The 56403-nt window shown below is 58.4% G+C and carries 51 protein-coding genes and 2 tRNA genes (1 of these 53 only partly in view); 17 read left to right on the forward strand and 36 right to left on the reverse strand.

Annotated elements, in window-relative coordinates; genetic code table 11:
- Nucleotides 1-118: 118 nt before the first annotated feature.
- Entirely contained in the window at nt 119-1276 is a 1158-nt protein-coding gene (locus ACYVI2_RS06520) for an acyl-CoA dehydrogenase family protein (RefSeq protein WP_415820555.1), read from the reverse strand.
- An 86-nt stretch (nt 1277-1362) separates the two neighbouring features.
- On the opposite strand from ACYVI2_RS06520, the gene ACYVI2_RS06525 reads away from it, so the two are divergent.
- Nucleotides 1363-2262 carry a LysR family transcriptional regulator gene (locus tag ACYVI2_RS06525; RefSeq protein ID WP_415820554.1) on the forward strand — a complete coding sequence of 300 codons (900 nt, stop codon included), beginning with the start codon at nt 1363-1365 and terminating at the stop codon, nt 2260-2262.
- Between the two features lie 53 nt (nt 2263-2315).
- Here the strand turns inward: ACYVI2_RS06525 and ACYVI2_RS06530 are convergent, their stop codons facing one another.
- Nucleotides 2316-3302, reverse strand: a complete 987-nt coding sequence (locus tag ACYVI2_RS06530) for a Bug family tripartite tricarboxylate transporter substrate binding protein (RefSeq protein WP_415820553.1) — start codon at nt 3300-3302, stop codon at nt 2316-2318.
- 221 nt (nt 3303-3523) lie between these two features.
- On the opposite strand from ACYVI2_RS06530, the gene ACYVI2_RS06535 reads away from it, so the two are divergent.
- Both ACYVI2_RS06535 and ACYVI2_RS06540 read left to right on the forward strand, forming a co-directional pair.
- Complete coding sequence (locus ACYVI2_RS06535; RefSeq protein ID WP_415820552.1) at nt 3524-5080, forward strand: AMP-binding protein; 1557 nt, start codon at nt 3524-3526, stop codon at nt 5078-5080.
- Nucleotides 5081-5239: 159 nt separating this feature from the next.
- On the forward strand, nt 5240-5893 hold the full coding sequence (locus ACYVI2_RS06540) for a VOC family protein (protein ID WP_415820551.1): 654 nt from the start codon (nt 5240-5242) through the stop codon (nt 5891-5893).
- A gap of 10 nt (nt 5894-5903) precedes the next feature.
- Here the strand turns inward: ACYVI2_RS06540 and ACYVI2_RS06545 are convergent, their stop codons facing one another.
- The 3 genes from ACYVI2_RS06545 to ACYVI2_RS06555 are packed head-to-tail and all read right to left on the reverse strand — an operon-like array spanning nt 5904 to nt 9110.
- A complete protein-coding gene (locus ACYVI2_RS06545) occupies nt 5904-6923 on the reverse strand; it encodes a Bug family tripartite tricarboxylate transporter substrate binding protein (RefSeq protein ID WP_415820550.1) in 1020 nt (339 codons plus the stop codon).
- A 53-nt stretch (nt 6924-6976) separates the two neighbouring features.
- The gene (locus ACYVI2_RS06550) at nt 6977-7900 is read right to left on the reverse strand and encodes a hydroxymethylglutaryl-CoA lyase (protein ID WP_415820549.1); all 924 of its coding nucleotides are present in this window, start codon (nt 7898-7900) and stop codon (nt 6977-6979) included.
- 13 nt (nt 7901-7913) lie between these two features.
- Nucleotides 7914-9110, reverse strand: coding sequence for a CaiB/BaiF CoA transferase family protein (locus ACYVI2_RS06555; RefSeq protein WP_415820560.1), 1197 nt, complete (start codon nt 9108-9110; stop codon nt 7914-7916).
- A 178-nt stretch (nt 9111-9288) separates the two neighbouring features.
- Here ACYVI2_RS06555 and prpR point away from each other — a divergent pair, with 178 nt between their 5' ends.
- Nucleotides 9289-11214, forward strand: a complete 1926-nt coding sequence (prpR, locus tag ACYVI2_RS06560) for a propionate catabolism operon regulatory protein PrpR (protein ID WP_460490280.1) — start codon at nt 9289-9291, stop codon at nt 11212-11214.
- A gap of 40 nt (nt 11215-11254) precedes the next feature.
- Here the strand turns inward: prpR and ACYVI2_RS06565 are convergent, their stop codons facing one another.
- From ACYVI2_RS06565 to ACYVI2_RS06575, 3 genes are all read right to left on the reverse strand, one after another.
- Entirely contained in the window at nt 11255-12517 is a 1263-nt protein-coding gene (locus ACYVI2_RS06565) for an MFS transporter (RefSeq protein ID WP_415820548.1), read from the reverse strand.
- A gap of 147 nt (nt 12518-12664) precedes the next feature.
- The gene (locus tag ACYVI2_RS06570; RefSeq protein ID WP_415820547.1) at nt 12665-13309 is read right to left on the reverse strand and encodes a flavin reductase family protein; all 645 of its coding nucleotides are present in this window, start codon (nt 13307-13309) and stop codon (nt 12665-12667) included.
- Between the two features lie 88 nt (nt 13310-13397).
- Nucleotides 13398-14693 carry a phospholipase A gene (locus ACYVI2_RS06575; protein ID WP_415820546.1) on the reverse strand — a complete coding sequence of 432 codons (1296 nt, stop codon included), beginning with the start codon at nt 14691-14693 and terminating at the stop codon, nt 13398-13400.
- A 232-nt stretch (nt 14694-14925) separates the two neighbouring features.
- Between ACYVI2_RS06575 and ACYVI2_RS06580 the strand changes: the two genes are divergently transcribed.
- Together ACYVI2_RS06580 and ACYVI2_RS06585 are read left to right on the forward strand one after the other, a co-directional pair.
- Nucleotides 14926-15002 (forward strand) — tRNA-Arg (locus ACYVI2_RS06580).
- 193 nt (nt 15003-15195) lie between these two features.
- Complete coding sequence (locus ACYVI2_RS06585; RefSeq protein WP_415820545.1) at nt 15196-16182, forward strand: alpha/beta fold hydrolase; 987 nt, start codon at nt 15196-15198, stop codon at nt 16180-16182.
- A gap of 17 nt (nt 16183-16199) precedes the next feature.
- Here ACYVI2_RS06585 and ACYVI2_RS06590 read toward each other — a convergent pair whose 3' ends face one another.
- The 5 genes from ACYVI2_RS06590 to ACYVI2_RS06610 all read right to left on the reverse strand — a co-directional run bounded on the left by ACYVI2_RS06590 (nt 16200) and on the right by ACYVI2_RS06610 (nt 20593).
- A complete protein-coding gene (locus ACYVI2_RS06590; RefSeq protein ID WP_415820544.1) occupies nt 16200-16955 on the reverse strand; it encodes an ABC transporter ATP-binding protein in 756 nt (251 codons plus the stop codon).
- A complete protein-coding gene (locus tag ACYVI2_RS06595; RefSeq protein ID WP_415820543.1) occupies nt 16952-17791 on the reverse strand; it encodes an ABC transporter permease in 840 nt (279 codons plus the stop codon). Before ACYVI2_RS06595 ends, ACYVI2_RS06590 begins: the two co-directional genes overlap by 4 nt.
- Nucleotides 17791-18759 carry an ABC transporter substrate-binding protein gene (locus ACYVI2_RS06600; RefSeq protein WP_415820542.1) on the reverse strand — a complete coding sequence of 323 codons (969 nt, stop codon included), beginning with the start codon at nt 18757-18759 and terminating at the stop codon, nt 17791-17793. The genes ACYVI2_RS06595 and ACYVI2_RS06600 overlap by 1 nt, the downstream gene beginning before the upstream one ends.
- Nucleotides 18760-18824: 65 nt before the next feature.
- Nucleotides 18825-19778, reverse strand: a complete 954-nt coding sequence (locus ACYVI2_RS06605) for a TauD/TfdA dioxygenase family protein (RefSeq protein ID WP_415820541.1) — start codon at nt 19776-19778, stop codon at nt 18825-18827.
- 17 nt (nt 19779-19795) lie between these two features.
- A complete protein-coding gene (locus tag ACYVI2_RS06610) occupies nt 19796-20593 on the reverse strand; it encodes a sulfurtransferase (protein WP_415820540.1) in 798 nt (265 codons plus the stop codon).
- Between the two features lie 202 nt (nt 20594-20795).
- On the opposite strand from ACYVI2_RS06610, the gene ACYVI2_RS06615 reads away from it, so the two are divergent.
- Together ACYVI2_RS06615 and ACYVI2_RS06620 are read left to right on the forward strand one after the other, a co-directional pair.
- Complete coding sequence (locus ACYVI2_RS06615) at nt 20796-22223, forward strand: MFS transporter (protein ID WP_415820539.1); 1428 nt, start codon at nt 20796-20798, stop codon at nt 22221-22223.
- 66 nt (nt 22224-22289) lie between these two features.
- A complete protein-coding gene (locus ACYVI2_RS06620; protein WP_415820538.1) occupies nt 22290-22781 on the forward strand; it encodes a MarR family winged helix-turn-helix transcriptional regulator in 492 nt (163 codons plus the stop codon).
- A gap of 95 nt (nt 22782-22876) precedes the next feature.
- Here ACYVI2_RS06620 and pntB read toward each other — a convergent pair whose 3' ends face one another.
- The 4 genes from pntB to ACYVI2_RS06640 all read right to left on the reverse strand — a co-directional run bounded on the left by pntB (nt 22877) and on the right by ACYVI2_RS06640 (nt 28400).
- The gene (gene pntB / locus ACYVI2_RS06625; RefSeq protein ID WP_415820537.1) at nt 22877-24289 is read right to left on the reverse strand and encodes a Re/Si-specific NAD(P)(+) transhydrogenase subunit beta; all 1413 of its coding nucleotides are present in this window, start codon (nt 24287-24289) and stop codon (nt 22877-22879) included.
- 28 nt (nt 24290-24317) lie between these two features.
- Nucleotides 24318-25928, reverse strand: coding sequence for a Re/Si-specific NAD(P)(+) transhydrogenase subunit alpha (locus ACYVI2_RS06630; RefSeq protein WP_415820536.1), 1611 nt, complete (start codon nt 25926-25928; stop codon nt 24318-24320).
- 490 nt (nt 25929-26418) lie between these two features.
- Nucleotides 26419-27876, reverse strand: coding sequence for a phospholipase D-like domain-containing protein (locus tag ACYVI2_RS06635; protein ID WP_415820535.1), 1458 nt, complete (start codon nt 27874-27876; stop codon nt 26419-26421).
- Between the two features lie 448 nt (nt 27877-28324).
- Nucleotides 28325-28400 (reverse strand) — tRNA-His (locus ACYVI2_RS06640).
- A gap of 268 nt (nt 28401-28668) precedes the next feature.
- On the opposite strand from ACYVI2_RS06640, the gene ACYVI2_RS06645 reads away from it, so the two are divergent.
- A complete protein-coding gene (locus ACYVI2_RS06645) occupies nt 28669-28941 on the forward strand; it encodes a hypothetical protein (RefSeq protein WP_415820534.1) in 273 nt (90 codons plus the stop codon).
- 14 nt (nt 28942-28955) lie between these two features.
- Here ACYVI2_RS06645 and ACYVI2_RS06650 read toward each other — a convergent pair whose 3' ends face one another.
- From ACYVI2_RS06650 to ypfJ, 3 genes are all read right to left on the reverse strand, one after another.
- Nucleotides 28956-29720 carry a DUF1828 domain-containing protein gene (locus tag ACYVI2_RS06650; RefSeq protein WP_415820533.1) on the reverse strand — a complete coding sequence of 255 codons (765 nt, stop codon included), beginning with the start codon at nt 29718-29720 and terminating at the stop codon, nt 28956-28958.
- 2 nt (nt 29721-29722) lie between these two features.
- Nucleotides 29723-30259, reverse strand: a complete 537-nt coding sequence (locus ACYVI2_RS06655) for a hypothetical protein (protein ID WP_415820532.1) — start codon at nt 30257-30259, stop codon at nt 29723-29725.
- A gap of 219 nt (nt 30260-30478) precedes the next feature.
- Entirely contained in the window at nt 30479-31336 is an 858-nt protein-coding gene (ypfJ, locus tag ACYVI2_RS06660; RefSeq protein ID WP_415820531.1) for a KPN_02809 family neutral zinc metallopeptidase, read from the reverse strand.
- Nucleotides 31337-31379: 43 nt separating this feature from the next.
- Between ypfJ and ACYVI2_RS06665 the strand changes: the two genes are divergently transcribed.
- From ACYVI2_RS06665 to bamC, 4 genes are all read left to right on the forward strand, one after another.
- A complete protein-coding gene (locus ACYVI2_RS06665) occupies nt 31380-32006 on the forward strand; it encodes an L-threonylcarbamoyladenylate synthase (protein ID WP_415820530.1) in 627 nt (208 codons plus the stop codon).
- A gap of 25 nt (nt 32007-32031) precedes the next feature.
- The gene (locus ACYVI2_RS06670) at nt 32032-32679 is read left to right on the forward strand and encodes a site-2 protease family protein (protein WP_415820529.1); all 648 of its coding nucleotides are present in this window, start codon (nt 32032-32034) and stop codon (nt 32677-32679) included.
- 84 nt (nt 32680-32763) lie between these two features.
- Nucleotides 32764-33666 carry a 4-hydroxy-tetrahydrodipicolinate synthase gene (dapA, locus tag ACYVI2_RS06675; RefSeq protein ID WP_415820528.1) on the forward strand — a complete coding sequence of 301 codons (903 nt, stop codon included), beginning with the start codon at nt 32764-32766 and terminating at the stop codon, nt 33664-33666.
- 11 nt (nt 33667-33677) lie between these two features.
- Nucleotides 33678-34808, forward strand: a complete 1131-nt coding sequence (bamC, locus tag ACYVI2_RS06680; RefSeq protein ID WP_415820527.1) for an outer membrane protein assembly factor BamC — start codon at nt 33678-33680, stop codon at nt 34806-34808.
- Nucleotides 34809-34972: 164 nt separating this feature from the next.
- Here bamC and ACYVI2_RS06685 read toward each other — a convergent pair whose 3' ends face one another.
- Nucleotides 34973-35188 carry an endopeptidase gene (locus ACYVI2_RS06685; RefSeq protein WP_415820526.1) on the reverse strand — a complete coding sequence of 72 codons (216 nt, stop codon included), beginning with the start codon at nt 35186-35188 and terminating at the stop codon, nt 34973-34975.
- Nucleotides 35189-35532: 344 nt separating this feature from the next.
- On the opposite strand from ACYVI2_RS06685, the gene ACYVI2_RS06690 reads away from it, so the two are divergent.
- The 3 genes from ACYVI2_RS06690 (at nt 35533) to ACYVI2_RS06700 (ending at nt 39752) form a co-directional block, all read left to right on the forward strand.
- Entirely contained in the window at nt 35533-35916 is a 384-nt protein-coding gene (locus ACYVI2_RS06690) for a type III secretion system chaperone (RefSeq protein ID WP_415820525.1), read from the forward strand.
- A 64-nt stretch (nt 35917-35980) separates the two neighbouring features.
- Nucleotides 35981-39235, forward strand: coding sequence for a hypothetical protein (locus ACYVI2_RS06695; protein ID WP_415820524.1), 3255 nt, complete (start codon nt 35981-35983; stop codon nt 39233-39235).
- A gap of 34 nt (nt 39236-39269) precedes the next feature.
- Entirely contained in the window at nt 39270-39752 is a 483-nt protein-coding gene (locus tag ACYVI2_RS06700) for a CesT family type III secretion system chaperone (RefSeq protein WP_415820523.1), read from the forward strand.
- Nucleotides 39753-39781: 29 nt separating this feature from the next.
- On the opposite strand, the gene ACYVI2_RS06705 is transcribed toward ACYVI2_RS06700, so the two are convergent.
- The 11 genes from ACYVI2_RS06705 to ACYVI2_RS06755 all read right to left on the reverse strand — a co-directional run bounded on the left by ACYVI2_RS06705 (nt 39782) and on the right by ACYVI2_RS06755 (nt 51199).
- Nucleotides 39782-40921, reverse strand: a complete 1140-nt coding sequence (locus ACYVI2_RS06705; RefSeq protein WP_415820558.1) for a ribosomal protein uL16 3-hydroxylase — start codon at nt 40919-40921, stop codon at nt 39782-39784.
- A gap of 50 nt (nt 40922-40971) precedes the next feature.
- A complete protein-coding gene (gene mutS, locus ACYVI2_RS06710; RefSeq protein WP_415820522.1) occupies nt 40972-43626 on the reverse strand; it encodes a DNA mismatch repair protein MutS in 2655 nt (884 codons plus the stop codon).
- Between the two features lie 48 nt (nt 43627-43674).
- Nucleotides 43675-44049: a type II toxin-antitoxin system VapC family toxin gene (locus ACYVI2_RS06715; RefSeq protein WP_415820521.1), complete on the reverse strand. Its 375-nt coding sequence runs from the start codon at nt 44047-44049 to the stop codon at nt 43675-43677.
- Nucleotides 44036-44245 (reverse strand): type II toxin-antitoxin system VapB family antitoxin, encoded by a 210-nt coding sequence (locus tag ACYVI2_RS06720; RefSeq protein WP_415820520.1) that lies wholly within the window; start codon nt 44243-44245, stop codon nt 44036-44038. Before ACYVI2_RS06720 ends, ACYVI2_RS06715 begins: the two co-directional genes overlap by 14 nt.
- 251 nt (nt 44246-44496) lie before the next feature.
- Nucleotides 44497-45483, reverse strand: coding sequence for a hydroxyacid dehydrogenase (locus tag ACYVI2_RS06725; RefSeq protein WP_415820519.1), 987 nt, complete (start codon nt 45481-45483; stop codon nt 44497-44499).
- A gap of 93 nt (nt 45484-45576) precedes the next feature.
- Nucleotides 45577-46842 (reverse strand): Zn-dependent hydrolase, encoded by a 1266-nt coding sequence (locus tag ACYVI2_RS06730; protein WP_415820518.1) that lies wholly within the window; start codon nt 46840-46842, stop codon nt 45577-45579.
- A gap of 3 nt (nt 46843-46845) precedes the next feature.
- Entirely contained in the window at nt 46846-47643 is a 798-nt protein-coding gene (locus tag ACYVI2_RS06735; RefSeq protein WP_094837462.1) for a maleate cis-trans isomerase family protein, read from the reverse strand.
- Nucleotides 47643-48437 carry an HpcH/HpaI aldolase family protein gene (locus ACYVI2_RS06740; RefSeq protein WP_415820517.1) on the reverse strand — a complete coding sequence of 265 codons (795 nt, stop codon included), beginning with the start codon at nt 48435-48437 and terminating at the stop codon, nt 47643-47645. Before ACYVI2_RS06740 ends, ACYVI2_RS06735 begins: the two co-directional genes overlap by 1 nt.
- Complete coding sequence (locus ACYVI2_RS06745; RefSeq protein ID WP_415820516.1) at nt 48434-49228, reverse strand: creatininase family protein; 795 nt, start codon at nt 49226-49228, stop codon at nt 48434-48436. The genes ACYVI2_RS06740 and ACYVI2_RS06745 overlap by 4 nt, the downstream gene beginning before the upstream one ends.
- A 43-nt stretch (nt 49229-49271) precedes the next feature.
- Nucleotides 49272-50216: a tripartite tricarboxylate transporter substrate binding protein gene (locus ACYVI2_RS06750; RefSeq protein ID WP_415820515.1), complete on the reverse strand. Its 945-nt coding sequence runs from the start codon at nt 50214-50216 to the stop codon at nt 49272-49274.
- A gap of 20 nt (nt 50217-50236) precedes the next feature.
- On the reverse strand, nt 50237-51199 hold the full coding sequence (locus ACYVI2_RS06755) for a tripartite tricarboxylate transporter substrate binding protein (protein ID WP_415820513.1): 963 nt from the start codon (nt 51197-51199) through the stop codon (nt 50237-50239).
- 322 nt (nt 51200-51521) lie between these two features.
- Here ACYVI2_RS06755 and ACYVI2_RS06760 point away from each other — a divergent pair, with 322 nt between their 5' ends.
- On the forward strand, nt 51522-52415 hold the full coding sequence (locus ACYVI2_RS06760) for a LysR family transcriptional regulator (RefSeq protein WP_415820512.1): 894 nt from the start codon (nt 51522-51524) through the stop codon (nt 52413-52415).
- Between the two features lie 23 nt (nt 52416-52438).
- On the opposite strand, the gene ACYVI2_RS06765 is transcribed toward ACYVI2_RS06760, so the two are convergent.
- From ACYVI2_RS06765 to ACYVI2_RS06780, 4 genes are all read right to left on the reverse strand, one after another.
- Nucleotides 52439-54085: a PepSY-associated TM helix domain-containing protein gene (locus ACYVI2_RS06765; protein ID WP_415820511.1), complete on the reverse strand. Its 1647-nt coding sequence runs from the start codon at nt 54083-54085 to the stop codon at nt 52439-52441.
- 63 nt (nt 54086-54148) lie between these two features.
- On the reverse strand, nt 54149-54466 hold the full coding sequence (locus tag ACYVI2_RS06770; protein WP_415820510.1) for a hypothetical protein: 318 nt from the start codon (nt 54464-54466) through the stop codon (nt 54149-54151).
- The gene (locus ACYVI2_RS06775; protein WP_415820509.1) at nt 54459-54746 is read right to left on the reverse strand and encodes a hypothetical protein; all 288 of its coding nucleotides are present in this window, start codon (nt 54744-54746) and stop codon (nt 54459-54461) included. The genes ACYVI2_RS06770 and ACYVI2_RS06775 overlap by 8 nt, the downstream gene beginning before the upstream one ends.
- Before the next feature lie 2 nt (nt 54747-54748).
- Nucleotides 54749-56403, reverse strand: the 3' portion of a protein-coding gene (locus ACYVI2_RS06780) for a TonB-dependent receptor (RefSeq protein WP_415820508.1). 364 nt of this gene lie beyond the right edge of the window; the window shows 1655 of its 2019 coding nt (coding positions 365-2019); its start codon lies off the right edge, out of view — the gene reads right to left on this strand; its stop codon occupies nt 54749-54751.

Genomic DNA, 56403 nt, shown 5'->3' on the forward strand with positions numbered 1-56403 from the left:
TCGGCCGCGCAGGCGGCCGACCGACTCCGTGAAGCGCCAACACGGTCACTGCCCCGCCTCGACGTCCAACAGAACTCATCTCCATCGAAATCGCGACAAGCACGTATGCCGCCTGTGACTACGCCAAAATCCCTTTCGCAATCGTATTGCGCTGTATCTCACTGGTACCCGTCACTATCCGATATAACCGCAACCGTCGAAAAATGAATTCCACCGGATGATTTTTGGTCACGCCGACGTTGCCATGTATTTGCATAGCTTTATCGGCGATTTCAAAACACCGTTCGGATACGAAGAGCTTGCACATGGCCGCGAGTTCGCGTACATCGTCCCCCGCGTCGGCGCGCTGTGCAGCGCCCAATACCATTTGCTCGCAGGCGTAGAGCGAGGTCGCCATATCAGCCAGCATGTGCTGGATGGCTTGAAAGCGGCTGATCGGGCCGCCGAACTGCTGGCGTGTTTTGGCGTAATCGACGGCCATGCGAAAGGCCTGTCGCGCTAACCCTATCATCGTAGGACAGTGCAGCAGGCGATTGACGCTGACGCGGTTCATCGCGATGCGGAAACCTTCTCCCGGTTTGCCGATCAGGTTTTTTTTCGGCACGCGCACATGATCCAACACGATGTCTGCATCGACATATTGTCCCGTCATCGGCACGCAATCATGCTCTAGCCGCACTCCCGGCAGATCCAGATCGATCAGGATAGCCGAGATTCCATCCATGCCTTTTTCAGGATCGGTCACGCACATCGTGATCGCAAAGTCGGCAAACATCGATGCCGTGATGTAGTGTTTAACGCCTGTGATGATGTAGTCCTCACCATCCTCTACCGCGAGTGTGCGCAGGCTGCTGGCATCTGAGCCGGACTGCGGCTCTGTCATGGCAAAGCAGGCGCCACGCTCGGCATGGACTACCGGCATGATGTAGCGTTCCAGCTGATACGGCGTGGCGTAACGCACGAGATTGCCGATCCGTGACGGTCCGCCCCAGTCGCCCAACACATGCGGAAACAGAATGGCGCCCGATGCGGCGGCATCGTCTTTCAAGATACATAGGTCCCGGTACGGCAAGGCCTGTCCGCCGATTTCCTTGGGCAATTGCAGGCCATACAAGCCCAGGGTGCGCGAGCGTTGCCAAATCGATTTGACCAGCTCGCGGGGAAACTCGTCCTCGTATCCCAAGCCGCGCTCGCGCTCCATGGGAATCAGTTCGTTATGCAGATAACGGTGCAGGCGTTCGCGTAACTCGGCGAGTGTGGGGCTGTCTTGGGCCATGATGTCTCCTGGAATAAGTGCTAGCTTGACAGCGCCAACGCGCTTGGTGATTATCTTTTCTTTGAGTTCAATAACCAGGCGGAATCATGCGACTCGAAGATCTGGACTATTTTCTGGCCGTAGCGCGCGCCGGACACGTAGGACGCGCAGCTGATGGCATGGGGATCAGCCAACCCGCGCTGACCAAGGGGATCCGGCGCCTCGAGGACGAGCTGAAGCTGCAATTGTTCGTGCGCACGCCAAAGGGGATGGAACTGACCATGCCCGGGAAAGCGTTTTACCAGCGCAGCCTGCAAGCCCGGCGCGAGCTGGACGAGGCATTGCGCGAGGCCGGTGATTTGCATCGAGGCAGTGTAGGCCTAGTGCGTGTAGGGGTGACACCGTTGCTGGTGGAGCCGGTGTTTAATCAGGCTTGTGTCGAGTTGATGGCGCAGCGGCCCGCTGCAAAAATCAATGTGGTGGTTGCGCTCAACGATGCCTTGATTCCGGCGTTGCGTCAGGGCGACCTGGATTTTTCCATCAGTTCGCTACACGATTCGGCTGCGCCTGCGGAGTTTGACCGCATTCCCCTGTTTCGGGACAGTCTCTTTGTCGCAGCCCGCCGTGGGCATCCCATTTTTGGCCGAGCCCAGATCCGCTTTGAGCATCTGCTGGGTTATAGCTGGATGCTGCCGGGTTTGCAGGTCGCCTCGCGCCGCTGGCTGGAAACCAGGTTCGAACAGCATGGGGCTCCGCCGCCTAACATCATGGTCGAGTCCAATTCGTCGGTCTCCAGCTTGGTGAGCATTTTGCAGAGTACCGATTTGCTGACTGTGATCAGCGAGATCACGCTGCGATCCGAGGCGGGGCAGGGTTTGGCCGCGGTGCCCCTCGACGATGTCACCTGGCATCGCGAGATCGGCATCATGACGCGTCATGGCAGCTATCAATCGCCGCTGGCCGAACGCCTGATCGAAATTCTGCGCGAGCGCGCACAGGGGCGTTGACGGCCGAAATGCGCGTAGGCCTGCCGCCGGCAATGGCGGTGGCCAAGCCAAACCTATTCGTTGCGCAACCCGAGTTGTTTGATCAGGGGGCCATAGCGGTCCGACTCGGCCTGGATCAGTGCCCGAAACTCCTCTTGTGTGCCAGCGATAGGCGTGAACGACTGCGATTGCAGTGCTTTCTTGACGTCGGGTTGATTCACGACTTTGATCATGGCTTGATTCAAGCGCTTGACGATATCGGCAGGCGTGCCTTTGGGTACCGCAATGCCACCCCAACTGCCGCTTTCAAAATCTTTATAGCCGGCCTCTGCCACTGTCGGTACGTCGGGCAATGAGCCGGCGCGATCCCGGCTGGTCACAGCAATGGCGCGCACGCGGCCGCTCTCGATGAATGGCATGGCGGGTGCCACGGCGATGATGCCCACGCCGACCTGGCCGCCTGCCAGGTCGTTGATCATGTTGCTGCCGCCGCGGTAGGGCACATGCACGGCATCGATACCGAAGTGCTGTTTGACTGCCTCGAATGTCAGATGCATGGATGAGCCTACGCCAGGGCTGCCGTAGCTCAGCTTGCCGGGATTGGCCTTTGAATAGGCGGTCAACTCGGCCAGGTTATGAATGGGCAAACTGCTGTTGACCAGAATGACATGGGGCGACAGGCTGATTCCGGAAACGGGTATCAGATCGGCTATAGGGTCGAATGACAGATTCGGTGTCAGATGTTTGGCAATGGCAAAGTTGCCGCCATATTCCAGCAGCGTATAGCCGTCCGCGGGCGAGTTCACGACTTTCGCGCCGCCAATGCTGCCGCCGCCACCCCCGACATTTTCCACAATGATGTTCTGGCCCAGTTCGCGCCCCAGGGGGTCTGCCACCAGGCGGGCGATGTAATCGAACTGGCCGCCAGCGGTAAAGGGCACCACCAAACGTATGGGCCGATCGGGATATGTGCCGGCTCGGACGGTAGCCGGAATCAGGGCCGCCAAACCCAGCACCAATGCGGCCAGGGTTCGCCAGGGGCGATGAACGCGTATTTGCACGAATGTCTCCTAGGAATCGCAAGCAGGCTGTCGAATGCGCCTGTCGTGGCCAGATTTAACCTGCGTAGGCTCATCGAGCGATGCCCTATACGCGTATCTCGATAACTTTACGGCATGATATTCGCTTGATAACCCAGCGGCATTGAAAAACTCGTTCGGGTTATTTGCCGAGCATGACTCTGGTTGCACCATCCTGCCATGCAAAAACGATGGAGCAAGCCATGAATCAAGGACGATATACCAGCCGTAACGCAACCTATTGGCGTGATCGGCCAGCCATCATCTATGGTGAAAAGACAATTAGTTTTGGTCAGCTCGACACGCGCTCGAATCGCTTGGCCAATGCCTTGCTGGGGTTAGGGCTGGCCAAAGGGGACCGTGTTGCGATTCAGGCCTGGAATTGTCCTGAAATCATCGAACTCGAATGCGCGCTGTACAAAGCAGGCCTGGTCAAGGTCGCGTTGAACGCACGCCTGTCCAGCCGGGAGGTCGTCGATACGGTCAATAACGCCCAGGCGACGGTATTCATCGTTGACCCGGCGCATAGCGAAGGCGTGGCCTCGGTCTTGAGCGAGTTGAACAGCGTGCGCCATATGATCGTGACGGGCAACGACGCGATCGAAGGCTGGCGTTCATACGAGTCGTTTATCGCGGCGGGTGCGGATCGGAATCCCGATATCGAGATGGTGGAAAGCGATCTGGCGGTGCTGCATTTCACATCAGGATCGACCGGCAAACTCAAAGCCGCGATGCAAACGGTGGGCAATCGCATGGCGTCGTTGCGCAAGGTTGTCATGGGCCGTATGCGCGCCAATCCGGGTGAGGTGCTGGCGCTGGCAGGCCCCATCACGCATGCCAGCGGTATGTTCATGCAGCCGTTTCTGTTCCAGGGGGGCACTATCCTGCTGCATGATCGTTTCGACCCCGAGGCCTTTCTGGCTTCGGCGGCAAAGCATCGTGCGGCGTTCAGTTTCATGGTGCCGACGATGATCAATATGTTGATTGCCGAGCCCAGCTTGCATCGTCACGACTTGAGCGCGTTGCGCCAGATATCTTATGGTGGCGCACCGATGGCGCCGGCCCGCGTGCGCGAGGCATGGGAGGCGCTGGGCCCGAAACTGAGCCAAGGGTACGGCACTGGCGAAACTACAGGCGGGCTTGCGTTGCTGAGCACGGCAGACCATGCATATGCGTTGGCTTCGCGTCCAGAGCGTCTCTCATCCTGCGGCCGATTGTTTGGCGAAGGCGAACTCTGCTTGCTCGGTGATGATGGGTTGCCTGTGGCGCAGGGCGAGGTGGGCGAGATTACCGTGCGCGGTCCTGATGTATTCGCCGGTTATTGGGGCGAGCCGGAATTGTCGGCGCAGGCATTGCGCGACGGGCGTCTGCATACTGGTGATCTGGCGCGTATGGACGAGGAGGGTTTTGTCTATATCGTTGACCGCAAGAAGGACATGATCATCACAGGCGGATTCAATGTCTATCCCACCGAGGTCGAGCAGGCGTTGTATCAACACCCCGATGTGTACGAGGCATGCGTATTCGGTATTCCCGACGATAAATGGGGCGAATCGATCAAGGCAGTACTCGTGCTGAAACCCGGCGCTCAGACGGGACAGGCCGAGCTCATGGAACATTGCCGCACGCATCTGGCCGATTTCAAGAAGCCGCGCAGTATCGACATCGTGTCCGAACTGCCAAAAAATGCGAATGGGAAACTGGCACGTAAACCGTTGCGCGATGCGTATTGGGAAGGCCTCGAACGCAAGGTAGGCTAGGAGCTTGGTTGGCTGGCGCATCACGCGCGGCCTGCTGTCGTGTTGTGGGCGTTGATGCGCGCAACAGGGTGGTATGGGGCAGGTCGAGGTAGACTATCTGTCCTTTGATGGCCGATGCGAAGCCAGCTTCGCTTGCGCTGTGGACCCCCAGGAGCCCCGATGCAGACCTTCCTAGATCACATTGCCGTTGTGGCGCCAGACCTGGCCAGTGGCACACGTTTTGTCGAACAGGCTTTGGGTGTGTCCCTGCAAGCAGGGGGGCAGCATCCTCGCATGGGCACGCATAATAAACTGCTGCGGCTGGGCGACGATGTTTATCTGGAAGTCATCGCGGCCGATCCTACCGCCTCGGCGCCGGAACGGTCTCGATGGTTCGAACTGGACCAGATGGCGCCTGGGTCGATGCCCAGGCTGGGAACCTGGGTGATACGTACCGACGATATCGTTGCGGCTCAGGCTGCTTGCTCGTGGGATACGGGCCCGATCGAGAGCATGACCCGGGGTGCGTTGGCCTGGCGTATCACGATTCCCGCAGATGGCAGTCTGCCCGAGAGCGGCGTGGCTCCCACTTTGATCCAATGGGACGTTCCATCGCATCCCGCCAACATGCTGGATGACAAGGGCTGCACACTGCAAGCCTTAGAGCTCTTTCATCCCGAACCTGATCGCATATGTGATGCGTTGGATGCGTTGAACCTGCACAACAGCAAAGTACAGGTGCGGGCGCTGCCTGCCGGCACATCGCCGCACCTGATCGCCCATATCCGTACGCCTCATGGGCTGCGTATGCTGTCCGCCGATTTTTCGGCGTAGTTATTCCGGTTCATTGAGCCTGGATATTCGCGCTTTTTACGACTGCCTTGTAGGTCTTGAGATCAGTCTCGATCTGTCGGCGAAACTCCTGCGGGGTATTACCGGACGCGGTGATTCCCAGGCCTGCCAGGCGCGCTTCGGTTTCGGGCGTGTGAACTACATCATGAATCGCCTGTTGCAGCTTCGAGACGATATCCGCCGGTGTTTTTGCCGGGGCCAGGATTCCTATCCAAGAGTTCGATACAAATCCGTCCACACCGGACTCTGATACGGTAGGCACATCAGGCAACGAGGGCAGGCGTTTTTCTGTGCTGACGGCGATGGCTTTGAGCTGCTTGCGTTCAACATAGGGATAGGCGCCCGCGACTGCGGTATATAACAGCGGCAGTGTGCCGCCTACGACGTCCGCCATTGCCTGGCCACCGCCTTTATAAGGAATGTGCTCCAACTTTATCCCCGTACGTTGACGCAACAGTTCACCCGCCAAATGCGGCGTGCTGCCTACGCCGGCACTGCCATAGGAAATGCCCTTAGGTTGTGTCTTGGAGTACGCGATCAGCTCTTGCAACGTATTTGCTGGGACTTTGGGGTTCGCCACGATGATCAGCGCAGCGTCACCGATCTTGCTCACGGGGGCCAGGTCTTTTAGCGTATCGAATGGGATGTCCTTGTGCACGTATGGGTTGATGACCAGCGTGCCATCAAATCCCAGCAGCAGGGTGTAGCCGTCGGGTGCGGCTTGGGCGGCCATGTGCGTGCCGATGTTGCCCGATGCACCGGGCTTGTTGTCCACAATGATTTGCTGTCCCAAGCGTTGGCCGAGTTTGTCTGCGACCAGGCGCGCGCCGGTATCTGATACTCCGCCGGGTGCGAACGGGACAATGAGACGTATGGGGCGGGAGGGATACTGTTTTGCTGTTTCATTGGCATGCGCCAGCGGACCGCCGAATGCGGTAATCGCGACACAGATCGAGGTGAGTGCGCGGGTCAATAGTTGACGGCGCTGCTGGATGAAATGATGGATAGGCATGTGTGTCTCCTTGGTGTTGTTATGCATTGTTGATGACGCGTGTCATGTGCTGATCATGACGCGGTCTTATCGGCTGCGTATTGCCGCCTCAGCCACGCGATGCTGCGTCCGCCTAGGGCACGGCCCAGTTGTGCTTCGGCAAAGTCGATGGCTTTCAGCAAGCCCGGGAGCGCGATGTTTGTCGTAAAGCCACTGCGTTCGGCCATCAATACCAGGTCTTCGGTCGCAGCATTGCCGGCTGCACCTGGTGCAAACGGGCACCCGCCGATGCCTCCCACACTCGCGTCGAAACGCCGCACGCCGGCTTGTATTGCAGCCCAGGCATTAGCTGTAGCCATGCCGCGCGTGTCATGAAAGTGGGCCGCGAGTTTCTCGATCGGTAGCACGCTGGCCAGTCTTTCAAAATGGTTTTTAACCATACCTGGCGAGGCCGAGCCTATGGTGTCAGCGATGACAATTTCTTCTGCGCCTGCCTGATGCATACGTTCGGCCAACGCTACAACCGTGTCCAGATCCGTGGGACCTTCGAAAGGGCAGTCAAAGGCCACTGCGATATAGGCGCGTGTGCGCAAGCCCAGCGCGTGTGCGGCGTGCAGCGTGTCTTCGCAGACGTTCGTTGCCGTGACGAGATCCATATTGATATTTTTCTGATTCATCGTCTGCGTCGCGGACAGTACGACGGCGACTTCCCGCGCACCTGCTGCATGGGCGCGTTCCAATCCTTTCAGGTTGGGAATGAGCGCCGATGCTCGCAGTTGTGGCAGAAGCCGGTTGATTTCTGCCATCAATTCCGCTGCATCCGCCATTTGCGGCACAGCCTTTGGCGATACGAAACTCGTCGCCTCGATGCTTGTCACGCCTGCTTCGTGTAATAGCTGGATCAGTTGAAACTTGGCTGAAGTGGAAACAGGAACCTGCTGGTTCTGCAGCCCATCGCGCGGGGCAACGTCCGTAATGATCACGGTGTTCAGAGACATGGTCGGCTCCTGGTCAGGCAATGGCGCCGTTATCGCGCAGTACGGCCAGGCGCGCATGGTCATAGCCAGGCAGGGTACCCAGCACCGCGTCCGTGTGCTCTCCTAAATCCGGCGGGCTGCCATATTGACGTTCGTTTGCTGCCGACAGTTTGATGGGATTGCCGGGCATGGATAGCATCTGTCCAGACTTCAACGGCACCTCGACGATCATATCCCGTGCCCGCACCTGCGCGTCGTTCAATGCCTGCTGGAAATTGTTCACCGGGCCGCATGGAATGCGTGCCGCCGACAATTTTTCCAACCAGTACGTGGTCGGGTGTTTGCGCAGTTCGTCGCTGACGATAGCGTCGATCTGTGTTTTGGCAGCAAAACGCCCTGGCTGCAAATCGTATTCCGGTTTGCGCAACGCAGGCAGATCGATGCATTCCAGAAACCGTTTCCAGAAAGCATCACCGATACACGCCACAATGATGTAGCCGTCTGCAGTGGGATAGGCGTTATAGGGCACATGCACAAAATGGCTGTTACCTATGCCCTGGGGTACGATGCCAGACATCAAATGCATGGTCGCCATATAGTTCAGCAACGAGATCTGTGCGTCGAGCATGGATACATCGACATGTTGCCCACGGCCGGTGCGTTCTCGTTCGGCTAACGCGGCCAGTACACCCATGGCCCCGAACACGCCTCCGCCCAGATCACCGATCGGAATGCCGCTACGCGTGGGCCCTTGTTCAGGCGTGCCGGTGATCGACATGCCGCCGCCCATGGCCTGTACGACTTGGTCAAACGCCGGGCGCTGCGTGTCGGGGCCGGTACTGCCAAAGCCCGTCACCGAGCAGGTGATGATGCGCGGGTTGATCTCTGATAGTGCGGCGTAGTCGATGCCCAGTCGTTGCGTCACGCCGACGCTGAAATTGTCGAACACTACGTCCGCGCTGCGTACCAGGTCTTTGAATACCGCCAGGCCGGTTTCGCTTTTCAGGTCGATGCACACGCTTTGTTTGTTGCGGTTCAACGTGAGGAAATACGCGCCCATGCCGTCGCGCGAGTAATCGGGATCATGTTCGAGCAAACGGCGGGTGCCTTCACCACTGCCCGGAGGTTCGACCTTGATGGTGCGCGCACCCAGGTCGGCGAGCAGCATTGTGCCGTAGGGCCCCGAAAGCATATGAGTCAAATCCAGCACGGTAATGTGTTCGAGCGCCAAAGCGAGCCTCCAGTCCATAGGCGTTGCGTGAGAAACATGCTTTATGCAAAGGCCGTGCCAGTTTTTTGTTTTTATAACTATTTGATTTTTAAATGAATTATTTTTATCGATTTGGTTTGAATGTTCTATGAGACATAATTGAGACGTCAATATGTCTCATTGAAACGAACGGACCGCCATGAGCTACGCAGACCTGACGACACGTGCCGACCTGCCTCGCCTGTGTTTCCTGAGCTACCGGCAGATTCGGGAATTCGCCATGCCAGTCGTGGCCGAGTACACCGGCCGTGCTCACATCGAAGTCGTAGACGGCACATTTGGCGGCGCGCTGGACATTGCGCAGGACCGCTTGAGCCGCGGACTGGTCGACGCCTTTGTGAGCGCGGGCTCCAACGCCAGTATTCTGCGTGCCGGGTTGCAGGCCCCGGTTGCTACGATTCAATTAGGGGGCTTCGACATTCTGCAGGCCCTGATCAAGGCCCGGCGTATTGCCAACAGAGTTGGTGTCGTGATGTACGGGCGTACCATTCCCGAATTGGACGCGGTCAAAGACCTCCTGAATATCGAGATCGTGCAGCATGCATATCAGACGCCCGACGATGCGCGACAGCGTTTCGAGCAACTGAGGCGCGACAATTTTCAGGTCATCGTGGGATCCAGTCTCGTCGTCGAGCTGGCTGAACAGGCGGGGTTGCATGGGCTGTTGGCGTATTCCCTGGCCAGCGTGCGCAAGGGCTTCGAAGACGCCATCGAACTGGCGCGTGTCGCGCGTCTGGAAGCTGGCCGTTATGAACAGCTCAACGGCGTACTGCACAGCTTGCAGGATGCCGTGCTGGCTGTAGACCGGGATCATCGCATCATTGCCGTCAACCCGCCTATGCAACGCTTGTTGACGGCCAACGACGAGGACGTGACGGGGCAAGCTCTGGATCAGTTGCGGCCCGAGCTGACGCTGCGTACAACATTGGACACGGGCCAGCAGGAAAGCGCAGGCTTGCAACGCTTTGGCGGCCGTGACTGGATCGTCAACCGCACGGCCATCCGCGAACGGGGTGCGATTGTCGGCGCGGCGCTGACGCTTTATGACGCGGGCCGCATCCACGAGGCAGATACGAGCCTGCGGGTGCAGCAACGCCGCCGGCAGAATGCGGCGAAATACCGATTCGACGAGCTGATTGGCCAGAGTCCGGGCTTTCTGCGTGCGGTACAGGCAGCGCGCCGCTATGCTCAAACCGATCTGACCGTCTTGATTGCGGGCGAGAGCGGCGTCGGCAAAGAGCTATTCGCCCAAGCCATACACAACGACAGCCGCCGCGCCGATCGGCCTTTCGTTGCGGTGAACTGCGCTTCGTTTCCCGAGTCCTTGCTGGAAAGCGAACTCTTCGGGTACGAGGAGGGCGCATTTACGGGGTCCAGGCGTGGCGGTAAACGTGGTCTGTTCGAGGCTGCCCACACAGGGACAATATTTCTCGACGAGATCGGCGATATGCCGCTGCCCCTGCAAAGCCGCTTATTACGCGTGCTGCAAGAGCGCGAGATTACCCGTGTCGGCGCAACGGCCGCGATTCCCGTTGATGTACGGATCATCGTCGCCACGCATCAGCCGTTGCGCGACATGATTGAGCAGCGGCGTTTTCGCCAAGACCTGTATTACCGCATCAATACCCTGCGTCTCGCCGTGCCCGCACTGCGGGAGCGCCCCGATGATATTGGGCCTTTGCTGCACGTTTTGGTCGCTCGGTGCCTGTCCCGATTGGGCGCAATGCCAGCGCGAGACACCGTAGCGCTCATTGCGCCGTGGTTGCCGCAGTTAAAGCAATATTCTTGGCCTGGCAACGTCCGGGAGCTGGAAAACATGAGCGAACGTATTGCCGTATACCTCTCTCAATACGGTAGTCCTGAGGCGATTGATTACGATGCCTTGCGACATGATTGCCCAGAGCTCTTTGAGGGTACGCAAACCTTGGCCAATAACACGGGCGAGGCGTCTTTGCGAGCGCGCGCCATCCAGGCGCTCGAGGCGTGCGGCGGGCGGCGCCAACAAGCCGCACGCCACCTGGGCATCAGCCGCTCTACCTTGTGGCGCTGGATGAATGAGGATTGACATTCACGCGTTGAAATCGCGAGATGTCCTTCGATACCACTCAGTGCGCCATCTTGGGCGTCGCCATCAACGTGAATCCCTGTGCGGGCAAACGTATAGATATCAACGAGGCCAGCAGCAGAATGACACCCGCACTGCCAAAGGCCACCCAATGCGTACCAAAGGTCTCATAGCCCCAGCCGCCCAGCCACGAACTGATCATCGCACCCACCTGATGGCCCAGATAGGCGCAGCCATACAGGACCCCCACAATGCGAACGCCATAGATATCGGCCAGAATCGCCGACGACATCGCAATGCTGCCAGCCCAGACAATACCGCCGACCGCCGCTGCCAGATAGAGTTCCCAGTGCGTACCGACCACCATGAGTGCAAAGAACCCCAGGCCGCGTATCAAATAAATCGCCGCCAGAATATGGCGTCGCGGCAGGCTGTCCGAAATCCGGCCCAGCACCAGCGTACTGAATATCGCTACCAGCCCAATCAATCCGATTCCCAGCGAGCTCGTCGTTGCGTCAAAACCATGATCCATCAGCATAGGCATACCGTGGGTGCCCAGCAGGTTCATGCTGAACCCACAGGCAAAGAGTCCCAGCGTGATCTGCCAGAATGGTTGCGTGCGCGTGGCTTCGCGAAAGCTCAGGCTTTCAGGGATGCTGGTGCGGCGGCTGCTTGATTTACGGGCGATCTGCTCGGGCGTCAGATCTGTGTGTTCTGGCGCCTGATCGCGAATGACGAACAGGGCCAGTGGAACGGTGATGGCCGTGAACACCACTGCAAAGCCCAGCAGCGTAGTCTGCCAGTGCGTAGACTCAATAGCGAAAGTCAGCACGGGCGTCATGATCGCGATTCCGGCCATGGATCCCGTAGACAAAAAGAACAACGCCATCCCGCGCCGCCGGGTAAACCAACGAGTCAGCACAGGCGTCAGCGCGACGGGGCTCGTAAAGCCCAATCCGATCGACAACAGCACGCCAAAGGACAGAAAGAAACTCGTCGCGCTGTGGGCATTGACGGACCAGATACTCGAGATGACCACAATCGCCGTACCCAGCAACAGGACAAAACGCGTGCCATGCCGGGCGACCAGCAGGCCCGCCACCGGCATGGCGAGTCCATAGCAGAGCATGCCGATGGCGACGATGCCCGACAAAAGGCTGCGGCTGAAACCCAAGTCCCGGGCAATAGGCAGAAAAAATGGGCCTACGCCCATGCGCATGCCCACCGTCAGCAAGGTCAGCAGGGTGGCTGCTGCGACAATGTTCCACCCAAAATACCAGTTGCCACTCCGTGTCCCAGCCACTGCCTTCTCCGTATCCTGTTTGCGGGCTGCCTCTAGATCGGGTGCCCTGGACGGGAATTGTCGGACATTTTGGGAAAATGCGCTTGGCGCTGTACGGCTATCGAACTTTGCGCAAATGCGCCGCCGGCTATCCGGCGAGGCCAGGCTTTATTCTTCGGAAGGCGTGAGATCACGCCATTGGGTCTCGGTCATGCGAGGCAGCTCTACCAGCTTGTTCTGAATGCTGTACCAGCCGCCGCCGTGCATTCTGCCCACCAGGTCCAGGCTGGGCGTGTCGATATGGCACCGTTCCGCATCCAGCACGGCATCATCACGAATATGCATGGCCAGGATATCGGCCACGATGATGCGCCGATGGGCAGAGACATCTAGATGCTGCTGTACGCGGCATTCCATGGCGACTGGGCTGGCCGCGATACGAGGCGGCGCCACCTTGTTCGAGGCGGCGATTTCCAGGCCGGCCGCTTGCAGCTCGTCCACACCAGGCGCGAAATCGATCGCCGTGACGTTCATCTGAGCCATCAGTTCCGAAGACACCATATTGATCACGAACCCGGCGCCGATGTGCAGATTGGCGACCGTATCCTTGTGCGTGCCCTCCGGCCGCGTGCCTATGCCAATGCACACCACAGGTGGCTCGCCCGACATCGCGCCAAAAAATGAGAACGGTGCGGCGTTATTGCGGCCTTGTTCATCCTGGCTCACGATCCACGCGATCGGACGCGGCACGATCGTCGCCGTCATCAGCTTGTAGGCGTTATTCCCTTTCAGTGCAGAGATATCGAAATACATGGTCAGGCTCGTATGTGTTGGCGGGGCGTACCACGTAGGCGGCCCGCACAGTCATGCGGGCCTCGTCAGCGATACAGCATACGCACCATTATGGCACTAGCGACAGACCGATACGGAACTGCGATTCGTTGCGCTGGTTATAGCCCAGCAAAGTTTCGCCATAGCCGTTGAAGTACTGCAGATGCAGATAGCCGTTCATATCCAGCCAGGTCCGTTTCAGCGGCCAGGCAAAATCCAGCTGAGTCGTACGGTGACGGCTTGCACCCTGGCGATACATCGCGGATATCACCGCGCCGTTGTCTTGCGCCCAACGCAGATTCCAGTCCACATGTCCCGCATAGTCGGTGTAGTCGGAGTTCTCGTCCTCCACCCCAAAATAGGCCTTGATCCTGGGTGCGAAAGTCAGCGTGCTGCCGCTATCGAATCGGTAGTTGATGGCCGGTTGGACATAGAAATCGTTCAACGAGCGCGAGTCGTCTCCGTCCTTGCCGTTGGACATGTGTTCGACACCTGTATTCAGGCCCAGACGCCAATTCTGGTTGTTCGAGTTCCACATGTTGTCGTTGAGCCAGAACACGCTGGGATTGAACGTAGTGTCGATGAACGGCATGGAATCGCCTTCCAGATCCCACAGCGAGCGTTGCGTATAGCCGATGTAGAAGTTCTCTCCAAAGGTCGGCGCACGGCCACTGGGCGGATTGAATAAGCGATATTTGGCACTGATCTGAAAGCGGGCCGTCGTCCCGCCACGCGTACCGATATCGAAATAAATCGGTTCATACTCCGAGAGCGCGCCGCGGAACGCATCGAATCCCGAAGGCTTGTTCTCCACTTGCGCCAGTGCTGACTGATCGGGTGCCGGACCTGCATCGGGTTGTGCGCCAGCCGCCGAGACGGCTGCGGCAGGCACGGGCTGGCCCGTAGCTGGATCGATCACCGGACTGTTTGCCGGCGTGCTGGCCAGCGTACCGGTTTCCCGGCCCGAGACGTCCAACGCCATCATGGCGGGTTCGCCTTCGATGGATAGCGCCTGCAGGCCTTTCGCCTGTTGGGGCACCACAGTCGTCCATGCCATGCGAGCAAAATTGTTGACCGGGATGTTCATTGCCGCCTGCGGGCTGGCCAGTGTTGCCAGGCTGCGCACGATATTGCCGTCCGTTCCGCGCCACTGTACGACCAGTTGAGTGGGGGGACGCCAGTTCGTCGCCGCTGTCCCATCATTAAAGAGAACGGCTTGAATTTGCACCGTTTCGCCTGGCGCCGCCGACGGCCGCTCCAGCTGGTAAGTGATCCCGGCTGCCGCAGGCATCGCCGCGGCGAGCAGGGCGGTTAAAACCAGGGGGCGCAACGCGCCAGAAAACGAGGAAACCGTATCCGAAAGCATAATCAGGCAGAGATAAGACGACGAGGCAATGTAGCATCGTCACGTTCCGGTGCCAGGATGCTACTGCAACGGCATGTAAAATGTAATGATTGTGTCGTACGTCTCAGGGTATCAGGCGCAGATCGCGGGATATTTATCACGATTCCGATGAGTTTTTACATTCTGTGGACTCAAGCCGCCCGCCGTGAGACGGTACAATTGCCGCGCGTTATCATACGCACGGCCTCAATACCCGCCCTTAGCTCAGTTGGATAGAGCACTCGCCTTCTAAGCGAGCGGTCACACGTTCGAATCGTGTAGGGCGGGCCAGCCCCTGGGGCCCTGATACACCCTCCCGCAGCATTGCTGCGCGGCAGGCAACACCATGCGTCCTTTCGCATGGCTACCGCCTCAATAGCGCCAGACATACGATCTCCTCGCAGTATCAACGAACGTGATCGGTGCATTGGAGCAGAGCCTCCTCGTCGATCACATCCCATTGAAAACGACGAGGACCGATCTCATGTCTGACCATACCGCAAGCAAAGAAACTTCATCGCGCCGCAATGTCCTGATTGGCGGGGCCACCGCCGTAGGGACCCTATTGGCCGCCGGCATGTCTCAGCCCGCTGCGGCCAAGGCGGTCGCGCCAGCCGGGACGGCTCAGCGTGGTGCTGCCGCGTCCAGCTCAACCATCGTGACCAAGGACGGCACCCAGCTCTACTACAAGGACTGGGGCGAAGGCCAGCCCATCGTTTTCAGCCACGGATGGCCGTTGAACTCCGATAGCTGGGAATCGCAGATGTTGTTCCTGTCCTCACAAGGGTATCGTACCGTCGCGCACGATCGGCGCGGCCATGGACGTTCCAGCCAGCCGTGGAAGGGCAACGACATGAACACCTATGCCGATGATTTGGCTACCGTCATCGAAACGCTGGACCTGAAGAACGTGGTCCTGGTCGGGTTCTCCACCGGCGGGGGCGAAGTCGCGCGTTATATCGGCCGTCATGGCACCAAGCGCGTTGCAAAAGCTGTCCTGGTCTCGGCCGTGACGCCATTTATGCTGAAGACGCCCAGCAATCCCAATGGAACGCCCATCGAGGTGTTCGATGGCCTGCGCGCGGCCCAATTGGCCAATCGCTCGCAGCTGTATCGTGATTTCCCGTCGGGACCGTTCTACGGATTCAATCGCCCCGGCGCCAAGGTGTCGCAGCCGCTGATCGATCTGTGGTGGATGCAGGGCATGCTCGGCGGGCACAAGAATACCTATGATTCGATCAAGGCATTCTCCGAAACCGATATGACGGAAGACCTCAAGAAATTCGACGTGCCGACGCTGGTCATTCATGGCGACGATGACCAGGTCGTGCCAATTGATGCCGCGGGCCGGGCGTCGGCCAAGCTGATCAAGAACGCTAAGTTGATTGAATATCCCGGTGCGCCTCACGGCCTGACTGATACGCACAAGGACAAATTCAATGCGGACTTGCTCGCGTTTATTCGGAGTTGAGCGGCATTGGCACTGGCCTAGCTGCTTTGCAGTGCCTCCATTACCCGGCGATGCACCTCGAATAACGCGGGGTCGTCCGGGTGACGGGGGCGCTCGATCTCAACCTGGATCACGTCGCGGATTTCAGCCGGTGTTCCTCCCATCACGACGATTCTGTCTGCCAGAAAAGCCGCTTCCAGCATATTGTGAGTGACCAGTACCCCGGTAGGGCGTTGGCGACTTTCGTCCAGCCATAACGATTGCAACAGCAGGCGCAGGCGTCGGGCGGTCAGCTCATCCAAAGCGCTGAATGGTTCGTCCAGCAGCAGGACATCGGGGGTAGTCGCGAAAGCCCGCGCAATCGACACGCGTTGACGCTGCCCACCGGACAGAAATTGTGGATAGGCATTTGCGTGTTCCGGCAGTTCGACTTTCTCGAGCAGGCTTCGAACCGTTGCCTGTTGTTGTGACAAGGCTGCATGGCTGCGCGTCAGCACAATACCGACATTTTCCTGGACACTGAGCCAGTCGAGCAGCCGCGGTTGTTGAAAGACGACACTGAGATTGATGGCATCGACAGGCCGGTCAAAGGCCACGGCCCCGCGCGTGGGTTTATCCAAGCCTGCGATGAGATTCAGAACCGTTGACTTGCCGCAGCCGGAAGGGCCGACCAGCGCCACCAATTCGCCGGAACGAATACGAAAGTCGAATGCCCTCAGAACCAGTTTCTCGGGATCGGCGCCACGCGCCGGATATCGCTTTTCGATGGACTCAATATGGATATTGCTGCTCATACCGCAGTCCCTTTTTTCCAACGATTCGCATGCCGCTCCAATGGCTGAAATATGCCGTGTTCGACCAGTAGCATGGCGACCCAAAAGGAGAGCGTCCATGCAATCACGCCTTCGACATTTTGCGTGCTGAACTGCGCATTGAGTTGATAGCCCACGCCGTCGGACATGCCAAAGATCTCGACTAATACGATCACTTTCCAGGCAATGGAAAAACCGACTCTGCACCCTGAAACGATGAAGCTGTAAAGGACGGGCAGCCAGATGCGGCGCAATACGATCGACGTGGGCAGGCGGAATACCTGTACCATTTCGACGAGCTCGTGTGCCAGCGAACGGACGCCTTGTTGCACTGAGATGATGAGTGCGGGCAGCACACCCAAAGCCACCGCGACAACGGGTGACGCCAGACTGACGCCGAACCAGATTACGCACAGCAATGCCCAGACCAGGCCGGGCACGGTCAACCCCAGAATAATGCCCGGCTCAAAGAACCGCTCCGCAAAGCGAGACACCGCGGTCAGTATCCCTATAGGCAAGGCAATGGCCAGTGCCAGTAGAAATCCCAGCGACATACGCAGGAAGGTATTGCCGATCTCGACCGGGGCAAAACCGCTCAGGCAGATTTTGATCAACTCATGGGCGATGGCGGCGCTGTTAGGTACCAGGGGGGAGTGCGCCGCGCGCGCCATCACTTCCCAAGACGCGATCAGTACGATAAAGAAAAGTATCTGTGGCGCCAGCCGATGCCATGCGCCGCGCAGGCGCTGCCCCACGGGCACGGCGCGTTCTGGATGGGTCGGACGCGTTACGTCCAGAGTCAGTTCTTTGGCGTCCATCAGGCTTTTACGTAAATAGTGCGGTCAGGCGTTCGATCCAGCAGTCCGAGTTTCACGGCTGTCTGGATTTGTTTGTCGATGGTGGCAAATACGCCGTCATCCCAGCGAGTGGAATAGGCTGGCGCCAGGCGTTGCGGCAATAAGTCGATCGCCTGGGTTTCATCGGCTTTGATCCCGAGGTCTTGAGCGATGGTCTTCAGGCTGTCTGGATTGGCATGTATTGCCTGGCCGAATCGTTCGAACAGCGCTGCCAATTGTTTTGCCGTCTCGCGATTGGCGTCGAACCACGTGCGGCTGGCCGCCAGGCCTACGAGAAAGGGGTCTTCTGTTTGGCCTGTGGCCTGTTTCCAGAGATCCGCCACACGGGCGATTTCGCGTGCACCGCGGCCCACCAAGCGTGTTGCCGTGGGCTCCAGCGTAATGATGGCTTCGACATCGCCGCGTTCAAACAATGCCAGATTTGCGGTCGGTGAGCCATGGATGACCTTGACGTCTTTTTTCAGATCGATGCCGATCAGCGAGGCCGCAATTCTGGCCTGCAGATACGTCTCACTGGTCTCGGCCGTCGTCGCTATGGTCTTGCCGATCAGGTCCTTTGGCTCTTTATAGGGGCTGTCGTTACGCACGATCCAGCGGCCGTGGTTGTTCAATGCGGGGCCGAACAATACGATGTCACTGCCGCGATTGACCAGCGTGGCAAGGCCCACCGCGCCAAACACGCCGACATCAAGTGAGCCGGCGCTGAGCTGAACCTGCATTTTCCCCGGATCTGCCGTGATCCAGTTCAAGTTCAATGTTGAGTCAGTATTCAAATGCTGGCTGTCTATCAGCGGTCGCCACGCAGACCCGGCACTGCCGGCCGATGGCAACGTGATACGGACTGCGCTTTGCTCAGCGGCTCGCGCTACGGAAAATAGGCTGGCCGCTGCCAACACGCTGGCGGATTGAAGAAAAGTTCTGCGCTGCATGCGGATCCCTTGTGCGGTTGCGATATGTGTTTATGGTTATGTTCGAGGTGCGATCGTGGTGAGGCTCATAGCACCAGTGCACGATGCAGGACGCGACGCTTGCCGCCAAAATCGGGCACCCCACGGTGTTGTACTGTGCGGTTATCCCAGATCAAGGCTACGCCGTCCGTCCAGCGATGGCGCGCCTGCACTTCAGGGGCAGAGATAGCGTCGAACAGCACGTCCAGCAAAGCTTGACTGGTGCGTCGCGTGACACCCAGGATGCGCTGGGTATAGAGTTCGTTGGCGAAGATCTGCTTCCGTCCTGTTTCGGGGTGTGTGCGAATGAGAGGGACCTCGATCGACGGATATTTCTCACGCTGCCCCGCGCGTTGTGCAAGGTCGTGATACGCCAACGTCAGGAATCCCTGGGTCTCGACGTCATGCACTGCCGTCAGCGATTCAAAATAGGCCGCCAATGCGGGGTCGAGCAGGTCATAGGCTGCGGTCGCATTGGAGAACACCGTGTCTCCACCGGTACCGGGCACTTCTTGAGCGAACAAGGACGTAAAAGGAGGCTGCACGTTCTGGAACGACTGGTCGATATGCCAGATGTAGTTCATCCGCGTGCGCTTGATGGATGAGTCGATGGCGTTGAGCTGTCCCGTCTTTCCCGAGCCAGGGGTGTACGGCGTATTCAAGAGCTTTACTTGGCCAAACAGTGAGACCAGCCGTTCAAAGGACTGAGCGTCTACAGTTCCCGGCTCAAAGCTCAGAAATCCATGGCGTAGCAGGCCTCTATATAGAAAGTCGCGCACGGCAGGGGCAACGTCGCTATCGGGCCTTATTCGCAGACCGTGCACAGTCGCACCTACCGTCGCAGAGTAGGGCGCAATATTGATGTCGCCCAACGTCGCAACATCATGAGGATATTGCGTGAAATCCAGGACTTTAGACTGAATCCTGTCCAGTTTTTCGTCATCGACATAGATGCCGTTCGTAACGGGGGGCGCAGCGGGGAGAGTGGCGGAAAGAGACATGGTCGTTTTTTCTAGGATCAGGCGCTGGGCGATTGGATGGGATACTGCGGGTCGGTGCCCCATTCCAGCCACGAGGCGGGATAGACCGCGGTCTGTTGCCCGGCCAGTTGCAGGGCAACAAAGGTGCGCGCGGCACGTCCTCCGCCTCCGCAATAGACAATGGGGTTGTCCTGAGGGGTAATGCCAATCTGCTGTGCCTGGGAGGTGACTCCATGGGTGCCGGCGTATTGCCCGTCGCCGTTCAATTCGAGGCTGTTGTCCCAGAACTTGGCCTCAGGAATGCGGCCTTTGCGGCCGGCATTGCTGCGTACGCCGTCAAATTCCTCCCGTGACCGGGCATCCAGGACAGCGCGGTTCTGCTGGGTCGCGGCCAGTACATCCTGAGCGGTAGCCAAATATTCTGATTGAGGCGTCAACACAAATGGGGTCGCCGGCCAGGAAGCTGCCGTCGTGACATGTTCGCCAGGCCAGGCCGCCAAGCCACCGTCCAACAGTGAAATATGCTGGATTCCTGCATAAGCAAATGCCCAGGCGGTCTTGGCCGAGGGGGCATCATTTTGTGCGCCGATAATCACGACGTGCGATTCTGCGGTGAGGCCCAAGGCAGATAGCGCCCACGCTAGTACGGCCTGGAACCGTGTCAGGGAGGCGGGATCCGTGCGCACGATCGACAGCAAGGCGGGATCAAAATTTCTGGCGCCAGCGATATGGCCGCGCCAGTAATCGGCAGGCGAGCGCGCATCAATCAGGACCAGCGTCTCATCGTTCAGGTTCTGTGAGACCCAGGTGGGTGTGACAAGTTTGAAAGTAGCCATGGGGCGATCCTCGTTGATGCTGCAGGCACAGTGTGTCGACGTCGCACCACTGCGCGAAAGATGGATACTGTCCCATGATTTGTGCTTAATTCAAAAGAAGAAAAAATTGTTAGTACCTTTACTAATTTCATTTTGAAGGCAGCTGATCTTGATGGAGAATCCGTGGCTTCGACTTGTATTGGCTGCGGCTTGAAACATATTCATGGCTTTTCGTTTGCGTCCCGTGTCCGACGCGAGTGAGGATTTTCGTCCGCTCGCATTGCTGGTTGGCTCTGCCATGTTCATGGAGCAATTGGACGCCACTATCATCAGCCCCGTCATTCCTCAGATCGCCTTGCAATACGGCATAGACCCGCTAGGTTTGAACCTGACGATGACGATCTATCTGCTCTGTTCGCTGATATTTATTCCGCTCAGTGGACTATTTGCGGCACGCTGGGGATCGAGGACGACCTTTTGCGGGTCTGTATTGCTATTCGTCATCAGCTCCGTATTGTGTGCGATGTCTACGAGCGTAGAGGCGCTCGCCGCCTCTCGTGGCCTGCAGGGTGCCGCCGCTGCAATGATGGTACCGGTTGGCCGTAATGTGCTGATTCACGCCGTGGGCAAAGGAAAGCTGGTACAGGCCCTGGCCTGGATGGTTACGCCTGCCATGCTGGGCCCGATGCTGGGGCCGCCTCTGGGTGGAATATTGGGGACTTACTTAAGCTGGCATTGGGTTTTTTGGGCGAACGTTCCCGTGGGGCTCGCGGGGTTATGGGCAGCGCGCTATGTGATGCCGGAATTGCGTACGCGTATCAGCAGTGTGTTTGATTGGGGGGAGTGGTTGCTGCTGTCGGCCATATTGGCGCTCATCGTAATTGGCGTCGAATCCGTACGGCAGGCGGACGATCCGTTGTGGCTGTTTGCGTGGGTGTTGGCGTTGACGGGATTGCTCGTTTTCTATATCCATTATCGGCGGCACTTGGCGCATCCGATGCTGGATTTCTCGCTGCTACAGGGAAAATCGTTCTCTGCAGGGTTCTGGGGAGGCAGTCTCGTTCGCGTGGGTTATGGGGCACTGCCATTTTTGCTGCCGCTCATGCTGCAATTGGGATTGGGATTCAGTGCTGTGCAGAGTGGGATGGTCCTGTTGCTCAGCGGTACGGTCGCCTTTTTTGCCAAGACGCAAACGGCGAAGATGCTGGGGCGTTGGGGTTTCCGCCGGATGTTGATCGGCAATGGACTGATGTGCACGGCAGGGTTATTGGCGTGTGCATGCTTTGCTCTGCCCGGCTGGAATATGATCGCCATTTCCCTGGTCATGGCGCTTACGGGTTTTTTTCGGGCGATTCAGTTCAACGCGCTTAGTGCGATTGCCTATGCGGATTTGCCTGCTGAAAAAGTTGCTTCGGCCACGACATTGAACACGATGGCTTGGCAGCTCGCGGTTACGGTGGGCATCGCATTTTCCGCGTTGCTCATCGAATGGTCCGCCACCTGGGCCAGCCGCGCTGAGCCCGCCAGCGCCGATTATGCGATCGCTTTTGGTCTGCTGGCACTATGTTGCGCAGCGGCCATCCCGTGTTACCGTTCCCTGCCCGAGCATGCTGGCCAAGAGTTGAGCGGCCATACCCCTCGGGTGTCTTGAGGGCGTCAGGCCAGCGTTTATTGGCCTGCACGCAAATTCTTTTAGCCTTTTTCTACGCCATTAAGCATGCCCAATTCTGCGATCGAACGTCTGGATCAACTTTATGACCGGCCCGGGTTCTTGCTTCGGCGCGCGCATCAGATTTTCGTATCCATTCTGGAAGCCGAATTCGCATCGATTGGATTGTCTCCCGCACAGTATGCAGTATTGATTGCGCTGCACGAGAAAAAGAAACTGACCCAGGGCGAACTCGCCTTGTCCTTAGGGATGAATAAAGTCAGTATTTCTCAGGTCGTCCAAGGGCTGGAGCGCAATGGCTGGCTCCTGCGGCAAGTCGACAGTGTGGATAAACGCCAACTGCGTTTGACCTTGACCGCCGCAGGACGAAACATGTTGCGTCGAACACGCGGTATGGCAGAGACCACCTACAACGCACAGATGGCGCCATTGAACGACGATGAGCGAGAGCAGTTTGTGTCACTGCTTAAACGCTTGGTACACGAGCTGGAGCCGCATGCTCGAGCGGCCTTCAATCCATTGGATGTCACAAAAAAATAGTCATGCCGTTCGAAGCATGAGGATGGCAAGCTCTATGAGCCGCTACCATTCATTTTATCGATGATGATAGCGGCTCATTGGCGTGTAATACCGGCTCAACCCTTCAGCGCGACCAGCACTTCATCCAGCATTTTCTTGGCATCGCCAAACAACATGCGGTTGTTTTCTTTGTAGAACAACGGATTGTCCACGCCCGCATATCCCGATGCCATCGACCGTTTCATCACGATCGAGGTCTTGGCCTTCCAGACCTCTAGCACCGGCATGCCGGCGATGGGGCTGGCCGGGTCTTCCGCGGCGCTGGGGTTGACGATGTCGTTGGCGCCGATGACGATGGCGACGTCCGTATCGGGGAAATCCTCGTTGATTTCGTCCATCTCCATCACGATGTCGTAGGGCACCTTCGCCTCGGCCAACAGCACATTCATGTGGCCTGGCATACGGCCTGCCACCGGGTGAATGGCAAAGCGGACATCCACGCCTTTTTCGCGCAGCGTCTTGGTGATCTCATACACCGTGTGTTGAGCCTGGGCCACCGCCATACCGTAACCCGGTACGATGATGACGCTTTTGGCGTCGCGCAGCATCTCGGATGTCTCGGCGGCGCTGACGGGCACGACTTCGCCTTGGGGCTCCGTTGCATCGCTTTTCTTGGCGGGCGTACCGCCGCCCGAGCCAAAGCCGCCGGCAATGACGCTGATGAAATTGCGGTTCATTGCCGTGCACATGATGTACGACAGGATCGCACCCGAGGATCCAACCAATGCGCCCGTTACGATGAGCAGATCGTTGCTCAGCATGAATCCGGTGGCAGCCGCCGCCCAGCCCGAATAGCTGTTGAGCATGGAGACGACTACGGGCATATCCGCGCCGCCGATGGCCATGACCATGTGTATGCCGAACAGCAGGGCAATCACTGTCATCACAATCAACGGCAACATGCCAGCATTGACGTCGGGCGCCGCCAGAAACTCCCGGCCGAACCAGATCACGACCAGCAGGGCAATCAGATTGAGCCAGTGGCGAGCGGGCAGCAGCAGTGGCTTGCCGCCGATGCGGCCTGCCAGTTTGCCGAACGCGATCAGCGAGCCGGAGAACGTGACCGCACCGATCAGAATACCGATGTAGATTTCCACCTCGTGGATGATTTTCTCCGCACCCTCGTATTTCATGGTGGGGTCGATATAGCTGGCGAATCCGACAATGCAGGCCGCCAGACCCACCAGGCTATGCATGAGCGCCACCAGCTCAGGCATCTGGGTCATTTTGACAACCTTGGCGGCATATAGACCGATGCCGCCGCCGACCACCAGCGCAATGACAATCCAGGCGATGCCTGAGGTGCTGACGCTGGGGCCGAACACGGTCGCCAATACGGCCAGCGCCATGCCGATCATGCCGAACAGATTGCCGCGACGTGAAGTTTCAGGATTCGACAGGCCACTCAAACTCAAGATAAAGAGAATGGCGGCACCGAGATAGGCCACCGTGGCGAGACTTTGGGACATGATGATGTCTTTCCTTTATTTATTTTTCTTATTTACGGAACATGGCGAGCATGCGACGGGTGACGGCAAAGCCGCCAAACATATTGACCGCTGTCAGGATGAGCGCAGCAAAGGCCAACCAGTGAATCAGCGCATCGGGCCGATCGTTCAAGCCCGCCGTGGGCGGCGCAATCTGAACTAGCGCCCCGATGGCGATGATGCTGGAAATGGCGTTGGTCACGCTCATCAGCGGTGTGTGCAGTGCAGGGGTCACATTCCACACCACCATGTATCCGATGAAGCACGCCAGTACGAATACCGTAAAGTGCCCCAGGAAGGCCGCCGGTGCATAGGCGCCGATAAACCAAAAGGCCACTGCGGCCACAGCAAAAACGATCGCGAGCGTTTTGGCTGGCAATGGACCGCTGCTGCCATGCCCGTGACCGCTCTTCTTTTCGGCGACAGGGGCCGCCGATTTGGCAGCCGCGGCAGGAGGCGTCGCAGGCTTTAGCGGTGGAGCGGGCCAGGTAATGGCGCCATCCTTGATTACCGTCAGGCCCCGGATCGCATCGTCCTCCATATTGATCACGGCATGCCCGTCCTTGGCCTTGCACAGTTCCTCGGTCAGGCGCAGCAGGTTGGTGGCGTACAGCGTGGACGACTGTTTGGCCAGGCGTGAGGCCAGATCGGTGTAGCCGATGATCGTGACGCCATGGCGCACGACGGCTTCGCCGGGTACGGTCAGCTCGCAATTGCCGCCTTGCTCTGCGGCCATGTCGACGATGACGCTGCCGGGCTTCATCGATTGCACCATCTCGGCGGTGATGAGCTTGGGCGCAGGTTTGCCGGGGATCAGGGCTGTGGTGATGATGATGTCCGCGTCTTTTGCCTGCTGGGCGTACATCTGGCGCTGCGCGGCCTGAAAGCCTTCGCTCATGACCTTGGCATAGCCGCCACCACCGCTGCCTTCTTCTTCGTAATCGACTTTGACGAATTCGCCGCCCAGGGATTTGACCTGATCGGCGACTTCGGCACGGGTATCGTTGGCGCGTACGATAGCGCCCAGGCTGGCCGCTGTCCCTATGGCCGCCAGGCCTGCCACACCGGCGCCTGCGATGAAGACTTTGGCGGGCGGCACTTTACCTGCCGCGGTGATCTGTCCGTTGAAATAGCGCCCGAATGCATTGGCTGCCTCAATGACAGCTCGATAGCCGCTGACACCCGCCGTGGAGGTGAGAGCATCCATTTTCTGGGCGCGTGACAGCGTGCGTGGTAGGCAGTCAATGGCCAGCACGGTTGCCTTTTTTGCGGCGAGTTGCTGCATCAGATCCGGGTTTTGGGCGGGCCAGATGAAGCCAATCAGAGTCCCGCCTTCGCGCATCAGGGCGACTTCTTCGGCACTCGGGGGGCGTGTTTTGAAGACGATGTCGGATTCCGCCCAGAGCGCCGCAGCGCCCTGGACGATCTCTGCACCCGCAGCCGAATAGGACTCGTCGCTGAAGTTGGCCGCCTCGCCGGCGCCAGCCTCGACTGCGACCTGAAAACCCAGTTTGACGAGTTTTTCTACCGCTTCGGGAACCGTGGCGACGCGCTTTTCGCCAGGAAATATCTCGCGGGGTACGCCGATTCGCTGCGGCGATGAGACGGTGTCTGACTGCATCAAATGCCTCCCTTTTTATGGATACGGTTTCTTGCTTTCCGTATTCATATCATGGATCTGCTGAATATGGGGCTTCGACCTATCGTTCGCAGGGGCATATTGGCCCTCAAGCAGGGTCAGTCAGGTTATGCGTTGCGATGGTACGTAAATACGTCCTCCTGGCCTCAATTGTCCGCGCGTCTCATCGATGGGGCTACTTTGATGAGGGTGCGCGAGGACGATAACTCCGGCTATTGACTATCAATGAACACTGCACGGGTTTGACGGCCTCAACGCTCAATCCACCCACGAGCAAAAGAAGCACTGTGAACAATCGCTTTATGCTCGGACGGGGTAAGCGGGCGATGGGATGGCGGGCAGGATATGGTTGCTTCATCACGTTGCTCCTGAATAGGTACGTGTCGGTTATACCTGCTCAGGAAAAACGCTGCGTGTCGTACTGTATGTTGGGCGGTCGCGTATACAAACGCTTTACAAAAACGCCTGTGCACTACAAATACGGTGAAGCCAGCCAGATAATCTTGTTGCGCAGCCGCTTGATGAACGGCTGCCCATAGAGCTCCTCGAGGGTGACTTGTCTCGCACCTGCGATGTACGCATCCACGCGATGGCCGATCCATTGGGCCAGGTTGTGATCGTAGACTTCGGTGTCGAGCTCGAAATTCAGCCGCAGGCTGCGCGGATCCATATTGGACGATCCGATATACGACCAGGCGCCGTCCACTGTCATCAGTTTGGAATGGTCGAACGAGCCCGATGAGCGCCAGACGCGGCATCCCGTGCGGATGATCTGGTCCAGTTGCGCCGTCATCGCATAATTGACCAAGCGCAAATTATTGCGGCCGGGGATCACGACGTCGACGGTGATGCCGCGCCGCGCGGCGGTTGCCAGCGCCAGGATCAGCGGTTGATCAGGCAGGAAATACGGCGACTGAATGCGGATGTGGTGCTGTGCGACGGCGAGGGCGCCCAATAGCATATTGCGCGTGCTGACGACGGCGCGATCGGGCCCTGAGGGAACGCAACGCAGCGGTACCGTGCCTGCCGGCGTCGAGGCCGGGGGAGGAAACCACGGCTCGCCCTCGAGCATCTCGTGGGTCGTGAATGTCCAGTCGTGTGCAAACACCGACATGAGCTGCGTGACGACCGGGCCCTCCAATTGAAAATGCACGTCTTTGTTGGTCTGCTCGCCCGATAGGGCGCTGACAAAGGCGGCGCGTACGTTCATACCGCCGGTAAAACCCAGGTCGCCGTCGACAACGAGGATCTTGCGGTGGCTGCGCAGATTGGCATACGGCATGCGCAGCACGCCCAGGGGATTTGTCATGAACAGCGCGGTGCGTACGCCCGCGCGGTGCAGCATGCGCACGATAGGGGGACGGGAATACTTGCTGCCGATTGCATCGATCAGAACGCGGACTTGTACGCCGCGTTCGTGAGCCTCGATCAGCGCCTGTGCCATTTCCCGGCCGATGGGGTCGCTGTCAAAGATATAGCTCTGCATGGCGATGCAATGGCGCGCCTGGCGAATGGCCTGCATCATGGCAGGGTAGGCTTCGTCGCCTCCTGACAGGGGGGTGACGGAATTGTTGCCTACGACAGGGAAATGGCTGATCTGGTCACCCAGTGTCCTGAGCGACGAGAATTGGCTAGCCGAGTAGGGCACGACATCGTCGATGGGTTCCTGTTCGTAGCTGGCGTAGGACAGCGGAGTTTCGTCTCGTTGCTGCGAAACGCGGGTGTGACGGATGCGGTTTATCCCGGCGACAAAATAAAACAGCGCCCCAAACAGGGGGGAAAACAGGGCCACCCCGACCCAGCCGATTGCCGCACGTACGTCCTGTTTGGTCATGGCGGCATGGACGGCGGCACCCGTACCGGCTACTACGCTGATGCCGAATACCAAATGGGGCCAGTATTCATGTAAAAGCTCGTCGAAGCGATCCATATGCAGCTCTGAATGACTCTCGCAAGGGTGTCATGCCTATACATGGCAGGTGCGTCAGGATACCAAGTTGTAGCTGTTAGCTCGCATTTCGTCGTGGGCGAGCAACAAGTGGGCGTTCGTATGACGCTTGGATTCGTTTTACGGAGAGGCAGGCGGCGTGTGGAGGGGCAAGCCGACCAGGAGTGAATGTGAGATCAATTGTTCATACCGAGCATGGGAGATTTTAGAGCTCACTTGCTCAAACGATTGCTTAATCAGTGATGGCTTTGCGGTTGTGTCTGTACCGAGAGCAATCGTGTTTCGGTCAAGCCTAATATATGACCGAGCTAAGCACAGAAATGAAAAAGCCCGCTCAATGGCGGGCTAAATTCTAGTATCGCAATTCTTGTTCTAATCTTCATATGGTGGGATTTTTGATCTTTTATCCACATGAAAACTCAGAGCGATTTGGGGTGGCTGATGGGGCTCGAACCCACGACAACTGGAATCACAATCCAGGACTCTACCAACTGAGCTACAGCCACCGCTGAGTACTGCGAAGAGGCCGAACTATAGCATATAAAAAATCGCGATGGCAAATGAGCGGCGATGTTGGTGTTTGACGATCAGGGGGGGGGCCGAACCTTGAGGTACGAGGGCCAGCGCACGCTGCCGTTCGCCCCCGTTCTGGATAACTTAGCCTGACCGACAATTCATGCGCCGCCTCGAAAGGACGATTCCTCAGTCCGTTACAAAACTTATCAGGCTTGTCACGATATGCGCGGTATGCTGCCCTTTAGAGAGGGCCTACGAGTGCATCCAAATAATTTTGTTTACAAAGGATATCGGTTGACGGCGAAAGTCACCCGGGGTGTCCAAGACAGCAAGACAAACGCGTCGGGGTCACCCGTCTTTACCGCTTCGGTATTCGTGGTTCAGGCTGACTCCGTACAGGAATCGGGTGATGAGTATGAAGTCCCCAGCTTTGCCGAGGGGAATTTTGTATTTAGTCCGCGCGAAGCCGTGCACCAGGCGATCAGCCATGGGTGCGCGATTGTCGATGCCCTGACAGGGGTGACGGGATAGGCGAACCTATTCAGTCAATTGGCAAAGATCTCCGACCAACTGCGAGCTTTGCCCAGCGGTCTGACAATCGCGGACTGTTCCAGAATCGATACCGCTTTGTTGAATTCCTCGGCGGCTGCGCCGTCCTCGAGGATGACCAGGCGGCTGTTATCCGCATCGGCCATTTTGACGTCCGACATTTTGCCGTGTGTCTGGTAGACCTGTGTCCAATCGATTTTTTTGCCTGCTTTGAGGGCGATTGGTTCGATGTAGGTGAGCGAGGCGCCAGCGGTGCTGCGCACCGCATAGGCGAATTCGGCCGTGTGGCCGCTGCTGGCACGTGCTTTTGCGCTTTGGACCAATCGTTCAGCGCCCACGGCCTCGGCCAACGTGCGGCCGACTTCGGCGCGAAAACGCAGGCGGCTGAATTTCGGCATCCATTGGCTGCACTGAAAGGTCAGCGCAGTCGTCAATTTGATCGCATCCCACAGCGCATCCTGCAATTGCGATTGCGGGCCGGCGGCCGTGATGGCGCCACTATGGTCGAAGTGTGCCAGGCTGAGGCCCGGGGTCTGATTCAACTGGTCCAGCCGTTTGGGGGTGAGTTCGACGCCATAGGTGGCGGCATGCATGGCAGCTTCGCCTGCATCGGTCAAAAAGAACGAATTGTCGTCGGGATGAGCGATGTAGAACGTGGCATGCTGGCCGTCCAGGCCCATGGCAACGGGCGTGATGGCGCGTACAGCGCGTTCTCCGGCGGGCACGACCGTCCAGCCGGCCGGGGGCAGAAATGCGGTCATATTCAGATGAGCAGTTCAATCTGACGGCCTTTGAGCGGGTGGGCAAAGCCACCTGCCAGCGTCAGATTGGCGCGTTGCAGGAAATAAGGGATCAGGGAGGCGATGTCGTTCAGCGCAGGGACGACAGGCTCGGCATAACCTTCGCCTTCGTGATGCCAGATATGCTGGTGGGTGCGCTGATCGAGTACGTTGCGGTAGAGCGGCAGGTCTGAGCCAGCCAGATTCGTGTGGTAGGCATCGTTGGTATCAATACCCAGCACGCGATGCGGTCCGATGAACAGGCTGGCCGAACAGGCTTCTGCCAGGGTGATGATGGCTTGTCCGTGCACGGCAGTGCGCGCCGGACGATAGAGCGTACGAAAAATGATGTCGTCGCGTGTCTCGCCGCGCAAGCGGCAGGACGAGACGAATTCTACCCATTGGGCTTGTCCGGGCGCAGGGCGAGGCGTCCAGGTCACCGCTTTGGCGGTTTCCTTGGGCTCTGCCAGGATTTCGCGGACTTCTGCCGGGGTAATGAGGGGGGCTTGCGTAGTGGCCATGCGCCGTTTGGGGCTGTTGTCGTTCAGGGGATGCAGCGGGGCACCCAGCGAGGCGCCCGAAAGGGCCGTAATATTACAAGATCATGGCGTTGTCGGCAGGCCGCAACCGTTTAGCCGGCTGCAAAGCGGTGCTGCCTACCATTCGGCGAGCCGACATGGTAGGCAGTCTGGACGGTCCATCTGTCGCGCCGATCTGCCCGGAGAATCAACGAGAGGCGATCAAAGGCTCTTGCTGGCAAACGTGTCGCATTGGCGCAGGTCGCCGCTGTCCAGGCCGCGTTTGAACCACTGTACGCGCTGCGCGGAGGATCCATGCGTAAAGGCATCGGGGACGACATAGCCCTGGCTTTTCTTTTGCAGGGTGTCGTCGCCAATGGCCGTCGCAGCGTTCAGGCCTTCTTCGATGTCACCGCTTTCGAGGATGTTGCGAGCCTGGTCGGCACGGCGTGCCCATAGCCCGGCGAAGCAGTCTGCCTGCAACTCCATGCGGATCGACAGGGCGTTGGCCTGGCTGGGGTTACGCTGGCGCAGTTGATCGACCTGGTCGGAAATGCCCAGCAGGTGCTGGACATGGTGGCCCACCTCATGGGCAATGACGTAGGCCTGGGCAAAATCCCCCGGCGCGTTCAGTTGGCGCTCCATTTCGTCAAAGAAGCTCAGATCGATATAGACCTTGCTGTCCGCCGGGCAATAAAACGGCCCCATGGCCGATTGCCCGGTACCGCAGGCGGTCGGCGTCGCGCCGCGAAACAGGACCATCTTGGGCGGAACGTATTGCCGATTGAGATTTTCCTGGAAAATCGTGCTCCAGACGTCTTCGGTCTCGCCCAGGACTTTGGACACGAAGCGCGTCTGTGGATCGTCGGCCGGAGGCTGGGTCGAGGTTTGCTGTTGTTGCACCGGCGCGGTGCCATCGGCCATTTGCAGGACGACCGAGGGGTCCACGCCGAAATAAATCGCCACTAAAGCCAGTACGATGGTGCCTATGCCGATCGAACCACGTCGTCCTCCGAACCGCGGGCCGCTTGAGCGTCGATCTTCGATATTTTGACTTTCCCGCGAGTCATCCATGCGCATCTTGTTTCTCCTGAGCAAGCGCTAAGGATGCTAGGATAAACCCATGGCTCTCTTTTTCTCCATTCATCCTGACAATCCGCAACCGCGTTTGCTCAAACAAGCCGCCCAATGGCTGAGCGATGGCGGCTTGGTGGCGGTGCCTACCGACTCCAGTTATGCGGTGGTGGCCCATCTCGACGACAAAGCGGCCGCCGATGCGCTGCGGCGGTTGCGCGGATTGGACGAACGTCACCATTTGACACTCTTGTGTCGCGATCTGGCCGAGATCGGCCATTTTGCGCGGGTCGACAATCGTCAATATCGCTTGCTGAAGGCGGCGACGCCGGGGCCCTGGACCTTTATTCTCGAGGCGACCCGCGAGGTACCGCGCCGGGTATCTCATCCGTCTCGCAAGACTATCGGGATCCGTGTGCCGCAGCACGCGGTGACGTTGGCGTTGCTCGAGCAGGTGGGGGCGCCGTTGCTGTCTACGACGCTGATCCCCAAGGACGAAGACGAGGCGCTCAACGACGCCGAGGACATCCGTGATCGCTATGCCCATGAGCTGGCTGCCGTCATTGATGCAGGCGCTTGCCCGCAATCTCCCACTACAGTTATTGATTTGACCGGCAACGAGCCGGCAGTGCTGCGGCGTGGCCGGGGTGACCCTGCCACGTTGGGCTTGGTCTGATATAAAAAGATAACTCCGGCGCCTCATGTCCGACATCATTCAAGCTATCGCGATCTACGCGATCCCCGTTATTTTCGCGATCACCCTGCACGAGGCGGCCCACGGTTATGTGGCTCGTATGTTCGGGGACCCCACTGCCGAGCAGGCGGGGCGCATCACGCTCAATCCTATGCGCCACATCGATCCCGTCGGCACCATATTGGTTCCGGTGGCGATCTTGCTGATGTCCAAATTGATGGGCGGTCCCGGCATGCTGTTCGGTTGGGCCAAACCTGTCCCGGTGGATTTCGGACGCCTGCGCCGGCCCAAGCAGGACATGCTATGGGTGGCCCTGGCAGGGCCTGCCGCCAATCTGGTCATGGCCATTCTGTGGGTCATCTCGATGCGCCTGTTCCTGGCTGCCGGTATCGAAGAGGGCTACTGGTATCAGGTCGGCATGGCGGGTATTAACGTCAATTTGGTGCTAATGGCGCTCAATTTGCTGCCTATTTTGCCTCTGGACGGTGGCCGCGTCGTATTCAGCCTGCTGCCTAATCGACTGGCCTGGCAATACTCCCGGATCGAGCCCTATGGCTTGTTGATCGTGCTGGTACTGCTGGCGACCGATGTGTTGTGGACCTTGATGCGGCCCTTTATGGAATTGGGCTCGACCATCGTGACATGGTTCTTGTAATTGCCAATATTCCGGTAAACTCGACGGTTCGACTGACCTGTTTCTCGCCCGGTGCATGTTGCGCCGGGTTCGGAGCCCATTTTCATGGCATCCCCCGATTCCTCAACGATTACTTTTCAGGGCAGCATGGTGGCGTTGGTAACGCCCATGCAGCCTGATGGCAGCCTGGATTATCCGGCGTATCGATCTCTGATCGATTGGCACGTCGCCGAAGGCACCGACGCCCTGGTGGTGGTCGGCACCACGGGAGAGTCTCCCACGGTGTCCATGGACGAGCATGCCGAGCTCATCCGCGTGGCGGTAGAACACGCGGCAGGGCGTATTCCCGTGATCGCTGGCGTCGGCGCCAACTCGACTGACGAGGCGATCCATCTGACGCGTCACGCCAAGCGCGTGGGCGCCCAGGCGGGCCTGTCCGTGGTGCCCTACTACAACAAGCCCTCCCAGGAGGGCCTCTATCAGCATTTCCGCGCCGTTGCCGAGGCGGTGGATCTGCCGACGGTGCTGTACAACGTGCCAGGCCGTACGGTCGCTGACATGAGCAACGAAACCGTGCTGCGTCTGGCGCAAGTGCCAGGCATCATCGGTATCAAGGACGCGACCGGCGATATTGGCCGCGGGGCGTTGTTGTTGCGCGAAGCTCCCGCAGATTTTCAGGTGTTCAGCGGCGATGATCCTACCGCTGCCGCACTCATTCTGTTGGGCGCTCGAGGCAATATTTCAGTGACAGCCAATGTCGCACCACGGCTCATGCGCGAGCTTTGTGCTGCGGCCTTGGCAGGTGACGTGCCCAAAGTGCGTGAACTAAACTCGCGCCTGGCTCGTCTTAACAAGGTCTTGTTTGTCGAGGCCAATCCCATTCCTGTGAAATGGGCGCTTGCCCAGATGGGCCGTACGTCGTTGGGTTACCGGTTACCGCTGGTCGAACTCGGCGCGCAGCATCACGATACGGTCCGTCGCACGCTCCAGGAAACGGGTCTGCTCTAATTTAAGTGAGGATGCGTATGAACCAACGTCATGCCGCTGCGTCGGCATTGATGGCTCTGGCATTGCTGTCGGGTTGCAGCGATGTGAATGAATTTCTCGGCGGCGAAGAGTCGGTCGATTACAAAAGCACAAAACGTGGCGAACCGCTGAGCATCCCTCCGGATCTGACTCAGGCATCGAGCGATCCACGTTATCGTGCTCCTGCATCGGGCAGCACCACGTTCTCGCAATATCAAGAGCAGGGCCAGCAAGTCGCCTCTTCGACAGCACAGACTAGCAATGTGCTGCCCGAGCGCAGCGACATGCGAGTCGAGCGTGATGGCGATTTGCGTTGGTTGGTAGTCGATTTGCCTCCTGAGCAAGTCTTTCCCAAAGTGGTCGATTTCTGGACAGACACTGGCTTTACGATTGCGAACAACAATCCCAAGGCCGGTTTGATCGACACGAACTGGGCCGAAAACCGTGCCAAGATCCCCGAGAGCTGGCTGCGTCAGGCGTTAGGTTCCATTCTGGATTCGGTGTGGGATAGCGGTGAGCGCGAGAAATTCCGTACGCGTGTCGAGCGCGTCAATGGGCGTACCGAGATTTATATCTCGCACCAGCAGATGTTTGAAAAGCGTGTGGGCTCCGATGACTCCCAAGTGCAATGGGAACACGGCAAAGAAGACCCCGGTCTGAATGCCGCCATGCTGGCGCGCCTGATGGTGTATCTGGGCACTGACGTCGACAGCGCCCGCAAGCTGGTGGCTCAGGCCGAGGCTTCGCCGCAGTCGCCGAAGGTCCAGCAGGACGTACGGGCCGATGGTGCCATGCTGGTGGTCGACGAGTCCTTTGATCGCGCATGGCGTCGGGTTGGGGTGGCGCTGGATTCGGGCGGTTTTGCTGTGGATGATCGTGATCGTTCCGCTGGCGAGTATTTCGTGCGCTATGTGGATACGGATACGGGCGCTCAGCAAAGCGAGCCGGGTTTCTTCAGCCGGATGTTCTCTGGTGACAAACAAACCCAGGCGGCGCAATACCGCATCCATCTGACCGAAGTCGGTGGTCAGACACAGGTGACGGTGCTCAACGCCAGCGGCCAGCGTGACAATAGTTCAACGGCACAGCGTCTGTTGGGCGTGCTGAAGGACAAAATGGTCTGATGTTCGAGCAGGGCGGTGGTCCATGGCCCTGTCTCTTAAAAACGCCCCTGCGGGGGCGTTTTTATTTTGGATGGCCCGGCTTGGCCCAGCCCGGCAACAAAAAAGGGCTGCGACGATCGTCGCAGCCCTTTTTCACGTCTGGCGAATTTCGCCAGAGAGGTGATTTAGCCACCCGAACCCGGCGTGGTCGAGGTGCCCGGGGCCGGCGTGGTGCTCGAGCTGTCCGGAGCCGGGGTGGGTGCCGTGGGAGCGGGTGCCGCTGGCGCCGGTGCGGTGGTCGACGGTGCCGAGCCGGCGGGGCTCGAGGTGTCTTCCTTCTTGTCGCAAGCGGTCAGCGCTACGGCCAATACCGAAGCAAGAATCAAGGTTTTGCTGATCATGTTGAGACTCCTGTGAAATGACGATCATGCGGCCCCAAATCGGGGAAATCAGATTCCCATTAGGGGAAACCAGTAGTCAGGCTACAGGAATCAGGCGAGCGCTGGCGTGTAAAAATTAAAGCGGTGGCATCTAAAACGTAACAAGCTTTACTGATACGTTTTCGATATTTCTTAATGTTTCAGATGCCTCGTCCTCTCCGCTAACTGTGGGAGATGGATACGAATTTCTGTGGGATTTGTGCACAGCCCGCCGCTCCGGGTCCTGGTTGGAACTTTAAATTACATAGCGCCACTCAGTCAGACAGCTAAGTAGCACAACTACGTCTCCGGAGCGGACGATGCAAATGAGTGGACAGATCTTTCTGACAGAGCTCGCGCGTCTTTTAGGCGCACACCAACCTGAGGACAGCGCCGCCCTTTATCTCACGCTCGAGAGCGATGTGCAGGTCACAGTCAGTCTGGAGACCTCTAGCATCGAGAGTGTGCTCTTGTATGCGGAGCTAGGTGACGTACCCAGCGGGGACGCGTTTCTGCAGGACATGGGACAAGCGAATTTTCTGGGGGCTGGCACGGAAGGCGCCGTCCTCGCCCTGCGGCCGGATGATCCTGTCGCATGCCTCTTCAAGCAGGTCCCTATTGGCATCCATAGTCCGGATGATTTTCTGCCCCTTCTCAAGACATTTTGCGAAGTTGCCACCAATTGGCAACAGCGAATCCGAACCTATTGATTAATGGGCCGCGTGCCTAGCGAAGCGCCGCAGCGTAGCGCTATTAAAGCAATGGAGTGTCAAGATGGTCGGCAAATTACTTTCTACAACTTTCTCGCCGGATTCCCTGAACGATGCGGTGGTTGCGCACCCGTCTACGGACAAAAATACCCAGAGCGATGAGTTCGGCACACGGTCTACCGTTTCAGCTTGGGGCTTCTGGGGGTGGCTTGGGTACCGTGTTCATACGGCGTCGACGTTAGGTCAGCAGCAAGAGTTGTTCGCGCAACTCAAATCCGAGCTTAGAGAAAAGTACTTGAAGGTTGGGTCTATCAACTCTGAGACGGAGGCAAGCGCCCGTCGATTGAATTCGGAGATCAGCAGCGCAGAAAAAAAAGGATCATTCCGTGGCACTGATCAAGAAAAGGCGTCGATCAAAGCGGTCCGTCTCGCCGCCATCGCACGAATCGAAGCGGAGATCGATCTTCTATCCTCCAAAAAGGGCGCGTTCGTCACGCCTAGGATGATTGCCGAGCTCAGAAGCAAGGCCGACGTTCAATTTGCATCCATTACGATGAGAGGTCTGGATGATTATCGTCCGCAATCCACGGGCGGACGTGTGTCAGACGCTCAGAATTTCAATCCTTTGAAAGACTATAAGTCTTTGCTGAGGCGTAGCCAGACCGGATCAGAGGTTATTCGTTTCACGACGGACAGCGACATGTCGAGTAAGGGAAATCACGACGCTATTAAGTCCGAGAGTGGAGCGGCACAGCTGATGCTTGTACCTCAGGGAAGCGTTCCCGGGGAAAAAAACGTTGCCGAGAAAACCCTGGCGCACTGTCTGGCATCGCTTAAGCACGCCTATTTTCGTACAGACGCTGACGCAGGCTCGATCAGTACCAAGGAGTTGGCCTTTGATCGTCTCGTCAGTAAATACGTAGAAAGCAGATTAATTGACAAGACGACGGGACGGCTCTGTGATCTCACGAAAAACGACTTTCAAGCGTTAGAGCGATTGGCTTTCAAGAATCGGTCGACCGTAGGCCGCGCTGAAAGGCCGTTTAATGAGATGTTCGGAGCCGGTGCGGGAGATCCCGCCCACTCTCGCTACTCAGGATTTACCCTCGATAAGGACGCGGGTGTTATTCATTTGATCAGCGAAAACCCTCGGCACGCAGTCATGTATATCGAGACATTGGATTCCGAAAAGCATGTGTGGAAACTTACCAAACTCGATTTTGCCTACATAGCGGACACGTTACGGGCAAACCAGTCTTTGTTTGAAAGGCTCACGGACGAGTTGCTGCTTTGCGGGACGATCGGGCTCTCGGAGGGGGCTGTGATTCGGAGCATGAATGGAAAGGATGAGTATGACGTGATCCATCCGACGGTTATTTCAGCGGCAGATCTGAAAATCGGTAAATCTGTTCCTACTGACCCGTTGGGTGTCATAGGGAGCGGAAAAATGAAGGATGTCACCAGCATACGTTTGCCGATGACAGAGATTAAAAAAATCATCCAGACTGCGATCATCCAGCGTGAAAGTGAAATAAAGGATGAGCCGAATGATGTACCTCTCTATCATGTTTTCGGCAGGAATGCTTCCAAGGAAGAGTTGGGTAGCGAACTGAAGAGCTATCAACATAAGCAGGCCAGCGCCATGCGGGAGCTCGTTCGAATCCAGATGCTGTTTGATCATTTCGCCGAAATGAACCTCGACAGCAAAGAAGCAATCGCCGCCCAGGCTGCAGCCTCCGCTCAAGCTGCAGCCGCTGCCCAAGCTGCACCTCCCGCTCCCGTCCCCGTCATCCCCGTAGAGAGGCCATGGTGTCCGGAGGTGCTTCAATCGCTTCGCGCTCAAGGGCTCCTTGGGGGGCTATCGCTCGAGTCGCTGCAGCGTTCGCCACCCGACACGTCAATGCGCAAGGTTTTTGAGACCATGAGGGAGCGAATCGAAATCGTACAGGACGCATACGTCGCCTCAAGCAAGGCACGCGCAAAGCGAACTGACCTGGAGAACTACATTAGACAAGATGCCCATCGTTTCAGACATAGCGTTAACGGATTGCTGGAGGACGGCAAGACGCTTTCTGCTAGCGAGCGCGGGCAGCTTGAGAAACTTTCCGCATCCGAGATCAATGGTTTGTTGGCGGATCTTTGGAAGAACCAAAGTGCCATTCATCAGCTTTCTCAAAAAATTGAGAAACTATCGAATATCGAATCCTTAGAGTTGGATCTCAAGGCGGTTCGGAAAGAACTAGAGATGCGACAAGTGTCCAGGACTATCGCGAACGAGGTGTGGCAAAGCTCGAACGACAAGCTGGCTGCCGCGATGCGAAAACTCAAACCCGACAATTGGGAGGCCACCCCCAGTTCGGAAGAACTCAAGAAGTATAAGAAGGATGGTTCCTTCGAAGCCGTATATGAGACGTTCGTAAAGGACGCTATTGCGACCCAGCAGAAAAAGCTCGCGTCATCCGACCCTCTCCGAATTGATTTGATCATGGCGCGCATCCGAGAAAAGGCAGTTCGTCAGCCGAAGTCTGAACTCGCCTCGCTTTCGAATGCGTTGACAACGCAGGATTTTGAGCCACTTGCTGCCCGGCTTAGCGAGTTGAAGCCGGCCGGCTGGCGCCCGAACTGGACGGCGGATCGGCTCAGAGCGTCATTTTTGACCGACGCCAAAAGGCTCAATGACTATATTGACAACCTGGTAACAGAGCCAATGTTCGTGGAGAATAACAACAAGTCGGCCTCAGAAGCCGAAAAAGTAGTGCGTGACTCGCTCTACCCATTATCACGGCCATCAGCGGTTCGCGCCAAAAATTCCGACGAAGATTTGGCTCAAATTCGGGCCAGGAATTTCGGTGGCGAGGCGCCCAAAGTTCCTAGCTCGATGAGCGACGAAGCACTCGCCGAACTGGCGGCCGGCCTGGAGAGCCTATACAACACGCGTAGCGCTGAAATGATCAAGGGGGCGGATGGCTATACCGCGACCGATGAAAAAGGCCACCGTGCCGTTCGGGCGGGGAATTGTGCGGATTGGGTGCGCAGCATGATGCGGTTAGCGGGAGTGAATATCGAGGGTATCAAGCTCGCCTCAACGTCCAGCATTATTCCCGACCGTTACAACCTCCCTGATCCACAGGTACTGGCTCGTGGCCGGTACGACAGCTTCCGTGTCGGCGTTGCTCGTACTGGATTCAAGCTGCATGAGAAAACACCGCCATCGGTGAGGGAAATTTCACCTCAACCTCGGACTGCGCTGCAGAACCGGGACGGGTTTCTGATGCGACGGCGTAGGCATGGCGTCGAATATGACACGACCCAACGGTGATGAGCGTGCTGCCGCGTCTCGGCTTTGATTCCTGATGATGATTGAAACCATGACCATGAATACTATGACGACTTCTGAAACGCACCTCGAACAGTTGAGCGCGACCATGGGTTTGCCGCTCTCCTTCGACGAGGGCGTTTGCACTATCGCGCTGGACGACGCTCTTATCATCTGTATCACTAACGACGTGGACCGGGGGGCGTGGATGATCAGCGCCCTATTAGCAGACGAAGGTCAGATGGAGACGCTGGATCCGCAAGTCTGCCTATACATGAACTTTCTATTGCACATGCGCGATCTCGGGGCTATCGCGCTGACTGACCGTTATGGGCCGATGTTTTTGGTTCATCGTCTGCCTGTCGTACAGATGTCTCACGACGATGTGGTCAGCCGTATGGAGGACTTTATCGAGGCGTGGCGTCTGGTGAAACTGCGGCTGTTCTTTCCCGAACGAGCCGATGACAACCAGAGCGCCGAGTCTGACAGTGACATTGGCCGCGAGATATTCGTCGTTTGATCAAGCCGTTCGGAACGGTTGCCGATGGCCTAGGCTTGCCGATAATGCAACCAACCGGCATCCAGCCAATCCATCAGGCATTCGCGCTCATCTTCGCCCAGTTTGCGGCAGCGCGGGTCGTCGCATGACAGGCGGCGGGCATCGGCCAGGGCGCGTAATGCAGGGTGGGCGGTGACGATAGCGGTTTCGCCATTGATGAACAATTGCTTGCCGCGATACAGCATGCGGGTGCGGCGATCCAACTCCAGATAGCCGCTGTCCGGCCATTCCGACCCTAGGTCGACGACCGGTTCGGCCGGCGGATCGAACACGCTCAGGTTGCTGGGCTCGGTCAGCCAGCAGCCCAGGAAACGAGAGGCCAGCGCATCGTCGAAACGGACTTTGGCCAAGGTGTCCAGGGTGGCCTGCACGAGGTCGTCGGGCAGGGCGGCGGGGGTCTCGACTGCAGGTTGGCCCGGGTCACGATAAAGCGCATCGAGCTTTGGTCCAGGCAATGCGGGTTCGCCATACGGGCCTCCGAGCAAGCCGATGCGTGCCATCGCTTGATCCGCGGCAGCCTCCAGCAGGCCGCGTGCCAGAATGGCCTGTGTGGGCGCGCGAAACCCGATCGAAATCGTCATGCAGTCGCCGCCGACGGCAACGCCATCGTGCGCCGCCTGAGGCGGCAGATACAGCATGTCGCCCGGTTCCAGGATGACATCGTGTTCGGGCGTAAAGTTGTCCAGTATCTTGAGCGGCAAGCCGGGTTGCAGGGTCAGATCCTTCTGCCGGCCATAGCGCCAACGACGGCGCCCCGAGGCTTGCAGCAAGAAAACATCGTAGCTATCGAAATGCGGCCCCACACCGCCGCCATCCGAGGCCACGCTGATCATGACGTCGTCCAGACGTGCATCCGGAATGAAACGGAACAACTGCAACAACGCCATGGCGGCATCGTCGTGCAGATCCACGCTTTGCACGAGCAGCGTCCAGTCCGGCTCCGCAGGTTTGGGCAGGCGCGCAAAGGGGCCGTTTTCCATTTGCCAAGCGCCGTCCTCGCGCCAGATCAGGCGTGATTCCACATCATCGCGGCGCGCCAGCTTTTTCACATTCGCAATGCTGACCGGCGGTTTGAAATTCGGCATCGCCTGCCGGATCAGCAACGGCTTGCGTTGCCAGAAGCGACGCATAAAGTCGGCGGCGCTGATGCCGCCAAGCAGAGTCAAGGGTTCGTTGATGTTCACGGTAGGCAAGCTTTGAGGCGATAAAGGGCTTCCAACGCCTCGCGTGGCGTCAGGCTGTCGGGATCGATGTGGGCCAGTTCGTCACGCAGCGTGTCCAGCGCCGCCGATTCTTCGGAACGATCGCTGGCGGCATTGGCTTGCGCGTCGGCGTCCAGGGCTGCGGCGAACAGGCCCAGCTGCGGCGTAGGTGCGCCTTGGGCTTCCAGGCGTTCCAGTTCACGTGAGGCATGGCGAATGACCGCTGCGGGAATCCCCGCTCGTTGGGCGACTTGAATCCCATAGCTGCGGCTGGCAGGCCCCTCGCGGACCTCGTGCAGGAACACAATGCCTCCCGCGGATTCGGCGGCTGCCAAGTGCACGTTGGCGGCAGTGGGCTGCTCGGCAGGGAGACGTGTCAATTCGAAATAGTGCGTGGCAAACAAGGTCAGGGCCTGGTTGTGCGTAATCAGACGCAGCGCTATTGCCCACGCTAACGCCAAACCGTCATAGGTGGAAGTGCCTCGGCCGATTTCATCCATCAACACCAGGCTGTGCGGCGTGCTGGCTGCGAGGATTGCAGCTGCCTCGGTCATCTCCATCATAAAAGTCGAGCGTCCGCCCGCCAGATCATCTGCCGCGCCAATGCGCGTGAAAATACGGTCCAGTTTGCCGATGGTGGCGCGTTGTGCAGGCACAAAGCTGCCCGTACGTGCCAGCAATGCGATCAAGGCGATCTGCCGCATATAGGTGGATTTACCGCCCATGTTAGGGCCGGTGATCAACAGCATGCGGCGCGTGGCGTCGAGCGAGCAGTTGTTAGGCGTAAAGCGCTCGATCGTACGCTCCACCACCGGGTGACGGCCCGCCTCGATGGAAATATCGGCCTGCTCGGTCAGCTCGGGCGCGACCCAGCCATGACGGCGTGCATGCTCAGACAATGCGGCCAGGGTATCCAGTTCTGCCAGTGAGACGGCGCACTCCGAGAGCGGGCGCACGAACGCTGCCAGTGCATCCAGGACCTGCTCGTATAACCATTTTTCCCGAGCCAGCGAGCGGTCCTGGGCGGACAGGACTTTGTCTTCCCAGGACTTCAGTTCAGGCGTGATGTAGCGCTCGGCATTCTTGAGCGTCTGGCGGCGGCGGTAGTCGTCGGGCACCTTGTCGGTCTGGCCCTTGGTGACTTCGATATAAAAACCATGCACGCGATTGAACTCGACGCGCAGGTTATTGATGCCGGTCCGCTCACGCTCGCGAGCCTCCAGCTGCAGCAGGAAATCTCCTCCGTCTGCAGCCAACGCCCGTAGCTCGTCCAGCTCGGCATCGAAGCCGGCAGCGATCACGCCGCCGTCGCGGATGGCGACAGCCGGCTCCTGGGCAATCGCGCGGTTCAGCAGATCGGCAATGGCCGGGTCCAGCGAGAGATGGGCTGCGAGCTGCGCGAGGCGAGGCGTGCTCTCCATCGGCTCGAGCAACTCGCGCAACGTGGGCAGGGCGGACAACGCGTCTCGCAAGCTGGCCAGTTCCCGGGGGCGCACCGACCGTAGCGCCAGGCGCGAGGCGATGCGTTCGACGTCGGGAAATGCGTCCAGTGCGTCACGCAGTGTTTCCAACAAGCCTGCGGCACCAAAGGTCTGCTCCACGTCCATGCGACCCGCCAGCAAGGCGGCGATGGCTTGTTGCCGGGCTTGCGCAGGCGCATTGTCGCGCAAGGGGTGATGCAGCCAACGTCGCAGCAACCGGCTGCCCATCGGTGTCTGGCAACTGTCGAGCAATGAGAACAAGGTCGGGGAGTCTTCACCACTCAGGGTTTGAGTCAACTCCAGATTGCGGCGCGTGACCGGGTCCATCAATACATACTGGCCCGGGCGGTCAACGGCAATGCTCTGCACATGGGCCAAGGCCTGCGATTGCGTCCGTGCGGCATAACGCAGCAACGCGCCCGCCGCGCAGATGGCTGCCGGCATGTCGTCCACGTCAAAGCCCGACAAGGTATCGGTCTTGAAGTGCGCCAACAGATGCGCGCGTGCACCATCGCTCTCGAAATGCCAATCGGGGACGCGCGTACGGGCGCCGTCGAACGACAGGGGCAACTCGGCACTTTCTGCGTAGACCAATTCTGCTGGCGCAATACGATGTAACTCGGACTCGATCTGCGCGGGGGCACATTCGGTCACGCGAAACTCGCCGCTGGCCAAGTTCAACCAAGCCAATCCGGCGCGTTGGTTGCGTGCTTTACCGCTGATGCAGACGGCAGCCAGTGCGCGGTCGGCTTTGGCTGGCAGCAGCGCTTCGTCGGTGAGGGTGCCGGGCGTGACAATACGCACGATGCGCCGCTCGACCGGACCTTTAGAGGCCGCAGGGTCGCCGATTTGTTCGCAAATGGCGACGGATTCACCCTGGGCAACCAGACGGGCCAGGTATTGCTCCATGGCGTGCACCGGAATGCCCGCCATGGGAATCGGCGTGCCGTTCGAGGCGCCCCGTTTGGTCAAGGTCAGACCCAGCAAGCGAGCCCCGCGCTCGGCGTCTTCGTAGAACATTTCGTAGAAGTCGCCCATGCGATAGAACAGCAGCAACGGCCCCGCTTCGGCTTTGAGGCGAAGATATTGCTGCATCATCGGCGTATGGCCGGCCAGGGAATCGGTAGGGGATTTTTGCGGTGCGGAATTCATGCCCGGTATTGTATCGGGCCAGGGAGACGGCGGAAGTGGGATGAGTGGCTAATGGGGTGAATAGGTCGGAACGTTTATCTTCGCGCATGCTTGTTGCAGGCGCCTGTCGCGAGTCCATAGACGGACATCATCTGTCATCAGCGTAGAGGCGAGCAAGTGTAGGTCGACATATCCTATACCTAGACCATACAGCTCTGCATGATGCAGTAGATGCAACGCCTCCTCAAATGTGGCTGCTTTGACTTGAGGCAAGGCCATCAGACTGCTGAGAATGACATCGCGATTGGACAGGCTGCCCAATGCAAGTTCCCCAATGATGTAGGGATGCGTGGTGACTTGGCCATCGTCAAGCAGATGTTCAAGCACCAGATTGCCTGGCTTGCCAAGGAAATCGATCCAAATGGAAGTGTCAGCTAGGATCATCGACAGGGTCCGACCGGCGGCGAGGCACCGGGTTAAGATCGGGCGAAGAGCCGCCCATGCGCGCCAAGCGCCGTGAGGCCTCGATTTCCACCATTTGTTTCAAAGCCTGCTGGAGTAATGCGGATGTTTCCTGAATGCCGGAAAAATCTTTCGCTTTAGCAACCAATTCATCGTCCAACGTTATGGTTGTTCGCATGATCTGCTCCCGCGTTCTATATGATTAGCATCAAATTTAGCATCATTTGATGTAAAAATTGATGATTTCGAGAGGGAGGTCTGCATTTGTACTGATTTTTCTGCAATGGAGAGGGCCATCGCCCAACGCTTGGCGCAGTATTGGTAAGGGCGGCAGGATACGTCCTCAGGCCTGCGGACGAGTGGTTCGAGATCTCATTGCCGCAAATTCGGACTGGATCGGGTTCAAAAGTTGGCAAATGGCGATTTATCTCACACGGATCTGATCAGGTCGCGTCGCCGCTCCCACACTGCAGGTGCAACCAGATGGGCGGGCCGTTGATTTTGTAGCGCGTCAATCACCTGAGAGGCGACTGCTCGGGCGGTACGGGCCAGAGCTTGTTCAGTACTGCCTCCCGCATGAGGCGCCAAGAGGACGTGAGGCATGTGTAGTAGCGCCGAGTCAATCGCGGGTGGTTCTTGGGCAAATACATCCAGGCCTGCTCCACCTATCTGACCGGATGCTAGATGGCGTACGAGTGCGGCTTCATCTACCAAGTCGCCTCGCGCGGTATTGATGATGAGCGACCCCGGTTTCATAGAGGCGAGCAGAGTATCCGTCAGTAGTGGACCGGTGCCAGGACGGGAGGGACGGTGCAAGGACAGGACATCGACCTGATGGACTAGCTCGGGCAGGCTATCGATGGACTCGAAACCGGCATCGGTAATTTCCTCGGGTGCGACCGAGGGAGAGTACACACGTACTGCCATCCCAAAACCGCCAGCCGCCATCCGTGCCAATAATCGTCCGATCTGGCCAAAGCCGACGATGCCCAGCGACATGCTGGAAAGTTCTTGCAAACCGGGCTCATACCGCACATCCCAATTGCCCTTGCGCACAGCCTGATCCAGCACCACCGTGCGTTTGACCAGCGCCAACATCATCGACAGGGCCAGTTCTGCCACGGAACGTGCGTTGGCGCCGGGAGTGTTTACAACAGGAATTCCCAGCCGTTCGGCTGACGCGAGATCAATGGCATTGGTACCCGCGCCGTGGCTGCCGATGATACGCAGTTTCGGAGCGGATTCGATGGCGAGCGTGTTCAAGCCCGCATTACGGGTAATGACAGCATCGCAGTCTCTAATGGCGTCGGCGACGTCTTGCATGGATGCAGATTTAGGGGTGACGCAGGTGATGCCCGCCGTGCGCAGCATTGCCAGCCCCTGTTCATGAATGGGTTGAACGATCAGACATTTCATCGGTGGGTTGCCTCGAGAAATCCCGGCATTCAAGCCGGAACGAAAAAGGAGAGCCGTTGTGCACCTGTAGGCACTGCCGGGGACTCTTGATGACTACATAGCCGTGTGGTCAGCGGCGAGAATATCGGACAGTAATTGCGTCGCCATCGCGAAATCCGATATGTCCATGGCCTCGTGAGGGTTGTGTGAGCCGTTTTGATTACGCACGAAAATCATGGCGGTCGGAATTTCCTGTTGCGCGAACACCGCCGCATCATGTCCTGCCCCGCTGGGCATAGCCAGCGCAGGGATGGCGCGGGCCGAGGCCAAGGCAGTCAATTGGGCGATCAGCTTTGTGTCCATGAGGGCGGGTTGCGAGCCTGTCTTGGGGCCAAAGTGCACCTCGGTGGAGGTGGCTCGCGCTGTGTCCAACGCGTGATCGCGCAACAACTGATCAAACCGCTCGAGCAGGGGAACGCTAATGCTGCGTACGTCGATGCAGCAGTCCAGTTCGCCGGCCACCTTGCTGAAGGCATGCTGAGCCGGGTTGGTCGATAGTTGGCCTACTGTCACGACGAGGTCCTCGCCATCAGCCTCAAGGTCTGCCCAGGTTTTATCCAGCGCGGTCATCCACAATGCTGCGGCACGCACGGCATCGCGTCGGTAACGCCGGTTGACTGCACCGGAGTGCGCGTATTCGCCGATCCAACGCATGTCGCGATATCGAAAACTGCCGCGGATGCCGGTAACGATGCCCACAGGTATGTCGGCGTCGACCAGCGTCGGGCCTTGTTCGATATGCAACTCGATGAAGCGATCGATCCCGGTGGGGTTTAGCGCAGCACGTCCGAATGCGGCCGGGTCAATAGACAAGGTGGACAGATGTTCACGTAGCGTCTGGCGGGTATCGGCGCGTGGCAGCTCGAGCACCGAGGCGTCGACCAAACCAAAGGCGGCCTTGCTGCCCAAATATGAGTAAGGAAACCAGGTGCTTTCTTCCGCGCGAATCGCCATGACGGTAACGTCGGCCTGTGGCCGATAGCCGGCCGTATGCCAACCTGCCAGCACCGACAATCCTGCGACCACGCCTGCCGCCCCATCGAAATTCCCGCCGGCAGGTACAGAGTCCAGATGCGAGCCTGTCAACCGTACGGGCCGATCCCGATAATGTCCCGGTAATGTGATGTAGAGATTGCCACTGGTATCAACACGAGTTTCCAGACCTAATTGGCGTGCTGTGTTCTGCATCAAGTCGTGGGCGCGTTGTTCTCCGGCACCGTAGGTGTCGCGGGTCACGCCCAGTCCGTCGAACGACTGTGTACGCAAAGTCTCGAAGAGGCGGATTGCCAGGTCGATATCCGGATCGGGGAGATGGCTCATGGGTTATACCAATGAGTAATCGGCGCGGGAGATCGGCGCCAGATGGTCTGTGAGCAGCCGTCCGTAGCCTGGGATCGCGTTAGACAGGCCCAGCAGGCGCAAGCATGCCCAGAAAGTGGCTTGATTGCTGGTGACGACAGGCTTGCCCAGTTCGTCTTCGATATGAGCGATCATATCAATCGTGGCCAAGTTGGTGCACGATAGAAAGATGGCGTCTGCATCCGCGCGATCGATGGCTCGGGCCAACTGGAACGTAGATTGTGGCGGAACACGCCCGATATCGCGCCTTTCTTCCTGCGTGTGGCCCAGATCCAGGCCTTGGATCGATACTACATCAAAGCCATATTGTTCCAGGAAATCGCGCTCGCGTTGATTGACGAAATCAATATAAGGCGTACCCACCGCGATGCGTTTGGCGCCTAGTGCACGTAATGCCGCCACTGCCGCGCCTGCGGTGGCGATGGCTGGGACGCCGACGCGCTCGCTCATCCCATCGCACAGTTCGTCCAATGAGCAGACAATCGAACCGGACGTGCACCCATAGGCCACGACGTCCACTTCGGCAGTCTTGATCAGATCGGCGGCTTCGAGCACGCCTTGTGCCATGCGGTCGTAGTTCTCTTGTGTGGCAGGACCTGCGTTGATGGCACGGCCCGTGTGGATTGTGACACCTTCGGGAGCCAGCCGGTAGAACTCGGGCTCGTTGATGGTGTTGGTCGATGGGACGATCAGCCCAATTTTCGCGCGCCAGCCATAGGGGCGGTATTGCGCGGTCGTTTTCATCAGCGTTTGAACGGGCATTATGCAGTCTCCTCGCGTGCTGCCAGGCGTTTCAAGCCGGCAGCCGCCGTGTTGAAAGTATTGAACAGGGCGTTGACATCGTTGCTGAACGGCATCCAGCGGATACCGCGGGCGATCCAACGCTCGGCGGCATTCAGGTCCTGGCAACTGAAACCCCAGGGAATGCCGTGTTGGCTGCATGTGGCAATGACATGTTCGACGGCCTCTTGGTACAGCGGGTGTTGCATATCACCCGGAATGCCAAGATCCTGGGTGAGATCATCGGGACCTATCATGATGGCGTCCAGGCCCCGTACTTGGCAGATACGGTCCAGATTGTCCAGCCCGACTCGCGTTTCCATCATGGCGACGGTGGCGGTGTTGGCGTTGATCTCCGCGGCCTGGGATAGGGGTGACGACAGTTTGATGTAGTCCGTGTGCGGTCCCCGCATGTTCAGAATGCGTTGTCCATCGGGATAGTATTTGGTGTAACGCAGAATCTGTTCGAGTTGCTCCGGCGTTTCGATATTGGGCAATAGCAGACCCATTGCCCCGGCATCCAGCGGGCGCGTGTAGTCATGAGAGTCCGACCCTGCGGGGCGCACGATGGGTACGATGCCTGCTTCGCGCGCTACCAGGCAGAGTGTCGCCACATCAGCGATCGAAAAGTCGCTGTGCTCCATTTCGATCAGTACGAAATCCAGGCCAGTCGTGGCGAGCAGTTTCATAAAGCGGGGGTGATGCACCATGGTCGCCCAGGTGCCAAATACAGGTTTGTTCTGAGTCCAAAGCTGCTTGAGTGGGTTTTGTTTCATGAGGCGGCGGCTTCCGAGGTAAAGGACATGGTGCTGAATTTGAGTGCGGCCTCGCTCATATACTGAACGGTCGCATTCCAGATGGCGTGTCCGACGCCGGCGCTGGCATGGGTGGGGTCGCCCTGAGTGCCGATGGGAGCGTAGTCGCTGATGTCGCTGAATACCGCAAAACTCGATTTGCCCAACGACACTTTGCCGCTGCTGACGGTCTTGACGTCAGCGGTAAAGGGGCGCAGTGATTCTGTGGCCCGTGCGCGGTCCATAAAAACCAGCTCAGGAAATTTGGCCAATGCCACGGAGGTCACCATTTCAGAGGCATGGCCGCTGGGCGAGCGTTTCGTCTGAAGGCTGTCGCCAGCCACATCGCGCATGATCGAGAACACATCGATCAGGCCGCCAACCGCGTCGTATTTGCGACGCAGATGGCGGCAAACACTCTCGATCGGTCCCAGCGAGCCCGCGTGGATATTGATGAAAAAGAAATGGCGAAACCCCTGGCCGGCCAAGGCATCGCACATGTCTTTTAAATAGGATTCGATCGTGTGCATTTCCACCGACAAGGTGCCGGGGTAGTCCAGAAACATGGCCGAATAATTGACGGGAACGATGGGCGTTACCGCCAAGCCCGTATGCTCACCGATCTCGGTCGCAATGGATTCGCAGATGCGCAATTCGGTGCCTGTAGCCAGATGGCTGCCGTATTGCTCAACGGCTCCGACAGGGATCAAGACGGTATCGCGTTCTGCCAGATAGGCTCGGATGTCATCGTAGGGGTGTTGATCTGTTCGCATAATGCAGGGCCTGTTTGTGTGTGCTAGAAAAAAAGAGAGCTGTTCACTGTTGCCACGGCTTCACCGTCCACAGCTCGCGTAACTGCCGATCGACGGCTTTCAGACTGGCGATGTAGTCGTCGCGTTTGAGATAGCGCAGGGGTTGAAAAGAAGCCTTGGCGCGGCTGAGATAGGTTTGATCGTGATTGCATTCGTCCACGGCCCGGCTCAGATCGGCGATCACCTCGGCCGGCATACCGCGTGGTCCCGCCAATCCACGCATCGAGCCGCCAATGACCTCATATCCTGCGTCGTGAAACGTGGGGATGTCTGGTGCCTGCTCGGCCCGTTTGTCACCCATCACGCCTACAATGCGCCAGGGTTTGCCGTTGGCAAATGTGATGGCTTCACCCAGGTTGGCCATTGTGCTGTCAACGACTTTGCCTAGCAGTGCCACACTGGCGGGAGCGGCTCCTTGGAATGGCACGGGAGAAAGTTGAATACCCGCTGCATGTTCAAGCGAGAGCGCGGAGATATGTCCCGCGGAGCCGACGCCTTGTGTGCCAACGGTGATTTCACCGGGTTTGGCTTTGGCTGCGGCGATCAAGTCCTGGATCGAATGGATGGGACTGTCTGCATGGACACTGATCGTGCCGGGGTCTTCAACCAGGTTGGCAATAAAGTCGAAACTCTCTAGCGTATAGGCCGTTTTGCGTTCGATAGGCAGGCTGATCACGCCAGGAGTATTGACCAGACCGATTGTGTAGCCGTCGGGCTCGGCTCGGGCCAAAGCCGTCAGGCCGATATCACCCGAAGCGCCCGGTTTGTTGAGGACGACAATGCGAGCCGAATCGAGCTTGGTTTCCATGCAGGCGGCAATCGTGCGGGCCGTTTGATCCGAACCCGCGCCAGCCGGAAACGGCACGATGAGATTGATGGGATGAGCGGGGTAGGCTGCCGAACACAGTGAGGGCAGGGCAAGCAGGGCGCAGCAGAGGACTTGTTTCATGGTATGGGACTCCAAGGGATTCAGCGGTTCCATGGGGATGTTTTCCACAGGGCCTGGAATTGCGTCTGCTGTTCCTGCAGTGCCCTGTTGTACTCGTCTCCGGGAATCACCCTGATGTCTTGCTCTGCCTTGCGTGCGTCCTCGATGAATAAAGGATCGTTGGCAGCTTTTGTTATTAATGCGGCGACTTGATGTTGACGTTGTGCCGTGATGGCAGCAGGTGCACCGATGCCGCGCAGTGAGCCGGCTTGTAACGCGTAGCCGGCTTCTGCCAGCGTCGGCACGTCGGGAGCCGTGGTGGATCGCGTCGCTTTCATGACGCCTAACGTGCGCCAGCGCGAACCTTGAGAAAAGGCCAACGCTTCACTGAGATTCGCGGCTGCAATATCAATGTGTTTGCTAAGCAGCGCGGTGCGTACGTCGGCGGTCCCTTTGAATGGGACATGGCGTAGCTTGATGCCAGCGGCCTGTTCGAGCATAAGCATGGCGATATGCCCGGCCGAGCCTATGCCTGCTGTCCCATATGTCAGGCCCTCCGGATTGCGTTTGGCGGCCTCTACTAGGTCGGAAATGGAGAGGATAGGCCGATCGGCATGTACGCTGAATGTCGCGGGGTCATCGACCAGATTGGCGATGAGGGCGAACGAAGTCAGATCGAATTGGGCTTGCCGTTCGATGGGGATGGTCAGCACATTGGGTGTGTTGATGATGCCTAATGTGTAGCCATCGGGCTCGGATCTGGCTACATAGCTCATCCCGATTTCGCCACCTGCGCCAGGCTTGTTCAACACTGTTACGGGTTGACCTGATTGCCGCTCCAATGCACGGGCAAAAAGACGAGCGGTCAGGTCGGTGCCGCCCGCCGCGGTGAACGGCACCACCAGCGTGATGGGTTTATGTGGAAAGTCCTGAGCAAATGCCGGTGAGCACGCGATCACGCTATGGATCGCGAGCAGCCCGGATAAGACGCAAAAGCGGTGCATGGCCCCTCCGGATAGGAAGAAAGTGAAAGTGGATTACTTACACTCAGGCCATGATCAGCCCGGCGATGGCGCCGGGATCTTTGTACGAAGACCTCTTTCGAAAAAGCGGATATGCATCATGATTAAAACCCCTTGTGATTTTTTAAGCTTTTGAATTCAAACAAAAACTTTTGCCTTGTCCGTATTCTTCGACACGTCAGGCGTGGTAGGCATCAACGGAAATTGAACCATTTCGTCTAGCCTGGAGAAGATGGTATATATAGATCGAGTAATTGAAAAACTCTATTTTTTTGTGTGATTCACAAATATTATTTGTGTACCTATGTTGAAAGAGCTTCGCACACTGGTGGCCGTCGCCAAGCACGGCAGTATCACGGCCGCTGCACAGCACATCGGCTTGACTCAGGCCGCTGCCAGCGCGCAGATCCAGCGCCTGGAAGAGTCTTTGCAGACATCGCTGTTTGATCGCAGAGGACGCCAAGTGAAGCTCAATGCTGCCGGTGCCGACGCTGTGGCGCGAGCGACCCAGATACTGCATCTTTATGACGAGCTATGCGATCAGTCCCAACGCACGGCGCTGCGTGGGCATTTGCGATTGGGGGCGATTCAGAGCATGCAGCGTCAATACCTGCCTCGCATCATTCAGGCATTGGTCGGTGAGTACCCTGATGTCAGTACACATCTGGAGCTGGGAGGCTCGATGCCGCTGTTAACCCTGGTCGATCACGGCAAGCTCGATGCTGCGATCGTGGTAAAGCCTTTCTTCGCTTTGCCACCAGAGTTGAAATGGGTACCTTTACTGCAGGAACCATTCAAAGTGATCTGCCCAGCGAATGTCGCGGGCGATGATTGGCGGCAGATTCTAAAAACATTGCCCTTTATCCGTTATGACAGCGCGTCCTTTGGCGGACGGGTCGTCGATCGTTTTTTGCAGAGCCAGCGTCTGGTGCCTAAATACCAGGTGGAGTCACAGGATGTAGACGCCATTCTTGAAATGGTGGCGTCTGGGCTGGGCGCCGCGCTGGTGCCGATAAAGGACGTGGGGCGTCATCAAGCATCCGTTCGCGTTCTCGATCTGGGAGAGCACCAACTGCATCGTGAGGTTGGTGTCGTTCATCCGGCCAACCAACGGCAGGCGCAACTCGTGGCGCAATTTGTGCGCATCACCTGCGAACAGATTCGCGAATCGGCGTTCGTGCATCCATTGTTGGAGTGAAATCGACTGTGAGGTCGCTGAGATCAAGTGGGCGTTGATGTAGACAATGCCCATACGCTGTCTGGACGCCCACGCATCGCGCGCCGCGCTGTCATGCGTGCCAGCCAAGCCCATGCAACCGAGGCCAATAGTGCCGTCGCATCCACGCCCAACGGAGCCACAGTGCCGTATGCCCACCAACCCAGCGATGGCATTGCCCACGCCACCAGCGACGTGAGCGGAATGGCGAGCGTACTCAACGACGCCAGCCACAGCAGGTGCACGCTGGCGCGAGCCGCGCCGACGTAAAAACTCCAGGCGATGCAGGCAAAGAACGCCACGTAATAGACGGCCATATGCCATGCGGCCAGATCGGCGACGATGCCGTGCAGCCATTTGCCTGCGGCCACACTCAGGGATATGCCGCATACACAACCCAGACAGACGCCAATGGTGGCGGCTGCCATTCCCCGCGTCGGCTTCGTTTGCACCGGCATGGGTTGTCCCTTGCGTTGGGCTTTGCGCCGCGATTCGATCCAAAGCAGATTCCCCGAGTAAAACAGGAACGCACCCGCCAGGCCCAGTACGAAGTACAGCCAACGCACTGGCGTGCCGCCAAAATTGGCAAAGTGCAGAGTAAAGAAACTGGTCAGGGTGACTGCCGCTGGGGATTGTTGGCCGGGCAATAATTCGGTATCCAGAATGTTTCCCGAATACGGATCGACTCTGACGAGTCCTCCTTGATCCGATCGCGCGATGTCTTTGTCGTCAAAGCCCCAGATGCGCACGGTGGCTCGAGGGCCCGTGACCTGGGTGTATTGCATTGTCTTGGGCACAAAATCGGGGGCGATGGCCTTGACCTTTGCCAGCAGCGCCGCGGGCGGCAGCATGTCCGCGGGATTGCGCGGTACGGGTTTGGCCTGTACGTCCGGTTGGGCTGGGGGTGCAGGCCCACGCCAGATGGATTCGAGTTTGCCGCCATGAATCATCGGGTCCTGGATCGCGAAAATATCGTCGTGAAAGGCGAACACGATCGAGGTCAACGCCATAATGATGTGAAAAGGCAGACTGGCCAGGCCGATCAGGTTGTGCGCATCGAGCCACATGCGCTTCAGATTCGGCCCGATGTGCAGGGCGAACAGACTCTTGGCCAGCGTGGGCAGCAGCACAATGAGGCCCGAGACCAGTGCGATCGCATAGAGTGCGGCGATGACGCCCATGACGCGGCGATAGGGATCGATATCCTCGGGCAGCCCGACGACGCGATGCAGCGTATCGATAAATTCAGGCAGAGCCGAGGGCGTATGTTGTTCGACCACGACGCGATCGTTTGCGAGGCGCGCGGCAAAGTGCTGTGCATTGGCTTGCCCGTCGTGGCCGGAGGGCAGGGCTCCCGCAGAGAGTTCTCGCCAGGAAAGCGGGGCAGGGACGTTTTCGCTGGCCTGCAGATACAGCATGAACTCGCGGCTGGCTTGCGGACGTTCCTGTAATACTTGCTCGATCAGTCGAGGGGCATCAGCCAGTGTGGCGGATTCGAGACCAGGCGAGGGCGGCGATACCCAACGCGCGATGGGCTCTTTGAATACCGTCAGTGCGCCAGCATAAAACGCAATGAACAGCGCCATGCCGGAAATGATGCCGGTCCAGGTATGCAGGCTCTTGTAAAGGCGAACGATGTCGGGACGAACCATGGATGAACTGTGTTGCGATGTCAGGGCGTGGATACGGTGGACGTGGTCATGTGGCCGGCCATGTCAGGGCGTCGGGGCAGCGGACGTCGTCGCGTACCGCACCACGTCAGGCGCATAGAGCAGCGCATAGGCCAACAGCGTGGCCGCGCCCAGCCACAGCCAGGTGCGCAGGCCATTGCGAAATAAATAGCACAGACTGAGTACGCCCATCCAGACGGGCGGCACGATCCACATCGCAAATTGGGCGGCGATCATGGGTGTGGCCGACGACAGACGCATGACGGCGCCGCCGGCCGCGAGCGCGAGCGCCAATCCCAGCACCGTGCCGGCAATGGTTTTAGAGACCCAGTCTCGTTGTATTTTTGCGGGACGCTCAGTCATGCGTGTCGTCATCTTGCCGATGAGTCTGGCGGGCTCGCCAGACAGGGCCGATCGCGGGGATCAGGCTAAAGGTCAGCATCAGCAGCGTCGCAATGACAAAAACAGATGCCACTGGCCGCATGGCTTGCCACGCGGCCCAGAATGATGCGGCGATGAGCGCCAACCCAAGCCAGCCACAACCTGCCGGCAGGCGGCGCCCCTCGCGCCATTCCTGATTGGGATGACGGAGTACGACGCAGATCGTGCCGAGGGTTCCCAATAGGAGAGCGAGTGCCAGCATGATCAGAACGCGATGGTGGCCGACAGGCGGAAGGTCCGAGGCGCCGACAGCATGGCAAAATTATCGTTGAAGACGCCCGACCAATAGTCGTGATCAAACACGTTGTCGACATAGGCGCGGAACGTGACGGGCGTGTTCTGGATTCTGGTGGCGTAGGCCGCACCGACGTCAAAGCGATACCAGGCGGGCAGTTTGATGGTGTTGGTCGAGTTCAGATATTGTTCGCCCACGCGTGTCACACGGCCATTCAGGCTCAAGCCTTGTACGGGAGTGCGCCATTCTGCGCCCAGCGTGATGGCGGTCTTCGGCACACCGTAGACCGTATTGCCTTGCAGGGCCTCGGTGTTGCGATGGTAGCGGGCATCGGTGTAGGTGAAACCGCCCAGCAGCGAAACGGTGTCCGTCAGTTGGCCGGAGAAACTCCACTCGAAACCCTGGTTACGCTGCTCTCCGTCCACGCTCTGCGTGTTGGTGTCGGCGTTCGTGACGACCGACGGCTGCTCGATGCGGAATAGACTGAAGGTGTTCAGCATACTGTCCGAACGGATCTTGAGGCCGATTTCGCCTTGCTTGGTGCGATAGGGTGAAAACTGTTCGCCTGCATTGGCATAGCCCGTACCGACGGTAGCGCCAGGAGAGAGGCCTTCGATGTAGTTCGCGTAGAGCGCCACATCGTCGCCCCAGGGTTTATAGACGACGCCGAAAGCCGGGGTGATCGTTGATTTTTTGCTGTCCGAGACTTTCTGCTCGACGCTTTGATAGCGTGCGCCCAGTGTGACCAGCAGCTTGTCGTCGAATATCCCCATCGTGTCAGCCAGCGCGACACCTTTGTAAACGTTGTCGGTGTTGAGGGCGGCGCCGTTGGGGCCTACCGGGACATCGGGTGAGACCGGGTCGTAGATATTCTGCGCCCAGCCAGTGTTGGCGGTGTTGGACAACCAGTATTTATAGGTCATTTGGTTCAGCGCCATGGTGACCTTGTGCGAGACGGGGCCGGTTTGCAACTGTGTTTTCAGGCCGAGCTCTGCCGTGCGCGTGTGCGTGATGCTATTGATGTTGTAGACGTACCCCGTGGCGTCGCCGTCCTCGTTGTTCACGACAACGCGTGTGCCGAACTGCAAGCCGTTCGCTACGGTGTTGGCGGCGCCAAAGGCGGCATAGGCGCTGGTCTTATCGTTGAATTGATATTCGCCTCGCATCAAGAAACCCGAGGTCCGCGAGTAACCGCGCGTGCCGCGGAACATATTCGTGCTGGAGTCAGGCGGACTGACCAGGTAGCCCAGTTTGGCCATGGAATACTGCGCGGGGCTGCCGTTCTCGATGTCCTCGCGGTTGGAATACGCATCCAGTTGCAGATTGAAGTCGTCGCCTTGATAGTCCAGCGCCAGCGCGCCTAGCGTGCGGCCTTTCTTTTGGCCGGATACGCCAGTCTCGCCGTTGCCATAGACCCCGTTGAATCGGATGCCCCATCGGTCATCGTCACCGAACCGCCGGCCCAGGTCGACCTGTTGCTGAAAGTACGATTTCGATGAGTACGTGGTGGTGAATTCGGTAATGGGCTTGCTGCCGGCGCGTTTGGTCACCAGATTGATCATGCCGCCGACGCCGCCGCTAGGCGAAATGCCGCCCAGCATGGCGTTGGGGCCGTTCAGGACTT

It is taken from the genome of Bordetella tumbae (genome assembly GCF_054780995.1).

What these genes read in the sequence shown, in the direction of transcription:
- ACYVI2_RS06520 (WP_415820555.1), bottom strand. Translation starts at nt 1,276, where the DNA reads ATGGCCCAAGACAGCCCCACACTCGCCGAGTTACGCGAACGCCTGCAC.
- ACYVI2_RS06525 (WP_415820554.1), top strand. Translation starts at nt 1,363, where the DNA reads ATGCGACTCGAAGATCTGGACTATTTTCTGGCCGTAGCGCGCGCCGGA.
- ACYVI2_RS06535 (WP_415820552.1), top strand. Translation starts at nt 3,524, where the DNA reads ATGAATCAAGGACGATATACCAGCCGTAACGCAACCTATTGGCGTGAT.
- ACYVI2_RS06540 (WP_415820551.1), top strand. Translation starts at nt 5,240, where the DNA reads ATGCAGACCTTCCTAGATCACATTGCCGTTGTGGCGCCAGACCTGGCC.
- ACYVI2_RS06545 (WP_415820550.1), bottom strand. Translation starts at nt 6,923, where the DNA reads ATGCCTATCCATCATTTCATCCAGCAGCGCCGTCAACTATTGACCCGC.
- ACYVI2_RS06550 (WP_415820549.1), bottom strand. Translation starts at nt 7,900, where the DNA reads ATGTCTCTGAACACCGTGATCATTACGGACGTTGCCCCGCGCGATGGG.
- prpR (WP_460490280.1), top strand. Translation starts at nt 9,289, where the DNA reads ATGAGCTACGCAGACCTGACGACACGTGCCGACCTGCCTCGCCTGTGT.
- ACYVI2_RS06570 (WP_415820547.1), bottom strand. Translation starts at nt 13,309, where the DNA reads ATGTATTTCGATATCTCTGCACTGAAAGGGAATAACGCCTACAAGCTG.
- ACYVI2_RS06575 (WP_415820546.1), bottom strand. Translation starts at nt 14,693, where the DNA reads ATGCTTTCGGATACGGTTTCCTCGTTTTCTGGCGCGTTGCGCCCCCTG.
- ACYVI2_RS06585 (WP_415820545.1), top strand. Translation starts at nt 15,196, where the DNA reads ATGTCTGACCATACCGCAAGCAAAGAAACTTCATCGCGCCGCAATGTC.
- ACYVI2_RS06590 (WP_415820544.1), bottom strand. Translation starts at nt 16,955, where the DNA reads ATGAGCAGCAATATCCATATTGAGTCCATCGAAAAGCGATATCCGGCG.
- ACYVI2_RS06595 (WP_415820543.1), bottom strand. Translation starts at nt 17,791, where the DNA reads ATGGACGCCAAAGAACTGACTCTGGACGTAACGCGTCCGACCCATCCA.
- ACYVI2_RS06600 (WP_415820542.1), bottom strand. Translation starts at nt 18,759, where the DNA reads ATGCAGCGCAGAACTTTTCTTCAATCCGCCAGCGTGTTGGCAGCGGCC.
- ACYVI2_RS06605 (WP_415820541.1), bottom strand. Translation starts at nt 19,778, where the DNA reads ATGTCTCTTTCCGCCACTCTCCCCGCTGCGCCCCCCGTTACGAACGGC.
- ACYVI2_RS06610 (WP_415820540.1), bottom strand. Translation starts at nt 20,593, where the DNA reads ATGGCTACTTTCAAACTTGTCACACCCACCTGGGTCTCACAGAACCTG.
- ACYVI2_RS06615 (WP_415820539.1), top strand. Translation starts at nt 20,796, where the DNA reads ATGGCTTTTCGTTTGCGTCCCGTGTCCGACGCGAGTGAGGATTTTCGT.
- ACYVI2_RS06620 (WP_415820538.1), top strand. Translation starts at nt 22,290, where the DNA reads ATGCCCAATTCTGCGATCGAACGTCTGGATCAACTTTATGACCGGCCC.
- pntB (WP_415820537.1), bottom strand. Translation starts at nt 24,289, where the DNA reads ATGTCCCAAAGTCTCGCCACGGTGGCCTATCTCGGTGCCGCCATTCTC.
- ACYVI2_RS06630 (WP_415820536.1), bottom strand. Translation starts at nt 25,928, where the DNA reads ATGCAGTCAGACACCGTCTCATCGCCGCAGCGAATCGGCGTACCCCGC.
- ACYVI2_RS06635 (WP_415820535.1), bottom strand. Translation starts at nt 27,876, where the DNA reads ATGGATCGCTTCGACGAGCTTTTACATGAATACTGGCCCCATTTGGTA.
- ACYVI2_RS06650 (WP_415820533.1), bottom strand. Translation starts at nt 29,720, where the DNA reads ATGACCGCATTTCTGCCCCCGGCCGGCTGGACGGTCGTGCCCGCCGGA.
- ACYVI2_RS06655 (WP_415820532.1), bottom strand. Translation starts at nt 30,259, where the DNA reads ATGGCCACTACGCAAGCCCCCCTCATTACCCCGGCAGAAGTCCGCGAA.
- ypfJ (WP_415820531.1), bottom strand. Translation starts at nt 31,336, where the DNA reads ATGCGCATGGATGACTCGCGGGAAAGTCAAAATATCGAAGATCGACGC.
- ACYVI2_RS06665 (WP_415820530.1), top strand. Translation starts at nt 31,380, where the DNA reads ATGGCTCTCTTTTTCTCCATTCATCCTGACAATCCGCAACCGCGTTTG.
- ACYVI2_RS06670 (WP_415820529.1), top strand. Translation starts at nt 32,032, where the DNA reads ATGTCCGACATCATTCAAGCTATCGCGATCTACGCGATCCCCGTTATT.
- dapA (WP_415820528.1), top strand. Translation starts at nt 32,764, where the DNA reads ATGGCATCCCCCGATTCCTCAACGATTACTTTTCAGGGCAGCATGGTG.
- bamC (WP_415820527.1), top strand. Translation starts at nt 33,678, where the DNA reads ATGCGTATGAACCAACGTCATGCCGCTGCGTCGGCATTGATGGCTCTG.
- ACYVI2_RS06685 (WP_415820526.1), bottom strand. Translation starts at nt 35,188, where the DNA reads ATGATCAGCAAAACCTTGATTCTTGCTTCGGTATTGGCCGTAGCGCTG.
- ACYVI2_RS06690 (WP_415820525.1), top strand. Translation starts at nt 35,533, where the DNA reads ATGAGTGGACAGATCTTTCTGACAGAGCTCGCGCGTCTTTTAGGCGCA.
- ACYVI2_RS06695 (WP_415820524.1), top strand. Translation starts at nt 35,981, where the DNA reads ATGGTCGGCAAATTACTTTCTACAACTTTCTCGCCGGATTCCCTGAAC.
- ACYVI2_RS06700 (WP_415820523.1), top strand. Translation starts at nt 39,270, where the DNA reads ATGATGATTGAAACCATGACCATGAATACTATGACGACTTCTGAAACG.
- ACYVI2_RS06705 (WP_415820558.1), bottom strand. Translation starts at nt 40,921, where the DNA reads ATGCGTCGCTTCTGGCAACGCAAGCCGTTGCTGATCCGGCAGGCGATG.
- mutS (WP_415820522.1), bottom strand. Translation starts at nt 43,626, where the DNA reads ATGAATTCCGCACCGCAAAAATCCCCTACCGATTCCCTGGCCGGCCAT.
- ACYVI2_RS06715 (WP_415820521.1), bottom strand. Translation starts at nt 44,049, where the DNA reads ATGATCCTAGCTGACACTTCCATTTGGATCGATTTCCTTGGCAAGCCA.
- ACYVI2_RS06720 (WP_415820520.1), bottom strand. Translation starts at nt 44,245, where the DNA reads ATGCGAACAACCATAACGTTGGACGATGAATTGGTTGCTAAAGCGAAA.
- ACYVI2_RS06725 (WP_415820519.1), bottom strand. Translation starts at nt 45,483, where the DNA reads ATGAAATGTCTGATCGTTCAACCCATTCATGAACAGGGGCTGGCAATG.
- ACYVI2_RS06730 (WP_415820518.1), bottom strand. Translation starts at nt 46,842, where the DNA reads ATGAGCCATCTCCCCGATCCGGATATCGACCTGGCAATCCGCCTCTTC.
- ACYVI2_RS06735 (WP_094837462.1), bottom strand. Translation starts at nt 47,643, where the DNA reads ATGCCCGTTCAAACGCTGATGAAAACGACCGCGCAATACCGCCCCTAT.
- ACYVI2_RS06740 (WP_415820517.1), bottom strand. Translation starts at nt 48,437, where the DNA reads ATGAAACAAAACCCACTCAAGCAGCTTTGGACTCAGAACAAACCTGTA.
- ACYVI2_RS06745 (WP_415820516.1), bottom strand. Translation starts at nt 49,228, where the DNA reads ATGCGAACAGATCAACACCCCTACGATGACATCCGAGCCTATCTGGCA.
- ACYVI2_RS06750 (WP_415820515.1), bottom strand. Translation starts at nt 50,216, where the DNA reads ATGAAACAAGTCCTCTGCTGCGCCCTGCTTGCCCTGCCCTCACTGTGT.
- ACYVI2_RS06755 (WP_415820513.1), bottom strand. Translation starts at nt 51,199, where the DNA reads ATGCACCGCTTTTGCGTCTTATCCGGGCTGCTCGCGATCCATAGCGTG.
- ACYVI2_RS06760 (WP_415820512.1), top strand. Translation starts at nt 51,522, where the DNA reads ATGTTGAAAGAGCTTCGCACACTGGTGGCCGTCGCCAAGCACGGCAGT.
- ACYVI2_RS06765 (WP_415820511.1), bottom strand. Translation starts at nt 54,085, where the DNA reads ATGGTTCGTCCCGACATCGTTCGCCTTTACAAGAGCCTGCATACCTGG.
- ACYVI2_RS06770 (WP_415820510.1), bottom strand. Translation starts at nt 54,466, where the DNA reads ATGACTGAGCGTCCCGCAAAAATACAACGAGACTGGGTCTCTAAAACC.
- ACYVI2_RS06775 (WP_415820509.1), bottom strand. Translation starts at nt 54,746, where the DNA reads ATGCTGGCACTCGCTCTCCTATTGGGAACCCTCGGCACGATCTGCGTC.